At 60.3% G+C, this 57,671-nt stretch carries 44 protein-coding genes and 1 riboswitch (2 of these 45 running past the window's edge); of the genes, 21 read left to right on the top strand and 23 right to left on the bottom strand.

Features of this window, described 5'->3' with window-relative positions:
• Positions 1–71 carry the 3' portion of a DUF995 domain-containing protein gene (locus ATU_RS15305; protein WP_010972935.1) on the top strand. The gene continues 433 nt to the left of window position 1, outside the view, so only the last 71 of its 504 coding nucleotides appear in the window; its start codon lies beyond the left edge, outside the window; its stop codon occupies positions 69–71.
• 13 nt (positions 72–84) lie between these two features.
• Positions 85–1,047: a glycoside hydrolase family 26 protein gene (locus tag ATU_RS15300; protein ID WP_010972934.1), complete on the top strand. Its 963-nt coding sequence runs from the start codon at positions 85–87 to the stop codon at positions 1,045–1,047.
• A gap of 52 nt (positions 1,048–1,099) precedes the next feature.
• Here ATU_RS15300 and ATU_RS15295 read toward each other — a convergent pair whose 3' ends face one another.
• Entirely contained in the window at positions 1,100–2,284 is a 1,185-nt protein-coding gene (locus ATU_RS15295) for an AGE family epimerase/isomerase (RefSeq protein WP_010972933.1), read from the bottom strand.
• A gap of 433 nt (positions 2,285–2,717) precedes the next feature.
• Between ATU_RS15295 and bcsN the strand changes: the two genes are divergently transcribed.
• The 5 genes from bcsN (at position 2,718) to ATU_RS15270 (ending at position 11,772) form a co-directional block, all read left to right on the top strand.
• Entirely contained in the window at positions 2,718–3,617 is a 900-nt protein-coding gene (bcsN, locus tag ATU_RS15290; RefSeq protein ID WP_010972932.1) for a cellulose biosynthesis protein BcsN, read from the top strand.
• Positions 3,618–3,711: 94 nt separating this feature from the next.
• Entirely contained in the window at positions 3,712–5,901 is a 2,190-nt protein-coding gene (gene bcsA, locus ATU_RS15285) for a UDP-forming cellulose synthase catalytic subunit (RefSeq protein ID WP_010972931.1), read from the top strand.
• Positions 5,898–8,381: a cellulose biosynthesis cyclic di-GMP-binding regulatory protein BcsB gene (locus ATU_RS15280; protein ID WP_010972930.1), complete on the top strand. Its 2,484-nt coding sequence runs from the start codon at positions 5,898–5,900 to the stop codon at positions 8,379–8,381. The genes bcsA and ATU_RS15280 overlap by 4 nt, the downstream gene beginning before the upstream one ends.
• Positions 8,378–9,433, top strand: a complete 1,056-nt coding sequence (locus tag ATU_RS15275) for a family 8 glycosyl hydrolase (RefSeq protein WP_010972929.1) — start codon at positions 8,378–8,380, stop codon at positions 9,431–9,433. The genes ATU_RS15280 and ATU_RS15275 overlap by 4 nt, the downstream gene beginning before the upstream one ends.
• On the top strand, positions 9,424–11,772 hold the full coding sequence (locus ATU_RS15270; RefSeq protein WP_035257393.1) for a cellulose synthase: 2,349 nt from the start codon (positions 9,424–9,426) through the stop codon (positions 11,770–11,772). The genes ATU_RS15275 and ATU_RS15270 overlap by 10 nt, the downstream gene beginning before the upstream one ends.
• 24 nt (positions 11,773–11,796) lie before the next feature.
• Here ATU_RS15270 and ATU_RS15265 read toward each other — a convergent pair whose 3' ends face one another.
• A complete protein-coding gene (locus ATU_RS15265) occupies positions 11,797–12,951 on the bottom strand; it encodes an amidohydrolase (protein ID WP_010972927.1) in 1,155 nt (384 codons plus the stop codon).
• A 60-nt stretch (positions 12,952–13,011) separates the two neighbouring features.
• Positions 13,012–14,658, bottom strand: coding sequence for a GNAT family N-acetyltransferase (locus ATU_RS15260; protein WP_010972926.1), 1,647 nt, complete (start codon positions 14,656–14,658; stop codon positions 13,012–13,014).
• Positions 14,659–14,892: 234 nt separating this feature from the next.
• On the opposite strand from ATU_RS15260, the gene ATU_RS15255 reads away from it, so the two are divergent.
• Together ATU_RS15255 and ATU_RS15250 are read left to right on the top strand one after the other, a co-directional pair.
• Positions 14,893–15,627, top strand: coding sequence for an SDR family NAD(P)-dependent oxidoreductase (locus ATU_RS15255; protein WP_035257397.1), 735 nt, complete (start codon positions 14,893–14,895; stop codon positions 15,625–15,627).
• Between the two features lie 37 nt (positions 15,628–15,664).
• Positions 15,665–17,017, top strand: a complete 1,353-nt coding sequence (locus tag ATU_RS15250; RefSeq protein WP_010972924.1) for an aspartate aminotransferase family protein — start codon at positions 15,665–15,667, stop codon at positions 17,015–17,017.
• A 41-nt stretch (positions 17,018–17,058) separates the two neighbouring features.
• Here the strand turns inward: ATU_RS15250 and ATU_RS15245 are convergent, their stop codons facing one another.
• Positions 17,059–17,496 carry an EamA family transporter gene (locus tag ATU_RS15245; protein ID WP_010972923.1) on the bottom strand — a complete coding sequence of 146 codons (438 nt, stop codon included), beginning with the start codon at positions 17,494–17,496 and terminating at the stop codon, positions 17,059–17,061.
• A gap of 177 nt (positions 17,497–17,673) precedes the next feature.
• A complete protein-coding gene (locus ATU_RS15240) occupies positions 17,674–19,020 on the bottom strand; it encodes a dicarboxylate/amino acid:cation symporter (protein WP_006315269.1) in 1,347 nt (448 codons plus the stop codon).
• Positions 19,021–19,256: 236 nt separating this feature from the next.
• Here ATU_RS15240 and ATU_RS15235 point away from each other — a divergent pair, with 236 nt between their 5' ends.
• Together ATU_RS15235 and ATU_RS15230 are read left to right on the top strand one after the other, a co-directional pair.
• Complete coding sequence (locus ATU_RS15235; protein WP_046033633.1) at positions 19,257–21,098, top strand: sensor histidine kinase; 1,842 nt, start codon at positions 19,257–19,259, stop codon at positions 21,096–21,098.
• 1 nt (position 21,099) lies between these two features.
• Positions 21,100–22,464 carry a sigma-54-dependent transcriptional regulator gene (locus ATU_RS15230; RefSeq protein ID WP_010972921.1) on the top strand — a complete coding sequence of 455 codons (1,365 nt, stop codon included), beginning with the start codon at positions 21,100–21,102 and terminating at the stop codon, positions 22,462–22,464.
• An 88-nt stretch (positions 22,465–22,552) separates the two neighbouring features.
• Here ATU_RS15230 and ATU_RS15225 read toward each other — a convergent pair whose 3' ends face one another.
• The gene (locus tag ATU_RS15225; protein ID WP_010972920.1) at positions 22,553–23,065 is read right to left on the bottom strand and encodes a BA14K family protein; all 513 of its coding nucleotides are present in this window, start codon (positions 23,063–23,065) and stop codon (positions 22,553–22,555) included.
• 179 nt (positions 23,066–23,244) lie between these two features.
• On the opposite strand from ATU_RS15225, the gene ATU_RS15220 reads away from it, so the two are divergent.
• Entirely contained in the window at positions 23,245–23,955 is a 711-nt protein-coding gene (locus tag ATU_RS15220; RefSeq protein ID WP_010972919.1) for a GntR family transcriptional regulator, read from the top strand.
• Positions 23,956–24,004: 49 nt separating this feature from the next.
• Here ATU_RS15220 and ATU_RS15215 read toward each other — a convergent pair whose 3' ends face one another.
• Entirely contained in the window at positions 24,005–25,261 is a 1,257-nt protein-coding gene (locus ATU_RS15215; RefSeq protein ID WP_010972918.1) for a D-amino acid dehydrogenase, read from the bottom strand.
• 7 nt (positions 25,262–25,268) lie between these two features.
• Positions 25,269–26,435, bottom strand: coding sequence for an alanine racemase (gene alr, locus ATU_RS15210; RefSeq protein WP_010972917.1), 1,167 nt, complete (start codon positions 26,433–26,435; stop codon positions 25,269–25,271).
• 127 nt (positions 26,436–26,562) lie between these two features.
• On the opposite strand from alr, the gene ATU_RS15205 reads away from it, so the two are divergent.
• Entirely contained in the window at positions 26,563–27,021 is a 459-nt protein-coding gene (locus ATU_RS15205; RefSeq protein ID WP_004438693.1) for an Lrp/AsnC family transcriptional regulator, read from the top strand.
• A 216-nt stretch (positions 27,022–27,237) separates the two neighbouring features.
• Here ATU_RS15205 and thiD read toward each other — a convergent pair whose 3' ends face one another.
• The 11 genes from thiD to ATU_RS15150 form a co-directional block, all read right to left on the bottom strand.
• A complete protein-coding gene (gene thiD, locus ATU_RS15200) occupies positions 27,238–28,035 on the bottom strand; it encodes a bifunctional hydroxymethylpyrimidine kinase/phosphomethylpyrimidine kinase (RefSeq protein ID WP_010972916.1) in 798 nt (265 codons plus the stop codon).
• On the bottom strand, positions 28,032–28,694 hold the full coding sequence (gene thiE, locus ATU_RS15195; RefSeq protein ID WP_010972915.1) for a thiamine phosphate synthase: 663 nt from the start codon (positions 28,692–28,694) through the stop codon (positions 28,032–28,034). The genes thiD and thiE overlap by 4 nt, the downstream gene beginning before the upstream one ends.
• Positions 28,681–29,421, bottom strand: coding sequence for a hydroxyethylthiazole kinase (locus tag ATU_RS15190; RefSeq protein WP_010972914.1), 741 nt, complete (start codon positions 29,419–29,421; stop codon positions 28,681–28,683). The genes thiE and ATU_RS15190 overlap by 14 nt, the downstream gene beginning before the upstream one ends.
• Positions 29,418–30,368, bottom strand: a complete 951-nt coding sequence (locus tag ATU_RS15185; RefSeq protein ID WP_035257402.1) for an ABC transporter substrate-binding protein — start codon at positions 30,366–30,368, stop codon at positions 29,418–29,420. The genes ATU_RS15190 and ATU_RS15185 overlap by 4 nt, the downstream gene beginning before the upstream one ends.
• Positions 30,365–31,150, bottom strand: a complete 786-nt coding sequence (locus tag ATU_RS15180; protein WP_010972912.1) for an ABC transporter permease — start codon at positions 31,148–31,150, stop codon at positions 30,365–30,367. Before ATU_RS15180 ends, ATU_RS15185 begins: the two co-directional genes overlap by 4 nt.
• A 125-nt stretch (positions 31,151–31,275) precedes the next feature.
• Positions 31,276–31,378, bottom strand: a riboswitch (TPP riboswitch).
• A 221-nt stretch (positions 31,379–31,599) separates the two neighbouring features.
• Complete coding sequence (locus ATU_RS15175; protein WP_010972911.1) at positions 31,600–33,594, bottom strand: alpha-glucosidase; 1,995 nt, start codon at positions 33,592–33,594, stop codon at positions 31,600–31,602.
• Between the two features lie 11 nt (positions 33,595–33,605).
• Positions 33,606–34,463 carry a carbohydrate ABC transporter permease gene (locus tag ATU_RS15170; protein WP_006314872.1) on the bottom strand — a complete coding sequence of 286 codons (858 nt, stop codon included), beginning with the start codon at positions 34,461–34,463 and terminating at the stop codon, positions 33,606–33,608.
• A 4-nt stretch (positions 34,464–34,467) separates the two neighbouring features.
• The gene (locus ATU_RS15165) at positions 34,468–35,379 is read right to left on the bottom strand and encodes a carbohydrate ABC transporter permease (protein ID WP_035257404.1); all 912 of its coding nucleotides are present in this window, start codon (positions 35,377–35,379) and stop codon (positions 34,468–34,470) included.
• Positions 35,380–35,553: 174 nt separating this feature from the next.
• A complete protein-coding gene (locus ATU_RS15160) occupies positions 35,554–36,804 on the bottom strand; it encodes an ABC transporter substrate-binding protein (protein ID WP_010972909.1) in 1,251 nt (416 codons plus the stop codon).
• 51 nt (positions 36,805–36,855) lie between these two features.
• Positions 36,856–37,932, bottom strand: coding sequence for an ABC transporter ATP-binding protein (locus ATU_RS15155; RefSeq protein ID WP_010972908.1), 1,077 nt, complete (start codon positions 37,930–37,932; stop codon positions 36,856–36,858).
• Between the two features lie 334 nt (positions 37,933–38,266).
• Positions 38,267–38,971, bottom strand: coding sequence for a GntR family transcriptional regulator (locus ATU_RS15150; protein ID WP_010972907.1), 705 nt, complete (start codon positions 38,969–38,971; stop codon positions 38,267–38,269).
• Between the two features lie 101 nt (positions 38,972–39,072).
• On the opposite strand from ATU_RS15150, the gene ATU_RS15145 reads away from it, so the two are divergent.
• The 5 genes from ATU_RS15145 to ATU_RS15125 all read left to right on the top strand — a co-directional run bounded on the left by ATU_RS15145 (position 39,073) and on the right by ATU_RS15125 (position 46,424).
• Positions 39,073–40,230, top strand: coding sequence for an LLM class flavin-dependent oxidoreductase (locus tag ATU_RS15145; protein WP_006314866.1), 1,158 nt, complete (start codon positions 39,073–39,075; stop codon positions 40,228–40,230).
• Positions 40,230–41,123, top strand: coding sequence for an aldo/keto reductase (locus ATU_RS15140; RefSeq protein ID WP_010972906.1), 894 nt, complete (start codon positions 40,230–40,232; stop codon positions 41,121–41,123). Before ATU_RS15145 ends, ATU_RS15140 begins: the two co-directional genes overlap by 1 nt.
• Positions 41,123–41,647 carry an NADH-dependent FMN reductase SmoA gene (gene smoA, locus ATU_RS15135; RefSeq protein ID WP_010972905.1) on the top strand — a complete coding sequence of 175 codons (525 nt, stop codon included), beginning with the start codon at positions 41,123–41,125 and terminating at the stop codon, positions 41,645–41,647. The genes ATU_RS15140 and smoA overlap by 1 nt, the downstream gene beginning before the upstream one ends.
• Positions 41,648–41,871: 224 nt before the next feature.
• The gene (locus ATU_RS15130) at positions 41,872–45,846 is read left to right on the top strand and encodes an autotransporter domain-containing protein (RefSeq protein WP_035257407.1); all 3,975 of its coding nucleotides are present in this window, start codon (positions 41,872–41,874) and stop codon (positions 45,844–45,846) included.
• A complete protein-coding gene (locus ATU_RS15125; protein WP_010972903.1) occupies positions 45,846–46,424 on the top strand; it encodes an invasion associated locus B family protein in 579 nt (192 codons plus the stop codon). The genes ATU_RS15130 and ATU_RS15125 overlap by 1 nt, the downstream gene beginning before the upstream one ends.
• On the opposite strand, the gene ATU_RS15120 is transcribed toward ATU_RS15125, so the two are convergent.
• From ATU_RS15120 to ATU_RS15105, 4 genes are all read right to left on the bottom strand, one after another.
• Positions 46,421–49,561: an efflux RND transporter permease subunit gene (locus ATU_RS15120; protein ID WP_010972902.1), complete on the bottom strand. Its 3,141-nt coding sequence runs from the start codon at positions 49,559–49,561 to the stop codon at positions 46,421–46,423. The genes ATU_RS15125 and ATU_RS15120 overlap by 4 nt on opposite strands.
• Complete coding sequence (locus ATU_RS15115) at positions 49,558–50,835, bottom strand: efflux RND transporter periplasmic adaptor subunit (protein WP_010972901.1); 1,278 nt, start codon at positions 50,833–50,835, stop codon at positions 49,558–49,560. Before ATU_RS15115 ends, ATU_RS15120 begins: the two co-directional genes overlap by 4 nt.
• A gap of 266 nt (positions 50,836–51,101) precedes the next feature.
• The gene (locus tag ATU_RS15110) at positions 51,102–52,298 is read right to left on the bottom strand and encodes a polysaccharide biosynthesis/export family protein (protein WP_006314859.1); all 1,197 of its coding nucleotides are present in this window, start codon (positions 52,296–52,298) and stop codon (positions 51,102–51,104) included.
• 476 nt (positions 52,299–52,774) lie between these two features.
• A complete protein-coding gene (locus ATU_RS15105; protein ID WP_010972900.1) occupies positions 52,775–53,899 on the bottom strand; it encodes a glycosyltransferase family 4 protein in 1,125 nt (374 codons plus the stop codon).
• 438 nt (positions 53,900–54,337) lie between these two features.
• On the opposite strand from ATU_RS15105, the gene ATU_RS15100 reads away from it, so the two are divergent.
• The 3 genes from ATU_RS15100 to ATU_RS15090 form a co-directional block, all read left to right on the top strand.
• Entirely contained in the window at positions 54,338–55,864 is a 1,527-nt protein-coding gene (locus ATU_RS15100) for an ABC transporter substrate-binding protein (RefSeq protein WP_010972898.1), read from the top strand.
• Positions 55,865–56,193: 329 nt separating this feature from the next.
• A complete protein-coding gene (locus tag ATU_RS15095) occupies positions 56,194–57,135 on the top strand; it encodes an ABC transporter permease (RefSeq protein WP_006314856.1) in 942 nt (313 codons plus the stop codon).
• Positions 57,135–57,671 carry the 5' portion of an ABC transporter permease gene (locus ATU_RS15090; RefSeq protein ID WP_006314855.1) on the top strand. Its footprint extends 339 nt past the window's final position, so the window shows 537 of its 876 coding nt (coding positions 1–537); the start codon lies at positions 57,135–57,137; its stop codon lies off the right edge, out of view. Before ATU_RS15095 ends, ATU_RS15090 begins: the two co-directional genes overlap by 1 nt.

Genomic DNA, 57,671 nt, shown 5'->3' with positions numbered 1-57,671 from the left:
AGCTCGTCCGCAAGGACGATGTAACGCCGCAGATCGCCGCCTACGACAAGGCGATGACGGCAACAAGGTAAGGAGTAAGGTGTCATGCAGATAACAAGAAGAACACTTCTGTTCGCAAGTGGTGCCGCCGCAGCCTTTACCGCCGGCATGTACCCGGTGCTCAAGCTCGACGCACAGGGGGTCGCCCCCATGACCTCGACGGGCATGAAAACACTTGCCGACAAACGTCCGACATTGCATGCGGATGGCATTCGTTTCGGCGCTTACGATCCGCACGGCGATTTCACCGGACAGACCGGGGTGGCGACGGAACATCTGTTCCTGCCCTGGGAAGATGTGGATCTCGACAGCCTGGCGCTTGCGGACGCCTATGCCCTGGAGCGCAAGCGCAACGTGCTGATCACCGTCGAGCCTTGGTCCTGGGACGTCAACTGGCGGCTTTCGTCCGACGAGTTGCGCCGCAAGGTGCTGAGCGGCGATTACGACAAGAACATGCAGGCGATCGTCGCACGCATGTCGGCGATGAAGAGCCCGCTGATCCTGCGCTGGGGACAGGAAATGGAAGACACGTCCGGCCGCTTCTCGTGGTCGGGCTGGAACCCGCGTGATTACATCACGGCCTATAAACGCATGGTGGACATGACCCGCAAGGCGGTTCCCGGCGTCAAGGTGATGTGGTCACCCAAAGGTCTTGATGGCCTGCGGGCTTACTACCCCGGCGACAACTATGCGGATCTTGTCGGCCTCTCGGTTTTCGGTCTCGAGGATTATGACAAGATCGAATATGGCGGGCCGAAGACTTTCACGGATCTGCTGCGCAAGGGCTATGGACTTGTCGAAACCTTCAACAGGCCGGTCTGGGTTGCCGAACTGGGCTATGAAGGCGGCGATTCCTATGTTCGTCCGTGGATGAACGACGTGACGTTGAAACAGGCGGATTTTCCGAAGCTGGAAGAGGTCGTCTATTTCAACGACAAGGATGTGCATCCCTGGCCGCACAATCTCGGCAAACCGGACTGGCGCGTCGTGCGCCCGGCCAAGGCTTGACTGATCTCTGAAACCGGCGAGCGGCCGATGCCGCTCGCCCGGTGGGCGAGGTCTATTGCCCTTCTGCCAGCACCGCCTCCGCCTCATAGATGGCGCAGACGATGTGATAAAACGTGCTTGCCGGTGCCGGCTCGTCGAGCATCGGCCTGTCGGCTGGCCATTTGTCGAACCACAGGCCCTTGACCGGTGTGTCGAGGAAAGGTTGCAGCGCGCCGATGGCGCGCAGGCCCGAGGTGAGGTAGCGCTGCCGTTCCTCTCCGCTCGTGACGCTCGCAAGCCGCACAGCAGCCTTCAGCCACTCCGTCTGCGGCCACAGCCGCGCCAGCCCGTCATGCACCGAAAAATCATCGTAAAGGCTCATGATCGCCACCTTGCGGCGCGGGCAGATGCCGTGTTCTTCTCCGATTTCGAACAGGCGCCTGGCCTTCGTAATCGCTTCATCATTGCCGCGCAGGCTGCCCCAGCGTACCAGAAGCCAGGCCCATTCGAACTGGTGGCCCGGCTCCATGATGCGGCCCTTCTCGCCCTCATGGGGTGTCCAGTCATGGGCGAAGAACTCGCGCAACCCACCATTGTTGCCATCGATGAAGCGAGTGAGGGCAAGGCCGGCAATCTCATCGGCCAGTGCCGACCAGGGGCCTTGCGGGTCCTGCGCTTCCCAGGCCAGCATCGCCTCGAAAAGATGCATGTGGGGATTGGAACAGAGCGGGGTGCGCGGCGGGTTCTCTTCCTCGAAGCCGGCGACGGGATGTCTGTAGTCGCGCTCGAGAATGGCGAGGATGTCAAGCGCCCTGACGCGCATCTCGTCCTTGCGTTCGGGAAGGCTCGCGGCCGCCTGCGCTGCGGCGAAAAGCGCAAAAGCCTGATTATAGAGATCGAAGGAGGGATCGATCAGCCGACCGGTCTGGTCGGCGAGGTTGCCGTAAAGGCCGTTTTCAAGCCGATAGACCTTCTCGAACCAGGAGAGGCCATGCGAGAGCGCGTCTTTCCACGGTCCCTGCCAGCCATGCTGGCCGGCGGCGGCGAAACAATAGGCCTGGCGCGGCTGCACGCGGGCGCGGCGATCATCGGAAAAAATCGGCTTCGCATCCTGGCTGAGACGCTCGTAAAAGCCGCCATCCGGACGCGCCGAACCCGCCTCCCACCACAGGGGCAGGGCATCTTCGTCAAGCCATTTCCGTAATGTTCCGATCTCTTCGGCAAGCGTCTGCGAAATGCTCGGAAATTGGACTGTCATACGATAACTCTCTGTTTTTACAGTTGAATTAAAAAATTGACCAATAAAAATACGTAATAATAGACGCAAGTAGACCATGGGACATATTGCGCTGCAACCGTAAAATTATCGGCCTGACAGGATGCCAACCCCTTGGCAGCGCCGTTGGTTCCCTGTCTTTTGTGGCAGATACGGGCCGCCTCAGCGATTCGCGAGTCATGAAGTGTCAGAAATTACAATGCAAATTTGAGATTGCTTATTCGCAGTCCTCACGTATTTCGTAGCAATGGTCTGGTCATTAGTGATTCGGTTTCCTTTTAACTTGGGCGGTGTTGGGGAAATAGAGGGGCGCAAGGCAGAGAGATTTTCTGCCTATACTTCATTGCTGTTCTCCGTTGCGGTTCTTTCGGCCTGCAATACTCCCGCGGGCGTTCGGTCGTTCGGGGGCGCGCAGATGGCATCTCCTTCCGAAGCGCTGATTTTCCCGCCGCCCGGTGGTCCCGAAATCGTTGCCGTGGTCAATCGCACCTATTCCAACGCCGTGGCGCAGCAGGTCATCTTGCGCTCCGAGACCACCACTCCCGGGCAGAATTATCTCAAGGCGGAGTTCTTCGGCCCCCAGCAGGCGGGCGATACCGATCGTGACGCTCTGACTTTCAAGGGTTTCAGGGCGTCTTCCGTCGCCCGGGAAATCCGCGCCGAGTTTCCGGGTGAAGCCATCGCCATGTCGGCAAATTACCTGCAGAATGGTTATGGCGCCTTTTCATACGCAGCCGGCAAGGGTCACGGCGACGATATGTGCCTTTATGGCTGGCAGGACATACGCTCGCCCGAAAGCATGCGGCAGGATTATCGCAATCTCGGACGCATCAAGGTGCGGCTGCGGCTTTGCCAGTCCGGCGCAAGTGTCGAGCGGCTGCTGGCGGTCATGTATAATTACACGATCACCGGCACCTATGCGTCGCCAAGCTGGAACCCCTATGGCACGCCGCGGGCGGTGGATCAGAATCTCGGCCGGCCTGGCAGCCCGGTCTATCCCATGAAGACGGACGATGTGCCGATGCGGCCGGGCGGTGAGGTCACGGCCAGTGTGCCGCCCCGGCCAGCTCGTCGTGCGACGGTCGCCGCGCCCACGCAGCCGGAACCACAGCCGCTGCCGCCCGTTGCGGCTGTCAGTATTCCCTCGCCCACATCGGCGGGTGCGCCATCACTGCCAGCGCGACCTTCGGTGGGAGCCAGGCAGGTGGATAGCCGTTCGGTGGAAAGCGGCCCGCAGCCATCGCAGGTTCCGCAGGTGTCCATTCCCTCGCCAGCTTGTCTGGCCGGTTCGGGAGCGGCACCGGGATGCAGGTGATCGGCGGAACCAGCGGGAAAGGCGGCGCCGAGACGCATATCATGAAATTTCCGAGCCGAAATTCCGGACGAGGAAGAGAACGGAAAGTTTCTGGATGAACAAGGCCATCACAGTCATTGTCTGGTTGCTTGTGTCGCTTTGCGTTCTGGCCATCATCACGATGCCGGTCAGCCTGCAAACGCATCTTGTGGCGACCGCGATCTCCCTCATCCTGCTGGCGACGATCAAGAGCTTCAACGGGCAGGGCGCCTGGCGGCTGGTGGCGCTGGGTTTCGGCACGGCCATCGTTCTGCGTTATGTCTACTGGCGCACAACGAGCACGCTGCCGCCCGTCAACCAGCTTGAGAACTTCATTCCCGGCTTTCTGCTTTACCTGGCGGAAATGTACAGCGTTGTGATGCTGGGCCTCAGCCTTGTCATCGTGTCCATGCCGCTGCCGTCGCGCAAGACGCGGCCCGGTTCGCCCGACTATCGGCCGACGGTCGACGTCTTCGTGCCGAGCTATAATGAAGACGCGGAACTTCTTGCCAATACGCTGGCGGCGGCCAAGAACATGGATTATCCGGCCGACCGTTTCACCGTCTGGCTGCTGGACGATGGCGGCTCGGTGCAGAAGCGCAATGCCGCCAATATCGTCGAGGCGCAGGCGGCGCAGCGCCGCCACGAGGAGCTGAAGAAGCTCTGTGAAGATCTCGACGTGCGTTACCTGACACGCGAGCGCAACGTCCACGCCAAGGCCGGCAACCTCAATAACGGTCTCGCCCACTCGACCGGCGAACTCGTGACTGTGTTCGACGCCGATCACGCGCCTGCCCGTGACTTCCTTCTGGAAACGGTCGGCTATTTCGACGAAGACCCCCGGCTCTTCCTGGTGCAGACGCCGCATTTCTTCGTCAATCCAGACCCTATCGAGCGCAACCTGCGCACCTTCGAGACGATGCCGAGCGAAAACGAGATGTTTTACGGCATTATCCAGCGCGGTCTCGACAAATGGAACGGTGCCTTCTTCTGTGGTTCGGCTGCCGTGCTGCGGCGGGAGGCGCTTCAGGATAGCGATGGTTTCAGCGGTGTCAGCATCACCGAGGATTGTGAAACGGCACTGGCGCTGCATTCGCGCGGCTGGAACAGTGTCTATGTCGACAAGCCTCTGATCGCCGGTCTGCAGCCGGCTACCTTCGCAAGCTTCATCGGCCAGCGCAGCCGCTGGGCGCAGGGCATGATGCAGATCCTGATTTTCCGCCAGCCATTGTTCAAGCGTGGTCTCTCGTTTACGCAGCGTCTGTGCTACATGTCGTCGACGCTGTTCTGGCTGTTCCCATTCCCGCGGACGATCTTCCTGTTCGCGCCACTGTTCTATCTATTCTTCGATCTGCAGATTTTCGTGGCTTCGGGCGGTGAGTTCCTTGCCTACACGGCAGCCTATATGCTCGTGAATCTGATGATGCAGAACTATCTCTACGGCAGTTTCCGATGGCCGTGGATTTCGGAACTTTACGAATATGTGCAGACCGTTCACCTGCTGCCCGCTGTGGTTTCGGTGATCTTCAATCCCGGCAAGCCCACCTTCAAAGTGACGGCGAAGGATGAATCCATCGCCGAGGCGCGGCTTTCGGAAATCAGCCGGCCGTTCTTCGTCATTTTCGCGCTGCTGTTGGTGGCTATGGCCTTTGCCGTATGGCGCATCTACAGCGAGCCCTACAAGGCGGATGTCACGCTCGTGGTCGGAGGCTGGAACCTGCTGAACCTCATCTTTGCGGGCTGCGCGCTCGGTGTCGTCTCGGAGCGCGGCGACAAGTCCGCGTCGCGGCGCATCACGGTCAAGCGCCGCTGCGAGGTTCAGCTTGGGGGCAGCGATACCTGGGTTCCGGCTTCCATCGACAACGTGTCGGTGCACGGCCTGCTGATCAATATTTTCGACAGTGCCACAAACATCGAAAAAGGCGCGACGGCCATCGTGAAGGTCAAGCCGCATAGCGAGGGCGTGCCTGAAACGATGCCTTTGAATGTGGTGCGAACGGTAAGGGGCGAAGGTTTCGTCTCCATCGGCTGCACCTTCTCGCCGCAGCGCGCCGTCGATCACCGTCTGATCGCCGACCTGATCTTTGCCAATTCCGAACAATGGAGCGAATTTCAGCGCGTGCGCCGCAAGAACCCCGGGCTCATCCGCGGCACGGCGATATTCCTCGCGATCGCGCTCTTTCAGACGCAGCGGGGCCTTTATTATCTCGTCCGCGCGCGTCGGCCCGCTCCGAAAAGCGCCAAGCCTGTCGGAGCCGTGAAATGATCGGCTGCAAACCCATAAGGGGTTCTCTGACAGTATTGATATGCGCGGTTGCCGCGGGTGCGATGGCGCAGTCCTCGCCCTTCGATATGACGCCTGAAAGGCCGGCGCAGACGTCACCCGCACCGGCGCCGCCCGCCATTCCGCCTGTCGCGCCGCCGCCGCAACCGCCTGTACAGGTGCCCACTCCGACACCGGGCCAGCCCTCGGCTCCGCCGCCCTTTGCGGTCCAGCCCGCGCCGCAACGCCCGGCCGCTGCGCCATTGCCGCCCGCTTTGGTTCCTCCACGGCAGGAAGGTGCAAGACCGGTTCCAGCTCCGGCCTCGTCGCTTAATGCGGACAGCCGGCGCCGGTATATCCTGCCCTATGAAAAGCTCAGCCTTTCCGGTGAGATTGATCGCCGGCAATGGAGCATCTATCTGACGCCGGAGCAGGCGAATGCCGCCGTTTCACTCAATATCGGCTATCAGAATGCAATCGTGGTCGCGCCGGAAAGCTCGAATTTTCAGGTGAGCCTGAACAATGTCGCGCTGGATGCGGCGCGGATCGAAGCACCTGACAGCGAAGGCAATGTCGCCCTGAAGATACCGCCCGGCGTCTTGCAGGTCGGCTCAAATGTCGTGACGCTCGGTGTGCAGCAACGCCACAGAACCGATTGCACGATCCAGTCCACCTACGATCTGTGGACCGATGTGAACCCTGCGAACACCTATATCGGCTTTAATTCGGATGTCGCCGGCAGCTTTGCCAATATCGACGACATTCAGGCAACCGGGCCTGATGGCAAGGCGATGACGTCGATCGAGATCGTTGCACCTGCGCTCGGCAATCCGGCATTTGCGGATTCTCTCCTGCGTCTTTCACAGGCGCTGGCGCTCAGAACCCAGATGCCGAACCAGACGATCCGTTTCGTTACCGCCCCTTCCACCGAGCGCAAGGCGGGCACGCTGACGGTTTTCGTCGGTACGGCTCGCGAGATTGCCGGTGTGGCTGGAGCGCTGCCGCCCGAGGCATCGGCGGGAGCCTTTGCTGGTTTTGGCAACGCCGGCCCCGGCAATTCCTCGCCGCTTTTTGTCACCGGCCCCACCCCGCAGGCGGTGCAGGCGGCAATCGAGACGCTGTTTTCCTCGATATCGCGCACGCCCGGTGCCCAGAGAACGACGTTTTCGACCCGCAGCTGGCATGCGCCGGATGTGCCACTTGTCATGTCGGACCGCCGTATCGCGCTTTCCGAACTTGGTCTGCAAAGCACCGAATTTAGCGGTCGGCGTTTCCGCACTGAATTTTATGTCGGCATGCCCGCCGATTTTTACGCGTCTGCCTATGGCGAGGCATCTCTTCTGCTTGATGCAGCCTATTCTTCGCAGGTCTTGCCCGGCAGCCATGTCGATATCTACGTCAATGATCAGATCGCCTCGACCGTGCCGATATCCAACAATGGCGGCGGCATTTTCCGGCACCTGCCGATCAAAGTGACGATGCGTCATTTCAAGCCAGGGCCGAACAAGGTGACCCTCGAGGCGGTGCTGATGACGGCACAGGATCAGGCCTGTGCCCCCGGCGCACCCGCCAGCGCGACCCCGCGTTTTGCCCTGTTCGACACCTCGGAAATTCATATTCCTAACTACGCGCAGATCGGCCGCAAGCCGGATCTCGCCGCGATGGCGGGTGCCGGCCAGCCTTACCGGACCGGCGGGCCGGTTGCCTTGTCGCTCGACCGTTTCGACACCGATACCATGTCGGTGGCAGCCACTTTGATCAGCCGGCTTGCGAGCGTGGCGGGACATCCGATTGATATCGAGACCGTTGCCTCGCCGCTGGTGATCGGTGATCGCGATGCCCTCTTTGTCGGCACGATCTCGCAATTTCCGCAGGCGCTGATCAGCCAATTCAATCTCGTTCCGTCCAGCCAGATATCCTGGAAAATGGGAACCGGCGTGCAGGTCCCAGCCCAAAACAGCGACACCCTGTTCAACGACTGGCGGGAGCGGGTGGATGGCGGCATCTGGGAGGGCCAGGTCTCCTCCTTCGAGGAGTGGATGAAGCGGAATTTCGATCTGAGCTCGGATACGCTGCGCTTCCTGCCGGCGGCTGAACAGCCCTATGCGCCGCCCGGCAATGTCTCCTTCATGCTGGCACAGGGCCTCAGCCCCTCCGGCGAGGGGGTATGGACACTGGCGACCGCGCCGACTTCAGCGGAACTTCTAGATGGCATGCAGGCTATGACGCGGGAAAACCGCTGGCGCGACGTCACCGGGCGTGTCGCCGCTTACGATGCCGCAGCCGAAAAGATCGAAACGGTGGAAGTGGAACGGCCTAATCTTTATGCCACCCGGGCATTTTCACTCTCGAACTGGAGGCTGATCGCCGCCAACTGGCTGTCTTCCAACGTTCTTTCCTATTCGCTGGCATTCATTGGTTTTGTGTCGCTGCTCGGTTTTGCCACCTTCGTAATGCTGCGCATGATGGGGCGGCATCGATGAAGAGCGGGATTTCGAAAATTGCCGGTATTGTCTGCCTGTCGGCCATGATGCTGTTTGCCGGCCTCTCCCTCAGCCGCGCGGCTTCGATCCCGACGGACGCATGGGCTGCCTATAAGGGCGCGTTTCTCGATCCCGGTGGCCGGATCATCGATACCGGCAACAGCAATATCAGCCACAGCGAAGGGCAGGGCTATGGCATGTGGCTCGCCGTGCTTGCCGACAACCTGTCCGACTTCGAGCTGATCTGGAGCTTCACCCGCACCGAATTGCTGGTGCGCGATGACGGGCTTTCCGCCTGGAAATGGGATCCGCGCACCAGACCGCATGTCACCGACATCAATAATGCGACGGATGGCGACATCCTGATCGCCTATGCGCTGGCGCTGGCGGCCGGGCAGTGGAACCGGCAGGATTATGCCGAAGCATCGGCGGCCATCGCCTCCGTCATCCTCAAAAAGACCGTGGTGCAGCGTGGCGGGCGCACGCTGCTTCTGCCGGCCGCCAGCGGTTTTGGCGAGGGCGATCGGGCCGATGGGCCGGTGGTCAATCCGTCCTATCTGATTTTCGAAGCCTTTCCGGTGCTCAATCTCGTCGCGCCGTCGCCGCTCTGGAAAGCGGTGGCAGATGATGGGGTGGCGCAGATCGGCGCCTTCGCCTTCAGTGACAGAAAACTGCCCGCCGACTGGGTATCGGTGAAGACGAAGCCGCAGCCGGCATCGGGATTTCAGCCGGAATTCGGATATAATGCGGTGCGCATACCGCTTTATCTTGCAAGGGCGAATATGGGCGCGCCCGAGCTGCTTTCCCGGCTGAAAGACGGCATGACGCTGGAAAGCGGTGCTGCCGGCACCTTCGATCTGAAGAGCGGCGCGGTGAAGGACGTGCTGTCCGATGCCGGTTATCGCATCATACCGGCGCTTGCCGCCTGCATCGCCGGTGGTCCCGCCGTTTCCGCCGAACTTAAAAATTTCCAGCCAACACTTTATTATCCTTCCACATTGCATCTTCTGGCATTGTCGTTTCTGGCAAGGAATAACGGGGAATGCCGATGAATAAGCCACTGTCGACCTCGGCTCTCATCCTGCTTCTGATTGCGCTTGCTGCCTTCCACTGGCGCGATAACATTCTCGGACGGGTGTCGGACGTGCATACATCGGCGGTCGGCGATAACCGGGCGACACCGCGCATTTCACCGGCGGCCAATCCGGCGCAGATCAGTGCTTTCGTCAAAAATCGTGAGATGGCGCAGGCAACGACGCCCGTCACGACACCGCCGGTCACCGTTCCGGCAAGCGATCCGCTACCGGTGATGCAGGCTGGCGGGCAGGCGCCGCAAATGCAGACGGCACAGGCCCCGCGAACGCCGCAGCCCGCCTCGGCCGATATGCCGGAAGTCGATCTCAGCGCGCTGCGCTATTTTGCAGCCCGTGGGGATACCCAGCGGCTTCAGGCCGAAATCGCGCGTCTTCGCACGCTTTATCCCAACTGGACGCCGCCGGCCGATCCTCTCGCCATTCCCGAAAACGGCGATCCCAAGCTCGACGCCATGTGGCAGCTTTATACCGATGGCCGTTATGCCGAAGTGCGCAAGGCGATTGCCGATCGCCAGCAGGCCGAACCCGGCTGGCAACCACCCGACAATCTCATTGGCATGCTCTCGCTTGCCGAAGCCCGCCAGCGGCTCGTCAATGCGTCCGATCTCAAGCAATATTCGGCGGTCGTGGATACCGCCGCGAACAATCCCGCCCTGCTGACCTGCGGCGAGGTCGATGTCCTGTGGCGGGTCGCCGATGCCTTCGCCAATAGCGACCGGATGGGACGGGCGCGCGACGCTTATCTTTACATCCTCAACAATTGCACGGCCGCCAGCGACAGGCTCGCGACGGTGCAGAAGGCATCCGCGCTTTTGCCGGCGGAGATGATGGGCGAGTTGCTGGCCAAGGAAAAACCGGGTGCCGACGGTCAGCTGGAATTCGAGCCGGTCAAGAACGATCTCGCCCGACAGTTCGTGGCAAAGGCCGGAGAAAAACCGAAAGAGGGCGAAAAGGAAGGCGTCACCGTTCCTTCCGCCTATCTGATGCGGCTTGAAAGACTTGCCGAGACCGACAAGCTTGCAAGTGACGCCCTGCTGCTCGGCTGGTACAACATCCGCCAGAAGAACATGGCAGAAGCGGAAAAGTGGTTCCGCAAGACGCGTGAGGAAGAAGACAGCGCTTCGGCCTCGCAGGGTCTGGCGCTGGCGCTGATCGACCGTAATGAGCCGCGCGAGGCCGAAGACGTCATGTATAAATGGCGCACGTCATCAGATGATGCGCTTGCGACCTATCTTGCCGCCACGGCCAATCTTCTGGCCCTGCAGCCACCGGTCGTTCTGCCGCCTGACGTGCTGCAGCGCATTGCCGGGGAAACGGTGGCGCGCAAGGATGCGGCCACCGCGCAGCAATTCGGCTGGTATTCGCTTGCTTTCCGGCAGACACCGCTTGCTTTGCAATGGTTCAGCACGGCCCTTGGCTGGAAACCCGATGATGAGCCGTCGGCCTATGGCATGGCCGTCAGTTATCACGATCTGCGTAATCTGGCCGGTCTGCGTGGCATACAGCAGCAATGGGCGAGCCGCTCTCAACGTATTGCCGATGTTGGCACGGCGCGGATGGTGGATCAGTCCGGGCAGATTGTTGCCCCCGTGAGCACACCGCCCCTTACCCAACAGATGACGGCGCCCGCGCCGACCTATGCGCCGCAGGGCGGAACGGCGATGGTCTATGACCAGCCTGTCGTCCAGCAGCAGCCCGAACCTTCGCGCAAGCAGGCGCGCCGGCCGGTGCAGGCGCAAAGGGAAACCAGCGCCGCCTCCCGTCCACGCTCCTGCGCGGCCTATCCCGACCCACAGCGTCTGCCGCCGCAACAGGCGCTCGATCTCGGCTGGTGCCTGATGGAAACGAACCGTCCGGCAGAGGCTCTGAAAGCTTTCGAATCCGCGATTGAAGGCGGCCAGTCGACGGTGAAAAGCGACGCGGCCTATGGCCAGAGCCTTGCTTATCTGCGCATGGGGCTGACGGACCATGCAGCCGTCTCGGCAACGAAATCGCGCATGGATCGCCCGCGTGCGACCGAATTGCAGGTCTCGATCCTGGCCGACAGGGCGGTCTCCGCCTTCCAGTCGAAACGGTATTCGGAAACGCTTCTGCTGCTCGACCAGCGGGCGCGGTTGGCAGACGAGCGAACGGACCTGATGGTGCTGCGTGGCTATTCCTATCTTGCCATGCGCCGGTATGGCGAGGCGGCCCAGATTTTCGAAAGCCTGACAGCCATCGGGAATCAGGACGGCATCAAGGGGCTGGCGGCCGTGCGCTCGGCCCGACCGAGCAACGGCCCTCAGGGCGGTGGCTGACAGCGGGCGGAAGGCTCGTCGTCGCTATTCCACGTCTGTAAGATTGCGGATGATGCGCATGAAGATGCGTGCGCCGATGCCGATCAACGTGTCCGGAAAGTCATAATCGGGATTGTGCAGGTTGGGGTAATCTCTGCCGGCGCCGAGAAAGAACATGGCTGACGACGAGACGGCGCGGAAACGGCCGAAATCTTCGGAGGCCCGCATGGGCAGAGCCTCCGAATTGTAGGGAATTTTCTCCTCGTCGAGTGCCCGCCTTATGTGCGCGACCGCCTCTGGCGCATTTTCGCAATGCAGGAAAATATCGTCATAGGCGATGTCGAGCGTCAGTTGCTGCTCGCCTGCCACCTTCTTCGCCAGTGATTCCGCAGCTGTGCAGAGCTTTTCCATCCGGTCGTCGGTCAAGGTTCTGAGCGTTGCCCAGATTTCCGCATCGGCTGGGGAAATACCGAAGGCGGCCTCGCCCATCACGGCATGGGTGATCGTCACCATCGAAAAATCGGGCTCGGGCGGGAAGCCGGAACCGAGTTCGGCCAGAGCCGGCATCATCAGGGATATCGCCTGCATTGGCGAAACGCCGTGCTCCGGTGAAGAGGCATGCGCCGTCTTTCCCGAAAGGCGGATCTTGATGCCGCGCGATGCGCAATTGACCGGGCCTTCCAGCACACTGACATGGCCGAGCGGCAGACCGGGCAGATTATGCAGCGAAAAGGAATAATCAGGTTTTATCTCGTGAAAGCGCGGGTCGGCAAGAACGGCGGCGGCACCTGCGCCGGTTTCCTCGGCTGGCTGGTAGAGAAGGATGACGCGACCGGTTTGCGGCCTTTGCCTGGAGAGGCCGAGCGCCAGTGCCGTCAGGATGGTGGAGTGGCCATCATGACCGCAAAGATGGCCCTTGCCGTCGGTGCGGGAGCGATAATCGGCCTCGCTCTTCTCATGAATGGGCAGGGCATCGAGTTCCGAGCGGATCAGGATCGCCGGGCCGCTTTTACCGCTGTCATAGACCGCCGCCACGCCATGGCCGCCAAGATCGGCGAGAAGCCGGTCGGGTTTTGTCTGCGCAAGGAAAGTGCGGATGCGCCGAGCGGTCTCCTTTTCCTCCCCGGAAATTTCCGGATGGCGGTGCAGATCATGGCGAAGCTCGACGAGATCGAGCATGTCCTTGTTGGTCAGAAACATCTGATATCCTTGCAAGTCGGCAGGCTTGGTTTTTCTGCCGCAACTTACAGGGCGATGTCTTTAATGCAAAACCTTTGGCGGATGCCAGCGCTTGCCCGTCGTTTTCGGTTTGGCGGCAAGCTTGATGACATCGGGCGGTAGCGGAACCGTGGTCTTTGCCTTTTCCAGCCGTGCAAGGGCGGCGCGGGCTTTTTCGGCATATTCCAGATGCGCCGCATCGTCGGAATGATAGTGTTGCAGCCTTTCGAGGATTTCCGCCGCCTCCATCTGTCGTTCGGCGGCAATCAGCGCTACCGCGCATTTGTAAAGTGCTTCCCGGTGGAACGGCGCGCGGTTGGTTACCTGGCGGAAGGCCTCGGATGCCTCGTGATAATGCTGTTGCGCAAGCCGCGTTTCGCCGATGCGCAACCAAAGGACGACGGGTTCGTGGCCTGCTGCGATGAGGCTGAGAAAGGCGATCTCGGCTTCCCGGAACTCACCGCGGTCGAAGGCGAGGTTGGCAAGCCCGAACTGCGCGCCGAGATGATCCGGCGCTGCGGAAAGAACCTGCCCGAAGGCAATGCTCGCCTCGCTTTTCTTACCGCTCTTGTAGAGTTTCAGGGCCTGTTCGTAAACGAAACGGACGCTGCGCGGGTGGAGCGTGCCGCCGAGATTGTCGCCAGAGCGGGTGCGGAACAGGGTGCAACTCAGCTTGTGCTCTTCCGGGCCGAAGAAATATTTATAGGGCTCGTTGCCGCGCAGGAAATCATAGGTCTTAAAACCCTGCTCGATCGCCCTGCGGATGCAGTGCCCATGCAGCACGAGGCCGGGGGACGGCGTCTTCCAGTCCTCGTCGCGGCCGGTAATGTAGAACAGGACCGATTTTTTCTGCCGGTCGATGATGTTGGCAAGCGCCCCAAGCGGCTGGTCGCCGAACCACAGCACCGGCACTTCCAGATCGCCACGCAGCCAGACATCCATCAACATCTGCCGCGTCGCGCCGATCAGGAGTTCGGTGCGCTCCTTGCCCTTGTGCGGCGCCCAGCGAACGCGCCAGAAATCGAACAGGATGTCCATCTCCCGCTTGAGAGTGTCCCTGGTTGCGAAGGTGATGCGGTATTCGTCGCCACCCTCCACCTTTCGCAGGAAGCGCCGGAGCTTCTGCCGCGTCTGGCTGCTCATATGGCTTTCGAGATAAGCGTCGAACGTCTCGGGCAAACTCACGACCGGGCAGATGCAATTGTTGATGTTGTAGGGGTTGGTCGGCATGCTGTCGCGGAACATGACGAGTGGACCCTGAAGCGCCTGGATCATCGCGTCGCGCCTTTCCGGCCCGCCGCAGAGATAGTCGAGCTTCAGCTCGGTCCAGTTCTGCTGGCGTATATAGGAGCAGAAACCGGCAATGGCGTGGTTCTCATAGTCCGGCCGGGAGATGAAGCCGGTGTAATCCGCCGCCGCATTGCCGGCCATGACGATGCTGTCGTGAAAGCGGCCGGTCTTCTTGTCCGGCTCGGTGACGAGGCGCAAGGGGAAAAACGCCACGTAAGGCGAGCCTTCCGTGCGCTCGCGCAGCGCCAGGATGAACCAGCGTTTGCGGCGCGGCATGTAATCCCGAAGCCAGCCCCAGGAAAGGAAATGCCGGGCATGGGGATCGGCCATGAACACCGCGTCCCAGTTTTCCCGGATAGCCTCGAAGCCGGCATCCGTGTCGATGATATCGATGCGCATTCTTGCCCCTCCCAACACTGATCACACATTCGGGAGGCTTCATTTTATGGGTAAACGGCTGGCTTCAAATATTCCCTTCGGGTGAAAGCCCTGCATCAAATGGGATTAGCCCATTGCCCTTAGCCGATTGCCGCGCCGCGACAAAAAAGACCTTGTCAGCCGGTTGCAGCACTCTAACATGCAAGGCTGAATGCGTGTCCGGCTCAACGGATCGCATGGCACGGGAGTTCTCATATGGCTGTTCCTTTCATGCTTCTGACCGGCGCCAGCCGCGGAATAGGGCACGCCACCGTCAAGCTGTTTCAGGAGAAGGGCTGGAGGATTCTCACCGTTTCGCGGCAGCCCTTTTCCGAGGAATGCCGGTGGCCATCTGCGCGCGAGAGCCATATCCAGGCCGATCTTGAGGACTTGTCGCGGATTGATGATCTGGCAGACGAGGTGCGTTCGCGCCTGCCTGAAGGCAAGCTTGCCGCCCTCGTCAACAATGCCGGTATTTCGCCAAAGGGCGAAGGCGGCAGCCGTCTTGGCGTGGTGGACACCACGGCCGACATCTGGACGCGGGTGATGAATGTCAATCTCATCTCAACCGCGCTGCTTGCCCGTGCGCTGCTGCCGGAACTGGAAGTCGCCAAAGGCTCGATCGTCAACGTCACCTCCATCGTCGGGTCGCGGGTCCACCCATTTGCGGGCGTTGCCTATGCCGCTTCCAAGGCGGCGCTTGCAGCGCTGACGCGCGAACTGGCGCATGAATTCGGACCGCGTGGCGTACGCGCCAACGCCATCGCGCCGGGTGAAATCAACACCGCCATCCTGTCGCCCGGAACGGCTGAACTGGTGGATGCGCAGGTGCCGCTCGGCCGCCTCGGCACGACGACAGAGGTGGCGCAGACCATCTATTTCCTGTGCTCGGAACAGTCGAGCTACATCAACGGCGCTGAAATTCACATCAATGGCGGCCAGCACGTCTGACGCCTGAAGCCCTTCAACCGAAACGGAGCCCTTACCGATGACCATCCTGCCCAATTCCGTCGAGGCACGCGATATCGCCTATCAGATGCACCCGAACGTCAACCTGCGCAAATTCGAAAAGACCGGCGGTCTGGTGATCGAAAGCGGCGAGGGCATCTATGTGACCGACAGCAGCGGCAAGCGCTACATCGAGGCGATGGCGGGCCTATGGTCGGTGGCGCTCGGTTTTGGCGAACAGCGGCTGGTGGATGCGGCAACGAAGCAGATGCAGAAGCTGCCCTATTACCACACCTTCTCCTACAAGACCCATGGCCCGTCCGTTGATCTCGCCGAACTGCTGATCGAGCTTTCACCGGTGCCGATGTCCAAGGTGCACTTCACCTCCTCCGGCTCCGAGGCCAACGACCTCGTTGCCAAGATGGTCTGGTATCGCTCGAATGCGCTCGGCAAAAAGGACAAGAAGAAGATTATCGGCCGCATCAAGGGCTATCATGGCGTGACGATCGCATCCGCCTCCATCACCGGCCTGCCGCGCAATCATGAGAGCTTCGACCTGCCGCTGGACCGCATGCTGCACACCGCCTGCCCCTCCTATGTCCATTTCGGAAAGGATGGGGAAAGCGAGGCGGAATTTACCGCGCGTATCCTCGGTGAATTGGAAGAGCTGATCCTGCGCGAAGGTCCCGAGACCGTCGCTGCCTTCTGGGGCGAGCCGGTCATGGGTGCCGGTGGGGTTCTGTTGCCGCCGGAAGGGTATTGGGAAGGCGTGCAGGCGATCCTGAAGAAATACGACATCCTGCTTGTCGTGGATGAGGTAATCTGCGGTTTTGGCCGCACCGGCAAGATGTTTGCCTGCGAGACCTATGACATCAAGCCCGACGTGCTTGTCGTCTCCAAGCAGATTTCGTCGTCCTACATGCCGCTTTCGGCAATCATCATGAACGACAGTTTCTACCAGCCGATTGCCGATGAATCAGATCGTATCGGCTCCTTTGGCCATGGCTACACCGCCTCCGGCCACCCTGTCGCGACCGCGGTGGGCCTCGAAAACCTGAAGATCATTCAGGAGCGCGATCTGGTCGGCAATGTCGCCCGGCTGGAGGGTAAATTCCTCGATCATCTGAAGGCGCTTGCCGATCACCCGCTCATCCATTCCTCGCGTGGCATCGGCCTTCTCGGTGCGCTGGAGGTAAAACCTTGGGATGGCACGAAACCGGGCGATACGACGCTGGCGCTGGCCGCGGCTATCGAAAGTGAAGGTGTCATCACTCGACCGATCGGTGAATCGATCTGCTTCTGCCCGCCGCTGATCATCACGGCCGAGCAGCTGGATGAGCTGTTTGCCGGCGTCAAGCGCGGTCTTGATAACGCGCTGGCTGCAAGGGGCTGAGGAGTTGGGGATCGCATCGGCCGGTATCCGGCCGATGCCTTCTATCCGCGATACGCCACGAGCACCGCGCCGCAGGCAATCAGCACGATGCCGAGCCAGTTGGGCAGCGACAGTCTTTCTCCCAGAAACAGCACCGCAAAGACGGCGACGAAGACGACACTGAGCTTGTCGATGGGCGCGACACGGGCGGCATCGCCGATCTTTAGTGCCCGGAAATAACATATCCATGACGCGCCGGTCGCCAGACCCGAAAGCACGAGGAATAGCCAGGTCCGCCCCGAGATGGTGGAGGGCTGCTGCCAGTTGCCGGTGACATAAACCATCAGGCCCGCGGCGGCGAGAATGACGATGGTGCGGATGAAGGTGGCAAAATCGGAATTGACGTTTTCGATGCCGATCTTGGCGAAAATGGCGGTCAGCGCCGCAAAGGCCGCCGATAAAAGCGCCCAGAATTGCCAGGCGAGAAACAGGTTCTTCATGCGGTTGCTCCGTCCATCGTATTGCGCCCTGTCTGGCTCTACAGCATCGCCGGGCCGATAAAAACCGTTTTCGTTCAGGGCCGGAACGATGAAAGGCCGACGCATCCACAGGATACGCCGGCCTTCATGCGGGCCTGTCCGGACGAACCGGAACAGGCAGGACCTTGGGAGGTCGTATTATTCGGCGGGCTGCACCGATGCCGGCAGGGCGTCCACATCGGCAATGCTGGTGAATTCTTCCTTGCCGCTGAGGACGCGCGCGAGCTGCTCCTGGTCGAGTTCGCCTTCCCAGCGGGCGACGACGATGGTGGCGACAGCATTGCCGACGAAGTTGGTGAGCGCGCGGCATTCCGACATGAAGCGGTCGATGCCGAGGATCAGCGCCATGCCGGCGACCGGAACCGAAGGCACGACCGAGAGGGTTGCGGCCAGCGTGATGAAGCCAGCGCCAGTGATGCCGGCAGCGCCCTTGGAGGAGAGCATGGCCACAAGCAGCAGCAGGATCTGTTCGCCAAAGGACAGGTGGATACCGGTTGCCTGCGCGATGAAGAGGGCGGCCAGCGTCATGTAGATGTTGGTGCCATCAAGGTTGAAGGAGTAACCGGTGGGGATGACGAGGCCGACGACGGAGCGCTTGCAGCCAGCCTTTTCCATCTTGCTCATCAGGCCCGGCAGGGCTGCTTCCGATGAAGAGGTGCCGAGAACCAGCAGCAGCTCTTCTTTGATGTAGCGGATCAGCGCGACGATGGAGAAGCCGTTATAACGGCAGACCGCGCCGAGAACCACGAACACGAAGAGCGCGGACGTGATGTAGAAGGTGCCGATCAGCATGGCGAGATTGGTGACGGAGGAAATGCCGTATTTGCCGATGGTAAATGCCATGGCACCGAAAGCGCCGATGGGGGCGGCCTTCATCAGGATCGCGACCAGCTTGAAGATCGGGTACATCATGGCATGCATGAAATCGGTGACGGGCTTGCCCTTTTCGCCGACGATGCCGAGTGCGATGCCGAACAGCACGGAGAAGAACAGCACCTGCAGGATATCACCGCTGGCAAACGCACCGACGATGGTGGTCGGAATGATGTTCATCAGGAAGCCGGTGATGGTCTGCTCATGGGCCTTGTCGGCATAGGTCGCGACAGCCTTGGCATCCAGGGTCGCCGGATCGATGTTCATCCCGGCGCCCGGCTGCACGGTGTTGGCAACGATCAGGCCGACGATGAGCGCGAGCGTGGAGAAGACCAGGAAGTAGATCATGGCCTTACCGGCCACGCGGCCAACCTTCTTCATGTCGTTCATGCCGGCAATGCCGGTTGCGACGGTGAGGAAGATGACGGGAGCGATGATCATCTTGACGAGGCGGATGAAGCCGTCGCCGAGCGGCTTCAGCTGTTCGCCGAAGGTCGGGTAAAAATGGCCGAGTGCGATACCGGCGATGATGGCCACCAGAACCTGAAAATACAGGTGCTTGTAGAATGGCTGCTTGGCGTGGCCTGCGGCCACGGCTGTGCTGTCGATCATGTTTTTTCCTCCTCGGCCTCACCCTGCCTTTATTGGCCTCCCGGGATCGCCGTGTCGTTGACGGCGTCGCGCCGATTGCAGAGTCATGTGCAATACGCATGCCAGACTTGCTTATTTGGTGTAACTGACTGATTTCAAATGTAGTTTTTATTGAAGCTTCGCCGGCTCACGGCCATTTGTGCGGAATTCCGGACAAAATCTCTTGCGATCCGTGTGTAAATCCGCACAATTATTCCATGACTTATCAGGATCAGGCACCTCATTCCCAGGCGAAACGACGGGCGCAATGGCTGGCGCTGGCTGGCCTGTGGTTGCTGGTCAGCCTGGGAATGCTGCTGGTGGCCGATGAGTTCGCCCGCCGCCAGGCGATACGCACTGCCGCCTCCGAGGCCTCGACCGATGCCGAACTGAAGATCGCGCTATTGAATGTCGCGCTCGAGCGGCCGCGCGCCATTCCGCTGGTGCTATCAGGCGATCCCGATCTTGCCGCCGCGCTTGACGGTGGCGGTCCGCCCGCCCTCGACCGGCTGAACCGCAAACTGGAAGGCCTGATCGAAGGCACGCAGTCCTCGGTGATCTACGTTACCGGGCCGACCGGGCTGACAATTGCCTCCAGCAACTGGCGGCAGGACGACAGCTTCGTTGGCTCCAATTACGCCTTCCGCGAATATTTTCAGGCGGCGATGAAGACGGGCATGTCCGAACATTATGCGCTGGGCAATGTCAGCCGCCGGCCAGGTCTTTATATTTCCCGCCGCATCGATGCCAGCGACGGGCGGCCACTTGGCGTCGTCATTGCCAAGGTGGAATTCAACCGTCTGGAGTCGGACTGGAACATTGGCGGCAAACCGGTCTATGTGGTCGACAGGAACGGCGTCGTTCTGATGACGAGTGTGCCGGAGTGGCGTTTCAAGACCGTGGCACCCATCGACGAGGCGCGGCGGAAGATCATTGCCGAAAGCCTGCAATTCGGCAATGAGACGCTTGCGACCCTGCCATTTAGGGTGGCCCGGTCGTCGGGCGATGGCGTTCCACTCATCCATGTCGATGGGCCGGCGCGCGCGCGTGGCGATTATCTGCAGCTGGAAGTGCCCGTGCCGACGACGTCATGGACCCTGCATTATCTGCAGCCCGTCGCACCGGCACTGAATGTCAAGATCCGCGAGGGCAGGGTGGTGGCGCTGGCGACGCTGATGCCGCTGATGGCGCTTTCCGCATTCTGGCTGTGGCGCAGGCACAAGGCGCTCCGGGAAAAGGAAGAGGAACAGCGCGCCCGGGCTGAACTGGAAATGAAGGTGCAGGAACGAACCCGTGACCTGACGAAAACGCGCGATCATCTGCAGGCCGAAATCACCCTGCATGAAAAAACCACCGGCGAGTTGCGCAATGTCCAGCACGAGCTGGTGCAGGCCAACCGCCTTTCCATTCTGGGCCAGGTGGCGGCGGGCGTGGCGCATGAAATCAACCAGCCGGTAGCGACCATCCGCGCCTTTGCCGATAATGCCCGTACCTTGCTGAAACGCGATCGTCTGGCCGAAGCCAATGAAAATCTGGAAGACATCGCCGCTCTCACCGAGCGTATCGGCACCATTACCACCGACCTGAAGATACTTGCACGCAAGGGCCGCACCGCCGCCGAACCCGTGAGTGCCAGGCTGGTCATCGAAGGCGCGGTCGTGCTGTTGCGCAGCCGTTTTTCCGGGCAGATGGATGCGCTGGATATCGTCCTGCCGGATCAGGATCTGAAGGTGCTCGGCAGCCGTATCCGGCTCGAGCAAATCCTCATCAACCTCCTGCAAAACGCGCTGGAAGCCACGGAAACGATTGAGACGGCGCGTGTCGAGGTGCGGGTGCGGGAGGAGGGCGACATGGTCGTGATTTCGGTCAGCGACAATGGCGCCGGCATTCCGGAGGCCATCCGCGCCCAGCTTTTTTCACCCTTCAACACATCAAAGGAAAGTGGCCTCGGTCTTGGCCTCGTCATCTCCAACGATATCGCTTCCGATTATGGCGGTCGTATCGAGGTGACGAGCAGTGGGGCGGGCACGTCTTTTTCCGTATATCTGAAGCGAGCATGACATGATGGCGGATGGAACCATATTCCTGGTGGATGACGATTCCCAGTTGCGCAAGGCGATGGTGCAGACGCTGGAACTCGACGGATTGCCGGTCACCTCCTTTTCCAGGGCGGAGCAGGCGCTTGCGGCCCTGAACGAGGATTTCGACGGCATCATCATCACCGATGTGCGCATGCCGGGCATGACAGGCCTCGAATTCTTCGACCATGTCCGCAAGATCGATGCCGATCTGCCTGTCATCCTCATTACCGGCCATGGCGACGTGCCGATGGCCGTCGATGCGCTTCACAACGGCGCTTATGATTTCATCGCGAAACCCTTTCCCGCCGAACGCATGGTGGAAAGTGCGCGCCGGGCGCTGGAAAAGCGCCGTCTCGTGCTGGAAAACCGTGCGCTTCGCCGGGCTGCGGGACAGGCGGAGGACGATCTGCCATTGATCGGCCAGACACCCGCCATGGAGCGCCTGCGCACCACGCTACGCCACATTGCCGATACGGATGTGGATGTGCTGGTGGCGGGTGAAACGGGCAGTGGCAAGGAAGTTGTGGCAACGGCGTTGCATCGCTGGAGCAAGAAGCGTTCAAAGGGCAATTTCGTGGCGCTGAATTGCGGCGCGTTGCCGGAAACGGTGATCGAAAGTGAGCTTTTTGGCCATGAGCCGGGGGCCTTTACCGGTGCACAGAAAAAGCGCGTTGGCCGTATCGAACATTCCAGCGGTGGTACGCTATTTCTGGACGAAATCGAAAGTATGCCGCTCGCGGTTCAGGTGAAGATGCTGCGTGTGCTGGAAATGCGCGAAGTCTCGCCGCTCGGTTCAAACGAGGAGAGGCCGGTCGATATCCGCGTGGTGGCGGCGGCGAAGGTGGATCTCGGCGATCCGGCCGAGCGCGGCACGTTCCGCGAAGATCTCTATTACCGGCTGAACGTGGTGACCTTGTCCATTCCGCCGCTGCGCGAACGCAAGGCGGATATTCCGCTCCTGTTTTCCCATTTCGTCACCAAGGCTGCCAACCGTTTCAACATGCCGGTGCCGCAGATCAGCGCCGGCACGTCCCGGCGGCTCCAGGACCACGACTGGCCGGGCAATGTCCGAGAACTCGGGCATTTTGCCGAAAGGGTGGTGCTGGGGCTGGAGGCAGAACCAGCGGCTGCGCCCACCTCGCAATCCGCCATTCCGGCTTCAGGGACTCTGCCGGAGCGCATGGATGAGATTGAGGCGCATATCATCCGCGAAACACTGGAGCGCTCGAACGGAGACGTGGCGGAAACCATCGCAACGCTCGGCATTGCCCGCAAGACCTTTTACGACAAGCTGCAGCGTCATGGTATCAACCGGGCGGATTATGTGAAGAACGGCACGGCGTGAGATGGCGCTGATGCAGATGGAAAAGCCGTGGACGTTTCCGCCCGCGGCCTGACAATAACGGCTGTATCTATCTTGGCGGTCTTGCCGCTCAACCTGCTACGCAGAAATGACGCTGACCATCGTTGCCGACATAGGTGCCGGAGCGGCTGTTGAAGCTGCGATAGCGCTGCGAGCAATAGTCGTACCAGGCATTTGTCCAGGGCTCGATCGTGCGGTAGGTCCGGCGCGGCTGGTAATAACCGGGGTTGTTGTCATAGACCGGCTGGGCGCGGTAAACCGGTGCCGGACGATAGACCGGAGCGGGGCGATAAACCGGCTGTGGCTGCGGCTGATAATAGCGGTAGTCCGGCTCTTCATAAACGTAGCTCGGCTCGTAACGGCGGGGCGGGTCGATATAGACGCGCTCATCATCCACCGGGCCGGGCCGCGACATTGCCGAGCCAACGGCGACACCGGCGGCAAGACCGAGGACGCCACCCAGAATGGCGGCATCGCGACGGTCATGGCGATCCCAGTCGCCGGCGGATGCGCTGCTGAAGGGAACGAGCGTGGCGGCGGCCACAGCGATCGTCAGAACTGTTTTAGCTGCGAAGGACGACATGGTGTTTTCTTCCATCCAAGTGGCAGGGCGCTGCCAGTTGCAAATTCGATGGTTAAGGAAATACCGCCCGGCTGCTGAACGGGCGCTGAATGAATTGTGGCGGACCGGCGGCGGCCTGCAATTCCTGTTTGCGCGGACCGTACTTCGCGCTAGAACTCAAGAACAAACAGGACGCACCGATGAGCCTTTCCCACATAACCGTCAATCCCGATTCCTCGCATGAAGACCGTGCACAGGCCATTCGCGATACGCTGCGTGACGCCATTGTCGACCGGCGGCTCGCACCGGGAACGAAACTGTCGGAAGCGGAAGTGGGAACCCTGTTCGAGGTCAGCCGCACGGTGGTGCGGGCAGCCCTTCAGATGCTGGCCTATGAGGGGCTGGTCAAGGCCGAGCGTAATCGTGGCGCCTTCGTTTCCAACCCCACGCCGGATGAGGCGCGGCAGGTTTTTGCCTCGCGACGGCTGATCGAACCCGGTGTGGTGGATGCGGCGATCGAAAAAATCACCCCAGCGGCGGCGAAGAAGCTGAGGGAACATCTGGTCGAGGAAAGCCGCCATCAGCTGGAGCGCGGCCCAACCGCCAGACGCGCGGAGATCAGGGCGTCGGGCGATTTTCACCTGATGCTCGCCGCGCTTGCCGGCAATGCCATCCTCGAAAAATTCATGGATGAGCTGGTGGCGCGGTCATCGCTGGTCATCGCGCTCTATGGTCGCTCGGGTGTCTCGAGCTGCGGCCATAATGACCACGCCGACCTTCTGGATGCGCTGGAGGCGAAGGATGCGGCAAAAGCCCGTGCGCTGATGCTGCGGCACCTCGACCACATCGAAGCCGATCTCGACCTTCGCATGAAGGAGGGGCTGGCGCTCAAGGACGCGCTGGCGCTTTGATCGCCGCCCGTCCCGCCTTGTCGGCGGGAGGGGGCTTTTCTATTCCGCCTCAGGCGGCGTAGCGGCTGATGGCGAGGTCGTGTGTATCGATCTCCGGCTTGTTCCCGCTGATCAGGTCGGCAAGTACACGGGCCGAGCCGCAGGACATGGTCCAGCCGAGCGTGCCGTGACCGGTGTTGAGATAAAGATTGCTGTAGCGGGTGGCGCCGATGACAGGCGTGCCATCTGGCGTCATCGGGCGCAGACCGCACCAGAATTTCGCCTGGCTTTGATCACCCGCGCCGCCAAACAGGTCTTCCACCGAATGGGCGAGCGTTTCCTGGCGTGCGGCCGGCAAATCCTTGCTGAAACCGGCGATTTCCGCCATGCCGCCGGCGCGGATGCGCGAGCCGAGACGGGTGATCGCCACTTTGAATGTCTCGTCCATGACTGTGGAGACGGGCGCGCGCTCCTCTTTCACGATCGGAACCGTGATGGAATACCCCTTCACCGGATAGACCGGCAGGGTCAGCCCAAGTTGCCGCACGAATTGCGGCGAATAGCTGCCGAGTGCAGCCACGAAAATATCCGCCTCGATCAGGCCGCGCGTGGTTTCAACGGCCTTGATACGGCCTCCCTCAACGATGGGGCGCATGATGCCGGTGTCGTAAAGGAAGGTGACGCCTGCCTCTTCCGCCATGCGGGCGAGTTCCGTGGTGAACATGAAGCAGTCGCCGGTCTCGTCGCCGGGCAGCCGCAGACCACCGACGATCTTCTCCTTGGCGGGTGCAAGGCCGGGTTCGATGGCGGCGCAGCCGTCGCGGTCGAGAATCTCGAAAGGCACACCGCCCGCCGTCAGCACGTCCACATCCTTGCCGATGGCATCGAACTGCTTCTGGGTGCGGAACACTTCCAGCGTGCCCTGCATGCGCTGGTCATAGTCGATGCCGGTCTCTTCGCGCAGCGCCATCAGGCAATCGCGGCTATATTCGGCAACGCGCACCATGCGGCTCTTGTTGATGGCATAACGCGCCGAGGTGCAGTTGCGCAGCATCTGGCTCATCCAGCGCCAGGCGGCCGGGTCGGCTGTCGGGCGGATAATCAGCGGCGCATGTTTCATGAACAGCCATTTCATCGCCTTCATTGGAATGCCGGGGGCAGCCCAGGGCGATGAATAACCGGGGGAAACCTCGCCGGCATTGGCAAAGCTGGTTTCGAGCGCTGCGGCCGGCTGGCGGTCAATCACCGTCACCTTGTGTCCGGCTTTGGCCAGATACCAGGCGGATGTCACGCCGACGACGCCGGCTCCGAGGATAGTGACGTTCATGATCGTCTCACTTGTGATTGACTGATGTTGAAGCGGTTGCCGGGCTCATGCCCGGTTGAATGTAGCTGCGGCGGTAACGGCGGCCGAGGCCGGTCAGGATTTCATAGGCAATCGTGCCCGCATCCTCGGCGATGTCTTCCAGTGTCTGATCAGGCCCGATCATCTGCACGAGGCTGCCCTGCGTCAATGTTCCCTCGGGCAGGGCGGATATGTCGAGAATGATGCTGTCCATCGAAACGCGCCCGGCAATCGGCAGACGCACGCCATTGTACCACGCCGCGCCGCGATTGCTGAGCGAACGCGGCAGGCCATCGGCATAGCCGGCAGCGATTGTCGCAAGCCGCGTCGGAACGCTCGCCGTAAAAGAGCCGCCGTAACCAACCAGCGAGCCGGCGGGAACGGTGCGGGTCTGAATGACGGCGACATCGAGACGAACGACCGGCTTCATCGGGTTGGGGCCGGCAGCGGAAGGCGCACCGCCATAAAGCGCGATGCCGGGGCGCAGTAGAGCGTTATGATAGTCGTTGCCGAGAAAAATACCGCCCGAATTGGAAAAACAGACCGGCGTCTCGGGAAAGGCGGTGGCGGCCTTGCGCATCACGGCGAGCTGCGCGGCATTGGAAACATGATCCGGCTCGTCGGCACAGGCGAGATGGCTCATGACGAAGGCGATCTCAATTCCATCGAGCAACTGCTGCTTGGCGGAGAGGATTTCAAGCTCTTCGGGGGAGAGCCCAAGGCGGCACATGCCGGTATCGATCTGGACGGCGGCGGTGAGCGTCTTGCCGAGCTCTCTGGCATGAGCTGACCATTGCGCGATCTGTTCCAGCGAGTTCAGAACCGGGGTGATGGCCATGGCGGCGCAGGAGGTTTCGTTGCCGGGCTGCAGACCATTGAGGACGAAAATCCGCGCCTTTGCCGAAAGCCGGAGCCTGAGTGCCAGCGCCTCATCGATATGGGCGACGAAGAAATTGCGGCAACCCGCCTCGAACAGGGTCTGTGAGACGACATCCGCGCCGAGACCATAGGCATCGGCCTTCACGACGGCGGCCGTTTGCGATGCGGGGGCCATACCGGCAAGAGTCAGGTAATTATCCCGCAATGCGCCCAGATCGATGGTTAGATGGCCGCTTGCACCACCGGCGGCCTGCTGGCGGCTGATCTGCATGTCCATGGTCGTTCACCCTCATTTTTATCCTCTGAGAGTATTGCAACGATTGTCGAATTTCTTGGCGATTATTCGAAGAAAATGCGATAGAATTTGAAATCACGCAATTTTCATCGATTAATTGGAATTTTCTATGTCGTCCCTTGATGCGACCGACCGCCACATCATCCGCCTGCTTCGGCTGAATGCCCGCATCAGCAACGCAAAGCTTGCTGCAGAAGTCGGGCTTTCGCCGTCGGCGTGTTTGCGCCGTGTCGATATTCTCGAGCGGGAAGGCATTATTAGGGGCTATACGGCGCTGACCAGCGGCCTTGCCGGCGGCGAGGTGATTTCGGTCATCGTGCAGATCACGCTTGACCGGCAGACGGAGGATTTTCTCAACCGTTTCGAAAATGCGGTGCGGCGGTATCCGGAAATTCGCGAGTGTTATCTGATGACCGGCGGTTCGGATTATTTCCTGCGCTGTGAGGCGGAAAGCGCGGGGGATTTCGAGCGCATTCACAAGGAGATCCTGTCGAAACTGCCGGGGGTTTCGCGCATTCATTCGAGCTTTGCGATCCGGAATGTGCTGGCGACGCCGAAGGCGCGGTAGCGTCGAGTACGCGGCCACCCCCCTCTGTCCTGCCGGACATCTCCCCCACAAGGGGGGAGATCGGCAAGCTGCTTGCTCACCGCATCCAGTGAACCACTTTATCAATAGTGAGACGATTGCGAGAGAACGAGCGGCCGCCCCATTCGATCTCCCCCCTTGAGGGGGAGATGTCCGGCAGGACAGAGGGGGGTAAGCCCCACACTCCACCTATCGATATCACCCCCACCACCGATAAAAATGATGCACCGGCCCGCGCCCGGACCCAACGGCGAGCCCCCGGCCGGCCTCGAGCGCTCCGTTCAGATAATCCTTCGCAAGCCCGACCGCCTCCCGCAATTCATGTCCCATCGCAAGGTGAGCCGTAATGGCGGCCGCGAGCGTGCAGCCGGTGCCGTGGTCGTTTTTTGTCTCCACCCTGGGTGCAGAAAGCGCCTGCATGGCACCATCCGCAAACAGATAGTCGGTGCTCTCAGGTCCATCGCCATGGCCGCCCTTGATGAGCACGGCCTTCGCGCCGGCGTTCAGGATCAGCTCCGCCTGACGGGTGATCTCCTGCTCCGTCTCCGCTATCGGGGTTCCGGTCAGCAGCGCCGCTTCCGGCAGGTTCGGGGTGACGATGGCGGCGAGTGGCAACAATGCGTGCCGCAACGTCTCGATGGCATCTTCATGCAGCAGCCGGTCGCCCGAGGTCGCCACCATGACGGGGTCGAGCACCACCGGCTGCGACTGCTGCCGGAGCCGTTCTGCGATGGCGGCGATGGTTTCGATCCGCGAGACCATACCGATCTTCACGGCGTTGACGGCGAGATCGGAAAAAACCGCATCCATCTGCGCGACGATGGTGGCGACCGAAATATCCTCCACGGCAGTCACGCCCCGGGTGTTCTGGGCGGTGATGGCGGTTATGACGCTCGCGGCATAGGCGCCGAGTGCGGAGAAGGTCTTGATATCGGCCTGGATACCCGCGCCGCCGCCGCTGTCGGAGCCGGCAATGGTCAATGCAATTGAAGTCATGGCTGTCTCGCTTTCAGCGCCGCGTCAATTGCGGAGCGGAAGTCGCTGGTTGCGCTGGCAATATTGGCTGCGCGGAAGATGGCGGAAATGACGGCGACCCCATCCGCGCCGGCGGCGATGACGGCGGGCACACGGTCAAGATCGATGCCGGCGATTGCGCCCACCGGCATATCCGGCTGCCACTCCTTCAGCAGGGCGCGCAGCGTTGTAAAGCCTTCTATGCCGACCGGCTTGTCCGGGTTGACCTTGGAAACGGTCTCGAACACGCCGCCAATACAGGCATAGTCGGCGGGCATGGAGGCCGCCCTTTCGGCATCGGCGCGGTTCTTTACGGTGAGGCCGATGATTGCCTTTTCGCCGAGAATGCGCCTTGCTGTCTTTGCATCCATGTCGTCGGCACCGAGATGCACCCCATCGGCCCCTGAAGCGAGCGCCACGTCCACCCGGTCGTTGATGACCAGCGGCACGCCGGTGCCGCCGATCGCCTCGCGAATGGCGCGGGCGTTTTCGATCATCTCCCGCGTCGAGCCGTGCTTGTCGCGATATTGCAGGATGGTTGCCCCGTTGAGCGCAGCCGCCAGAGCAAGCTCCGGCAACGGCGCGACGTCGGCAAGACTGGCATCGACCAGCGCGTTGAGACGGTAATCAACCTTGTTCATGCTCGATCCTCGCATGATTGATGATGTCTTCACCGGAAATTTCTGAAAGCGCATCCAGAAATGCCGGTTCGAATGTGCCGGGGCCTTTAGCCCGTTGTGCGGCCAGTTCTGCGGAAACGCCTGTCACCGCAAGGGCGGAGGCTGCCGCTGTCAGCGCGTCTTTTTCCACTGCCATAAAGGCGGCGATGACACCGCCCGAAAGGCAGCCCGTACCGGTCACCTTCGCCATCCAGGGATGCCCGTTGACAATGCTGACGTTGCGGGTCCTGTCGCGGAGATGATCCACCGGTCCGGTCTCGATCCTCACCACATCTGGTACATCGCCGATCAGGCTCATTTCTGCGCGGTTGCCACGGACGATAGTGGGCGATTGGGCGATAAGTTCCCGGGCGAAATCCAGCCGCGAGGGTGAGTAGTCGACATGCACGGGGTCAACGATCCACGGCTTGCCAGATGCGTTGGCGATCTCGATCGCCAGCCGGATGACCCTGCGTCGTTCGGCGTCCAGTGTGCCGAGATTGACGGTCAGTGCATCCGCCTTGGTGACGAAGCTCTCGATTTCTTCGAGCGAGGTCGTCATCGAGGGAATGCCGCCAATGACGGTGATGCCGTCGGCGGTGAATTTCTGCACCACGGTGTTCATCAGGCAATGCACGCGCGGGCGCATCTGCCGCACGCGCTCCAGAATTTCGGCGGCCCTTGCCGCTGTTGGAAAATCGCCACTCATGGCTGTTGCAGCTCCACGGCGATATCGTCCGCTGCGGGGGCCTGCTTGATCAGCTGCATCTCCTGCATGAAGGCGCCGAAACGGGCGTAACGGGCGCGGTCGAGTGCGGCCGGGCGCTTGGCGAAACGTGGCAGCGTGTCGAAAAAGGCCTGTTTGTTCAGGGCGTCGTTCAGGTTCGGATAGGCCTTGATGAAAAGCTGCCACGATTCCTGCGGATGGTTGGTGATGAAGATCGCGGCCTGTTCCACGGCGGAGAGGAAACGCGGCAGGCGGCTGTCCTTTACGAGATCGGTATGGGTGACAAAGATCAGCTCGTCATAGGCCGGCACGCCATGTTCCTCGGGGAAAAAGGAGCGACCCTCGTGGCCTTCGAGCTTCATCTGCGTCAGTTCGAAATTGCGGAAACCGCCCAGCGTGGCATCCACCTTGCCGGCGATCAGCGATGGCGAAAGCGAAAAATTGACGTTGATAAGTTCGACATCATCCTTCGTCAGGCCGTCCTTCTCCAGCATGCGCTTCAGCATCGCATCCTCGAAGCCGGAAACGGAAAAACCGACCTTTTTGCCTTTCAGGTCCTTCAGGCTCTTGATCGGCCCATCGGCGAGAACTGTGACGGTGTTGAGCGGCGTTTCGACCAGCGTGCCGAAACGGACGAGCGGCAGGCCGGCTTCGTGATCGAGATAGAGGTTCGGTTGGTAATGCACGCCGATATCGGCCTGTTTGGCCGAGACAAGGCGCGGCACGGCGGAAGGGTCGGCGGGCGGAACCAGCTCCACCTCCAGCCCTGCATCGGTGAACAGGCCGCGTTCCGTGGCGATCACCATCGGTGCATGATCGGGGTTCACGAACCATTCGAGCAACACGGTCAGCTTGTCGGCGGCCTCAGATTGCATGGGCGCAAGCACGCTTGCCGCTGCGATGGCGAGGGAAAAAAGCGTTCGTTTCATGGTGCCGAAAGTCTCCGTAAATATCTGAAAGGAATGGTGTGTTCTGTTTCCTTGGCCCAGGGGGCCAGATTGGCGGTCGCCCGGTCGACGATGAGCCTGAGCAGCACGGCCATGACGGCGAGAATGGCCATGGCGGCGAACATGGTGTCGGTCTGCATACGGGCATTGGACTGGATCATCACGAAACCGAGCCCGGCGGATGCGCCCACCCATTCGCCGATGACGGCGCCGAGCGGGGCAAGCGGCGCCGCCACCCTCAAGCCCGAAATCAGGGAGGGCAGCGCCAGCGGCACGCGCAGCCGGGTGAGGATCTGCCAATGGCTCGCCTCCGTCAGCGAGGCGGCGTCGAGGATGGCGCGGTCCGTGCGGTTGAGGCCATCGGTAAAGGCCGAAGCGACGGGGAAGAAGATGATAACCGCCGTCATCACGACTTTAGAGGCCATGCCAAAGCCGAACCAGAGCACGAGAATGGGAGCGAGCACGAAGACCGGGAACGCCTGCAACACCAGAACCATGGGCCAGACAAGGCGGCCGAAGCGCGGAGTGGCGGCAATCGTGAAGGCGACGAGAATTCCAGCGGTAACGCCTGCCGCGAGACCCAGCGCCATTTCACCAAGCGTCACCATGGCCTGACCGAACAAAAAGCCGGACTGGCGCCAAAAGGCGGCCGCGACATCGGCGGGTGACGGCAGGATGTAGCGCGGCGGCGCAAACAGCCATGTCCCCGTCTGCCAGAGAAGCAGCAGAAGACCTAAACCGTTCAGTGCATGGGTGGCACGCATGAGCCGGGCCTCAGACGCAAACGCACCATGTGCGGAGGACGGAAGGTTTCAGCATCATCGGTCGTCTCCAGATGTGACAATCACGGAGATCAGGCATGGCGGAGAAGAGAAAGGGCAGCGCCTCGAGCGCACGACAGTTCCGTTCCTACGCCGGCATGACCCGGATCAGGTTCAAGGGTCCGGTTCACCACCATCTCAGCACCGTCTGGTGCTCCCCTCGGAAGAGCTTGTTTTGTAGGTCAAGTTTTGAAAATGTCAACGGTTCGCGCGAGGTAAGACCCGCACTGGATCAAGCAGTTTCAGTCAGAAACCGGCGCTCGCATGTAACAATTCGCTTCGCCGGGCCTATAATTCGCCGGGCCTGTACTTCAAAGTCAGCCTGTCGCAGGAGGAAGCCCATCACATCACCCCGCCTGGCGGGGTGATGGCAAGGACGAAACCTCTAGCCTTCAGCCGATGGTGCGAAGCTGTTCGAACAGCCGGTGATGGCTGCTATCGGCACGATAGAACACCGCCGGCTCTCCGAGCGGTGTTTCGACGGTGATGTCTCGCCCGCCGGCATGACGCTTGCCGCTCCAGAGATGCACCCATTCGCCATGACCCGGAAGGTAGAGCGAGCGTTGCGTTTCGCCTGCTTTCCAGACCGGTGCGACAAGCATGTCCGCCCCGTAGAGATAGCAGTCCTGAACGGCATAGGTCTGCGGCTCATTCTCGTAATGAAGGAATAGGGGTCGCTGCACCGGCAGGCCGGTTTTTGCGGCCTCGGCGGAGAGCGATTTCAGATAGGGGGCGAGCGCGACGTATATCGCCGTCATGCGGGCGAAATGGGCAAGAACAGTTTCATCCTGATCGATCTGGAGATTGTCCCGCGGCCGGTTGCCCTCATGGGTGCGCATGACCGGGGTGAAGGCGGCCATCTCCGTCCAGCGCATGATGAGTTCCGCTGTCCGGACATTGCCGAACAGGCTGGTGTAGCCGCCGATGTCTGAGTGATGATAGGCATTGCCCATGAGGCCGGAGGAGAGCGCGCCGCAGATGACGGTGACAAGGCCGTCATGACGGGAGAAGTCGACAGACTGGTCGCCACCCCAGATCAGCGGGCAATGGGCCTGCACGCCGGTGAAGCCTGCACGCATGAAGAACAGTGCTTCGCCGGTCTTGCCACGGCTTTCGACGCCCTTCGCATTGACTTCGGCCCAGAGCGTCGGCCAGGCATTATGCATCAGCTTGGCGTCGACGCCATTGGACAGCTTGATATCGATCGGCAGATATTCACCGAAATCGGCCATCCAGCCGGAAAGCCCGAAATCCAGCATGTTTTTGCCGATGATCTCTTCGGCGAACCAGTCGGCGGCGGCAGGGTTGGTGAAATCCACCACGCCGCAATCGAATTCGCCGAAGTCCACCAACGCCGTCTTTCCATCCACATCGGTGGCGAAATAACCCGCCGATTCAGCGACCGGAAAGAGTGGGCCATCTACGCAGAGATAGGGGTTCACGTAACCCAGAAAGCGGATACCCTGATCGGCTAACTCGGCGATCTTCTGGCGCAGATGCGGGTAGCGCGTGTCATTCGCCTGCCAGTCCCAGAAGAGGCGTGCGCCGAAGGACGTCTGACGAAGCCCCACCCAGTCCTCGCACCAGAGGCCGGACACCTTCGTTCCGGCCGCACGGATTTTCTCCAGCCGGGCAAAGGAGTTGACGCCATCCTTCAATCCGATGATCGCGCCGTTATAGACCCAATCAGGCAATTCGGGCTGGCGTCCGAAGTGAAGAGACAGGGCGGAGACGATATCGGCGAAACTGTCGCCGGCGAAGAATTCGATCTTTTCGGGGACGGCCCAGATTTCGATCTCGTGGAAATCGCCATTGCGGAAGTCGAAGACCGAATAGGCGCTCGTTTCCACATGCAGGGCGTATTTGCGCGAGGAGAGCCAGGTCGGCTGCGGATAGTTGGTGTTGTAATAATCACCACCCGCCTTGCCGCTGACATCAGACTTGAAGGTGATTTCGGTGGTCTTGTCTCGGCCGACCCCGGGCTCAGAGGTCCAGAGCGGGAAGCGCCGGCCGCGCATGTCGAAATAGGACATCTGCTCGCCGCCACCCCAGACATGCTCGTCCGTCTCCGCGACGACGCGCAGCCAGAGGCGGTTGATCGTCTCGTCCAGCGCCGTCAGCCTGATGGCGTTGCCGTCGAGCGTCAGGCGAAGGCGCGGCGCCTGTCCTGGCGCGGATGAGAGCGTGACGCTGTCGCCACTCACCTCGGCATGGCGCAGGGCCGTTCTCTCGATGACATAGTCCTCGATATCGAAATTGCCACGATACATGTCCATTCGTTCCTCGCCGAAACCGGCGAAGAAGGCCGGTTTATCGGGCGAATGGGAAAGGATGATGCGGTTGCCGATCGCGATCGTGAAGCCGTCTTTGGTCGTTTCGAAATGCATGACTTAACCTTTTAGCCCTTGAGACCACCGGCGGTGAGGCCCGAGACGACCCGTTCCTGGAAGATGACGATCAGGATCGCAACCGGCACGATGCCGACCACCAGCGCCGCCGAGATGACCGGCCAGGGGAAGGCGAACTCACCCTGATAAAGCTGAATGCCGACGGGCAGGGTGCGAAGGGCCGGGTTGGAGTTGAAAGAGAGCGCCAGCAGGAACTCATCCCAGGCATTGACGAAGGCGAGAATGCCGGCGGTAAAGACGCCCGGCGCGCAGAGCGGCACGACGACCTTGAACAGGGCGCCGATGCGGGTGCAGCCATCGATCATGGCGGCGTTTTCGAGGTCGCGCGGAATGCTTTCGAAGAAGGATACCAGCATCAGCGTGCAGACCGGTAGCGACAGCACCGTGTAGGGCAGGATCAGTGCCGTCCAGCTATTCAGCAGATTGAGCGCCCGCATGATTTCGAACAGCGGCACCAGCAGCGTGACAAGCGGGAAGGTGGAAACGGCGATGATGAGCGACAGGATCAGCGCGCGGTATTTGAGGTTCAGCCGCGCCAGCGCGTAAGCCGCCAGTACAGAAATCAGGATGGTGAGTGCGGTGGAGAGCAGCGCCACCATGAAGCTGTTAAACAGGAAGAGGTGCAACGGCTGATCGGAAAAGGCCTGCATGTAATTGGCAAGCGTCGGCGCGTGCGGAAACCATGTGATCGGTTTCACGGTCAGTTCTGCCTCGGTCTTCAGCGAGGTGAAGAGAATCCAGATCGCGGGGAAAAGGCCATTCACCAGAAGAATGGAGGCGGCGATGAAGCGCAGCGGCTTGCCGGAGAAGAAGGAGGACAGACCGGGGGAGGTGGCAACGGTGCTCATGGGTTTAGTCCTTCGTCCTGATAATGCGGAGGTAAACGGCGGTAACGCACATGGAAAGCGCAAACATCACGACCGCTAAGGCCGAACCGTAACCGAGATCGAGGAAGGAGACGGTGTTCTGGTGGATATACATGGCAAGCGTGGTGGTGGATGTGCCGGGTCCGCCGCCGGTCATCATGTAAGGAATATCAAAGGTTTGCAGCGCCGTGATCGTGCGGAAGATGAGTGCGACGACGATCGAGGGCTTGAGCAGCGGCAGGGTGATCTCGAAGAACCGCCTGATCTTGCCGGCGCCATCCACATCCGCTGCCTCGTAAAGCGAGCGCGGAATGGTCTGCAAGCCCGCAAGGATCATCAGCGCCATGAAGGAGGAGGTTTTCCAGATGATCGTCAGGCAGATGGCGGCAAAGGCCCAGTTCGGCGAGTTGAACCAGATGATGCCTTCAAAGCCGAGCCGGTTCAGCACATCATTGACCACGCCATATTCGTAATGGAAGAACCACGCGAAGATGAGGCCCGCAAAGGACAGCGGCAGCGCCCAGGGGATCAGAAGCGAAAGCCGCATCGGCCATTGCATGGAGAAAGGCAGGTTGGCGAGCAGTGCTAGGCCAAGGCCCATGAAGAGCGCGCCGGGCACCGTGATCAGCGTGATCAGCACCGTATTCCAGGTCGTTTCCCAGAAGATCGGATCATCGAACATCGCCGTATAATTTTCAAAGCCGATGAATTCCGCCGGCAGACCTGAGGTCAGCGACAGGCTGAAGAAGCTGGTATAGACGAGCCGCGCCACCGGATAAACGATGATGAGCGACAGCAGGATCGCTGCGGGCGCCAGCAGTAGCACGGCCAGCAACCGGTCGCCGAGATCGAGCCAGCGCGTCCAGCGCGGCAGCTGCTTTTCGTCCACCCGGACCATGGTTCTTTCCGGCATTGTCACCTTTGCCGCTCCCGCAACTGGATTCACGTCATCGTCTCCCGATCGGACCGGTTTATGTCCGGCCCGTTTATCGCGCCGTTCAGGCGGCTTTATTCCTGTCAGTCGAAACGACCGGAAAGGGCATGGCGCGCATGCCGCCTTCCGGCCTGAAGTTTAGCGCAGAACGCGCCGCAGACGGCTTTCCATCTGCTTTGCGCCATCTTCCGGTGTCATCACGCCGGCAAGAACGCCATTGACGGTGGTGCGGATCGTTTCGCTGACCTCGTTGTAACGCGGGGTAACCGGACGGGCCTTTGCCGTTTCAACGACGGGCAGGGCGTCCGCGAACCACGGGATTGTCTTGGTCACGTCCGCATCCTTGTAGAGTGCGGCATAGGTGGGCAGAAGTGCTGCGTTGATCGCCATGAACTTCGACACATCCTGACTGGAGAGATATTCCACCAGCTTCTTGGCTTCATCCTGCTGCTTGGAATAGGCGGAGACGCCGAATTCCCAGCCGCCGAGGCAGGTCGTCTGCTCACCGCCCTTGACGGCCGGCAGGCGGGCGACGCCGACCTTGTCGTTCACCTGCGATTCCTTGCCTTGGAAATGGGTCCAGGCGTAGGACCAGTTGACGGCGAAGAGCACCTTGCCGGCTTGGAATTCCTTGCGGGTGTCGTCGGTCGCCACTTCCGAAATGTTCTTCTTGGAAATGCCGTCGTCAACAAAGCTCTTCCACAGCTTCAGCGAATCCACCGCAGCCTTGTTGTCGAAATTCAGCTTGCCGTTTTCAACCAGAGACTTGCCTTCACTCCAGTAGGGCAGGAGGAAGGTGCAGACCGCGCCTTCGATCGCCTTGCCCTGGAAGGACAGGCCTTGAAGCTCGGGGTTCTTTTCGCCTTCCATGACCTTCTTGGAGGCTTCCTTCAGCTCATCCCAGGTGGTCGGCGGCTTGATGCCGTATTTGTCGAGCAGGTCTTTGCGGTAATAGAGAAACATCGAGTCGGCAAAGGCAGGCAGCGCCACGATCTTGCCGTTCACCGTATTGGCTTCGGCATAGGTCGGCAGATAGGCGGACAAGTCCTTGCCGGAGAAATCGCTGGTCCAGCCGGCGGTGGCGAATTGGGCGGGGCGGATGACGTCGAGCATCAGCACGTCAAGGCTCGAATCCTTGGCCGACATGACGGTGTTGAGATATTGCGCCTGCATTTCCGAAGTATTGCCGCCAGTCTCGATGACTACCTTCACACCCGGCGTCTTTGCCTCATATTGGTCCAGCGCCTTGCGCCAGATATCCGGCTGATGCTGGCTGGAAACGAAGATTTTCAGTTCGGCGTCGGCAAAGGCCTGTCCCGAAAAAGTAAGCATTGTTGCGCAGAGCGCTGCGCCCATAAGGGCTTTGCCCCTGATGGTTTTAAGTGTCATGTGTTCCTCCCGTTATTAAACTCTTGGCCGCGCAGCCTTTTTGCCCGGCAATCAGTGAATCGAGCGTTCCGTCGTCGCGTCGAAAAGATGGACCTTGGATGGATCGACGCCGATCCGCAGTTCCTCGTTCGGCGTTGGCCGAAGCTGCGGCGGCATCCGTGCGGTCAGCGCCGCGTCGCCAAGGCTGAAATGGACGAGCGTGTCCGAACCCAACGGTTCCACCACCTGCACGCTGACGGCAAGCTGGCTGTCGAAGCCTTCGGCGGGACCGAAATGTTCCGGACGAATGCCGACGATGACGTCTCGGCCTTCGAGCCCTGTTTCGCGCGATGGCCGGATGGCCGCCATCGGCAGGGAGTTGCCGTCGGAAAATGCCAGCCGGTCGCCATTGACCCTGGCGCGGGCGAAATTCATGGCGGGCGCACCGACGAAACCACCCACAAAGACGCTTTCCGGGCGGTTATAAACCTCATCCGGCGTACCAACCTGTTCGATATCGCCGCCGCGCAGGATGACGATGCGGTCGGCGAGCGTCATCGCCTCCACCTGATCATGGGTAACGTAAATGATCGTCGTGCCGAGCTGCTGATGCAGGCGTTTGATTTCGGTGCGCACCTGTCCGCGCAGCTTGGCGTCTAGGTTGGAAAGCGGCTCATCGAACAGGAAGACCTGCGGGCGGCGTACTATGGCGCGTCCCATGGCCACACGCTGACGCTGGCCGCCGGAAAGCTGGCCGGGCCGCCGGTCGAGAAGGTGCTCGATGCCCAGCATCTTCGCCGCTTCATCGATGCTGGCATTGGCCTGGGAAGCGCTGACGCCGCGCACCTTCAGGCTGAAACCCATGTTTTCGCGCACCGTCTTGTGCGGATAAAGCGCATAGTCCTGAAACACCATGGCGATGTCGCGTTCACGCGGCGGCAGCTGGTTGACGACGCGGTCGCCGATCTTCACCTCGCCGCCGGTAATGCTCTCCAGCCCCGCGACCATGCGTAGCGTCGTCGATTTGCCGCAGCCGGAAGGGCCGACGAACACGACGAATTCGCCATCGTTGATTTCAAGGTCGATGCCCTTGACGATGCGAAGCGCACCGTAACTCTTGTCCAGCTTGCGCAGGCTGACCGAAGCCATATTTTCCTCCTCACGACCGGCGCGCCCAGAATTTGAATGGACGCAATAGCCGGTATCAACCTTCAAGTTCCCCGTATCGCATCTTCGAAAATCGATCCCGATTGTCTGGCGATAGCGGGGATGGCGAAACGCCTGTCTCCCTGAGGACGTGATATTACCTTTCATAAAAAGGAAATCAATAGTGTATCAATTTTATTTCTGACAGAAATCAAAAACTAATAAGTCTTTGATTCTAACAAATATAACTGCAAAATAACCCGCAGCGCGGGCCGTGGCGTGCTTGCCTCCCGTCAAATTCCTCCGTCCACGTGGATCACGCGAAATTTGCGTAATCTCAACGTATGCGAGAAACGTAGCGGGCAACGGTATGGTCGAACCAGGTCCATGAAACTTCGGCGACTGCGCCATCCTGCGCCTGGCTGAGGCGCAGAACCCGCGGCACAGAGGAGCCGGCTTTCTGGCCGAAGACCTCGGGCGCCCATTCGGGCACGTCACCGAGATCGATGCGATCTTCCGCCTTCGATATCCAGAGATTGAGGCGGGTGCGGTAATAGAGGTAGAGGGATTCCGACATGTTTTCGATGGTAATTGTGTCGACGTAAGAACCATCAAGCCAGATTTCCTCGATAGCTGCCGGTTTGCCGGCGATGCGCCGCAGGCGGCGTATCCTGTGCCCTTCTGTCGAGGTGCCGAAGGCCGGCAGATCGGCTGGCTTGGCAAGGCGGGCCACATCCAGAACCTCTGCCGTCGGCAGGCCGCCGCCTTCGATCAGTTCAAGCCGGAAAAAGGCGTAGACGCTTTGCGGATCGCTGACGGCGCGGATGTAATTGCCGGAGCCCTGCACGCGCTCGAGAAGACCGCGCTCCTGCAATTCGGCAAGTGACTTGCGCAGCGTGCCGACGGCGATGCCCAGATCTGCCGCCATGTCGCGCTCCGGCGCCAGCTTTTCGCCATCGATCAGCCGGCCCGCCGCCACCTCGCGCACCAGCATTTCAGCGATCTGCATATACATGGGCAGGCTGCCGCCAGTGTGTTTCATGATGCAGTTTCCTCCGCCGAAACAAAAATTGATACATCATTGATTTACATATTTCTTGATGTTATGCAAGAAAAACGAGAGCGGCCCTGAGGAGGAATTGCATGACCGTCGTACCCGTTACATCTGCTGATCTCGATGCTGCCGAGGTCTCCTGGTTTTCCGCTTTGTGTTCCGATGATTACGCCTATCTCGGCGTGCCGGATGGAAGCCTGCGTTCCAGCTTCGAACATTGCTCCGATATCGTCAAAAAAGCCGAGGAACTCGGCTTCCGCAACATTCTCTGCCCTTCGTCCTATCAGGTCGGGCAGGATACGTTGAGCTTCGTTGCTGGCTGCGCGCCGATTAGCGACCGCATCAATTTCCTCGCGGCGATCCGTTGCGGCGAGATGCAGCCGATCATGCTGGCGCGGACCGTGGCAACACTCGACCACATGCTGAAGGGCCGCCTGACGCTCAACGTCATCAGCTCCGATTTCCCCGGCGAAGTGGCCGACAGCGCTTTCCGTTACAAGCGCAGCCACGAGGTCGTCGAGATCCTGCGTCAGGCCTGGACGCGCGACACCATCGACCATGACGGCGAGATTTACCAGTTCAAGGGTGTGTCGACCGAACCGGCAAGACCCTACCAGCTGAATGGCGGCCCGCTTCTCTATTTCGGCGGTTATTCTCCCGACGCGCTGGAACTCTGCGGCGCACAGTGTGACGTCTATCTGATGTGGCCGGAGACGAAGGACCAGCTGGCCGACCGCATGCGCGCCGCCCATGAGCGCGCCGCCGCCCATGGCCGCACGCTGGATTATGGCCTGCGCGTTCACATGGTGGTACGCGATACCGAACAGGAAGCCCGCGAATATGCCGACCATCTAGTCTCCAAGCTCGATGACGAATATGGCCAACTTATCCGCAACCGTGCCCATGACAGCGGCTCGCTCGGCGTGTCGCATCAGGCGCGCGCCCGCGAACTCGCCGACAAGTTCGGTTACGTCGAGCCCAATCTGTGGACCGGCATCGGCCGGGCGCGCTCGGGCTGCGGTGCAGCACTTGTCGGTTCGACGGATCAGGTTCTTTCGGCGCTGGAGGAATACCAGAAGATGGGTATCCGCGCCTTCATCCTCTCCGGTTATCCGCATCTCGACGAGGCGGAACATTTCGGCACCAAGGTTCTGCCGCAGATGAAAACCTGCTCCCTGCCGCATGCCTACGGCCGGGTGCCTTCTGAAACGCCTGCTACGCCGCTCGGCAACGGGGAACGCCACTGATGCAACGTATCGCTCTTTCTGACAAACTCGAACTCAGCCGCATCGTTTATGGCATGTGGCGCATCGGTGACGATGCCGACACCTCGCCGGCGCATGTGCAGGCGAAGATCGAGGCTTGCCTCGCGCAGGGCATCACCACCATGGATCAGGCCGATATTTACGGTGGGTACACGGCGGAAGCCATTCTCGGCGGCGGCCTGAAGGCGGCGCCCGGACTGCGCGACAAAATCGAAATCGTCACCAAATGCGGCATCGTCGCGCCGGCCGGCCGACACTCCTCCGCTCGCGTCAAGCATTACGATACGACGGCCGGCCACATCAACGTCTCGGTCGAAGCCTCGCTGCGCGACATGGGAACCGATCATGTCGACCTGCTGCTCATTCACCGTCCGGACCCGCTGATCGATGCGGAAGAAACCGGCAAGGCGCTGGATGCGCTGGTCGCTTCCGGCAAGGTCAAGGCGGTGGGCGTCTCCAACTTCCGTCCGTGGGATTTTTCGCTGCTGCAATCGGCCATGAGCAACCGGCTCGTGACCAACCAGATCGAAATGAGCCTTCTTGCCACCGATACCTTTACCAATGGCGATCTCGCCTACCTGCAGGAAAAGCGTGTCTCGCCCATGGCCTGGTCGCCGCTCGGCGGTGGCTCGCTGTTTTCAGGCGCGTATGGCGGCACCATGGCTGCCCTGCAGCGCATCGGCAAGGAACAGGGCGTCGACGCGACGGCGGTCGCCATCGCCTGGCTGCTGCGCCATCCGGCAAAGATCGTGCCGGTACTGGGTACCAATAATCTCGAACGTATCAGAACCGCGGCCGATGCGCTTCGCGTGACGATGGACCGTCAGACCTGGTTTGAACTCTACACCCTTGCGATTGGAAAAGAGGTGGCGTGATGACAGTTGTAGAGGCAATCAAGATGCCCAATGAGCATGTATTCGTTCCCGGCGGCGAGAACAGCCGCAGCTTTCGCAACGCGCTCGGCGCTTTCACGACAGGTGTCACAGTGGTGACGGCAACGACGCCGGAAGGCCCTATCGGCATGACGGTCAACAGCTTTGCGTCGGTTTCTCTCGATCCGCCGCTGGTATTGTGGTCCCCGGCGAAAAGCTCGTCACGCCATCCGGCTTTCAGTGAGGCGACCCATTTCGCCATCCATGTGCTGAGCGCCGATCAGGATGTGCTGAGCGCCCGCTTTACCCGCAACGGTCGCGCTTTCGACGATCTTGACTGGGAAATCAACGACGAGGGTGTTCCCGTTATTCCGGGCACGCTCGCCCGTTTCGAATGCCGTCGCGCCGCCGCCCATGATGCGGGTGACCACACCATCATCGTCGGCGAAGTGCTGCGCGCCGCCCATCGCGACGGTGATCCGCTGTGCTTTTCGGGCGGGGCCTTCGGTCGTTTTTCAAGGCAATAGACAGAACGGGATTTTCCCGTTCGATCTCGAGAGAGATTTACTCTTGGTTGTTTAACGGAGCACGCCTGTCGTGCTCCGTTTCTGTTTTCGTCTGTCAGTAAAAACCGCGCTTTTGCTATTCATACTGGAAATCATCTTCCAAACTGTCCTAGTTGATTTGACTTATTAAACAGATGATTCGCGGGATCGCGAGAAGACCGCGCTGCGCAGTTGAGGGAGACTGGATGTCCGCTGGTTTCTGCCATGTTTCGGAAGGGAAAGCCTGTCCGACTGCGGAAATGCGTGGAGTGGCGCTCGGCCGATTCCTCATTTGCGGGGCAACGGGTCTTTCCTTTCTGACATTGTCACTTGCCGCCGTATCGGATGCCGTCGCGGAAACATTGCTCTGGACAGGCCCCGACGGGGCTGAATGGTTCACCGACGCCGCCTGGGGGCCGTCGCACCGCGTGCCGAATGCGGGCGATGACGCGATGATCAACACCTATGGCCCGGTCATCACGATAGGCACCAACGCTGAAGTGCATCAATTGTCGATAGGCAATGCTCCGGGCGACGGCACACTGGTGGTGCAGGGCGGCTTGCAGACGAACTCGGTTATTCTCGGTGCTACCGGTGGCTCATCCGGCACCGCAAGTTTCATCGGCGCGAACTGGGCGAATGATGGTGACGTCTCCGTCGGCGGCAACGGAACGGGCAGCCTTCTTCTGCTGCACGGTACGACGGCATCGTCGGAAAATATCTATGTTGGCGAGAGCGGGACGGGAAGCGGCTCCCTCAAACTCGATAATTCGTCGACCCTGACCGTCGCCGACACTGTTTTTGCGGGTTACAACAGCTGGTCGTCATCCGCAGCGGGTGGTAGCGGCAATGTGGAGGTCCTTGGCGCCAGCTCGCTGTACAGTGCCAATGGCGTGCTGGCAAACGACCCCGATACCGTGGGAACAGCGTTGGTTTCCGGTGGAGGCAGCAGCTGGAACATGTCATCGGACCTGGTTGTTGGTGAGGCGGGCGTTGGCACGCTCACCATCACCGGTGGCGGTATGGTTATCAGCCAGACAACAACTGTAATCGCGGATCTGAATTCCGCAGACGGCAGTAGCGTGACAGTCAGCCGTTTGGGTTCCTCGCTGCAAAGCGATTCGCTCGTCGTCGGCAATGGTGGAGCTGCAAAGCTTGTGGTCGAAGCCGCGGCAACGGTCACCAGTGGCGAGGCCATTATCGGCCGCCATTCGGCAAGTGAGGCCACGGTGACGGGCGACGGCTCGAAATGGACGACCGGCGATTTGCAGGTCGGAGGCGACACCTCCGATCCGGGCGGCTTGGCCGGCAACGGCACGCTCAACGTCACGGCAGGCGGTTCCGTGGATAGCACTGTCGCGCACCTTGGCGTCGTCGCAGGCGCAACCGGCTCTGCCATCGTGGATGGAAAGGGGTCGGTCTGGACCGTGGACCGCAACAGTCTCGAGGTGGGGGTGAGTGGCGCAGGTTCGCTGGCGGTGACAGGCGGCGGCCTTGTCGACGCAGCGAATATCATCATCGGAACAAATACAGGCGGCAATGGCTCGGTCCGGGTATCGGGGGCAGACAGCACCGTGAAAAGCCGCTCCGATCTCAATGTCGGCCTTTACGGCAACGGTTCCATGACCGTCGAGGCCGGTGGCGCCGTTAAAAGCCGTGACGGTTATGTTGCCACCTATGGCGGGTCCACTTCCGCCGTGACGGTAACGGGCGACGGATCGAGCTGGGCGATGACCGGCACTTTTTTTGTCGGATACGCAAGCGGGGCCACGGGAAATGTGACGGTAAGCAACGGCGGCGCCATCAGGGCAACTGGGGTCACTCTCGGGGATCTTGCCGGCGCTTCCGGCACGATGACGATCACCGGAGCCGGTTCCAAGGTCACCGCTTACGTCGACAACGGCACCGTAAATTCCGGCTCTGTCGATGTCGGCTTTCAGGGCTCCGGAAGCTTGAGCGTTGTAAATGGCGGATCGCTTGATGCCTATAATCTTTATGTCGGCAATGCGTTGGGATCGAGTGGCGCGGTTCTGGTGAGCGGCGTGGGATCACATGTTTCCGTTGATGGTCTTATGGTCGTCGGAAATGCCGGAAACGGTTCCGTTGAGATAACGGGGGGCGCGTCGCTTGCTGCCCCCACCATCCTCATCGCCACGGAGGCGGGTTCGACGGGGGTGTTGAGTATCGGCGCAGGCTCCGGCCAAACGGCGCGGTCCGCCGGTGCGGTCGAGGCGCGTGCGATCGCCTTCGGCGCTGGGAACGGCAGTATCGTTTTTAATCATTCCGAGACGGGCTATACGCTATCCGCCGATATTTCAGGTGCGGGCAGGGTGGTTGCCGAGGCTGGCGTCACCACGCTTTCGGGCAATAACAGCTATTCCGGCGGAACCACCATTTCGGCCGGCATGCTGAAAGGAACAGCGAAAAGTTTCGGCTCTGGCGGCATCGTCAATAATGCTGAACTCGTCGTTGACGGTGGGGGCACGCTTTCCAATGCCATCAGCGGCACTGGCAGCTTCGAAAAGACCGGCGACGGCAATCTGCTCCTGACCGGAAACAGCACCTATTCCGGCGCAACCGCGGTTTCTGCTGGAAAGCTGAGCGTGAACGGTTCGCTTGCAAGCGCCGTCTCGGTCGGTAGCGGCGCGACGGTCGGCGGCACTGGCACCATTGGCGGTCTGACCGTCAATTCAGGCGGCACGCTAGCGCCCGGCAATTCCATCGGCACGCTGACGTCCACGGGTAATGCGACATTTGCAAGCGGCTCCACCTATGCGGTCGAAATCGATGCGGACGGCAGTTCCGACAGGCTTGCCGTGACCGGTACGATTACCATCGCAAACGATGTCAGCCTTATTGTCACGCCGCTTGGCGCCCATTCGGCCTACAGCCTTGGCACGCGATACACGATCCTGACGGCGACGGGCGGAGTGACGGGCACATTTTCAAGTGTTGACGAAAGTTTCGCCTATCTGACCGCAAAGGTCGCACAAAGTGGCGATGACGCTACCACCTATCTTTCTTTCCTCAGGACATCGCCCGATTCCGGCTTACTGGCCGCCGCGACATCGACTGCCAATGCGCGGGCAGCCGCCAATGCCGTCGAGGCGCTCGGGCAAACCTCGCCGCTCTATGAAGCGGCGCTCTTCTTGCAGCAGGGCGAAACGCAAGGGGCTTTCTCGCAGCTTGCCGGAGAAATCCATCCCTCGCTTGCCATGGCTTTGATCAATCGCAGCGGGCAAAGCCGGGATGTCATTCTCAACCGGCTGCGCAGTGCTTTCGAGGGCGTCGATGCGCGCCCAATCCTGCCGGTCGCTTATGCGGAAGGCGGTCAGAACCCTTTTGCAGTTGATGATGGCGCGCTTAGCTTCTGGTCCAGCGGTTTCCGGTCTCGCGGGCGTATCGATAGCGACGGCAATGGTTCATCCGTCGACATGAATGGCGGTGGCATCCTGTTCGGCCTGGATGGAGAACTCAGCGACAGCTGGCGCGCCGGGGTTGCTGCCGGTTATGGCCATGACGGTATCAAGCAGACCGCGCTTGCCGCCTCGGCCGATGTGGACAGCTATTATCTGGCCGCTTATGCGGGCACACAGATCGGCCCCGCTTCTTTGCGGCTCGGCGCAATCCATGCTTTTCAGGATGCCGAAACCCGCCGCTCGATTTCTTTCTCGACGCTGCAGGAGAGCCTTTCCGCAAGTTACGGTGGCTCCACCTCGCAGGTCTTTGCCGAAGCAGCCTGGCGTTTCGATTTCGATCTCACCCATATCGAGCCCTATGCCAATATCGCCTATGTGAATACACGCACGGACGGCTTCCAGGAGAAGGGTGCCATCGCCGCGGTTTCCTCCGGCTCTACACGATACGATCAACTTTACACGACGTTCGGTGCGCGGATCAGCCGCGATATCGCGCTTGAAGGCATGCTCGGCCGAGCGATGTTCGATCTGGCGTGGCGTCACAATTATGGCGATACGGCCATGGGCAGCAGCTTGTTCTACGAGGGTGGCGGTGTGTTTTCGGTTGCGAGCACTTCGAGCCCGCGCGATGCAGCGATATTGAACCTGGGGCTGAGCTATGATCTCACGCCATCGGCCACTTTGACATTCCGTTATGGTGCAGTTTTCGGGGCTGGCGTGCTGGATCAATCCGCTGCCGCCGAACTTGGAGTTCGTTTCTGATGGGACATAGCCAGATGCGAATCGTGAAAGCGGCGCTTGCGGTTTTTCTTTGCGCCGGTGGCACGGCAGGTGAGGCGGTTGCGCAGGAGGCGGAAACCGCAGCGCGCCTCCATGAGGTTCACGGAAGCTGGCAGCTTGCCTGTGCGGCTGCCGCAAAAAAAGACAGTGCCGATGCCGCGTCCTCAACAGGAGGAGAGACGAAACCACCTTGCGCCATCGCCCAGGTTCAGCTGGAGGAAAAAACCCGCAAGCTGGTCGTCTCCGTCGAGTTCCGGCTGGACGATGCCGCAACGCCGGACAGGCTTAACGGCACCATGGTTCTGCCTTTCGGTCTGGCCGTCACCAAGCTGTTTTCGGTGAAATCGGGAAATATGCGCTTGCAGGAAGTGCAGGTCAGCACATGCCTGCCGGTTGGCTGCATCGTGTCCTTCACGCCCTTCATCGAGCTCGTCTCGGCGCTGAAAGCGGAACAGACGCTCACCATCGAGGCGCCTGATCTGCAGGGCCGCATTGTGTCGTTCCAGCTGCAGGGCAAAGGTTTTCCCGAGGCGCTGAAACGCCTCGGGGAAGTGCGTTAGGCCGCCACGGAATCCGGTTCGGCCTTCCTACGCGGTTTTTGCTGTTCTGCATGGGGCTCAACGTTTTTCTTGCGGGAAAATAGCCCGGTGAGGAAGTGGCCGAACCGGTCCATTTCCACGAAGATCACGGGTGTGATGAACAGCGTCAGCAGTTGCGAGACGATGAGACCACCGACAACGGCGATGCCGAGCGGCTGGCGCAGTTCCGAACTTGCGCCGGAGCCGAGCGCGATGGGCAGTGCGCCCAGCAATGCGCAGAAGGTGGTCATCATGATCGGCCGGAACCGGCGCACGCAGGCTTCGTGAATGGCGATTGCGGGCGGTTCCGCCTTTTCGCGCATCAACTCCACCGCCACGTCGATCATCATGATCGCGTTTTTCTTCACGATACCGATCAGCATCAAAAGGCCGATGAGCGCGATGATCGAGAAATCCATGCCCATCACTTTCAGCGCCACAAGAGCGCCAAAGGCTGCGGCCGGCAGGCCGGAGAGGATGGTCAGCGGGTGGATGAAGCTTTCATAGAGCACGCCCAGCACCACATAGATGGTCAGCACTGCCGCCAGAATGAGGACGCCGGTATTGCCCTGGCTCTGCTGGAAGATCGCCGCCGTACCGCCATAGCTGGTGAACACATCCTGCGGCAGGCCGATCGTGGTCTTGATCTGGTCGATCCGGCTTGTGGCATCGGAAAGCGCCACGCCATCCGGCAGGTTGAAGGAGATGGTGGTGGAGACGAGCTGGCCCGTCTGGTTGATGGTAACCGGCGCCTGCGTACGGGTCAGCGAGGCGAAGTTGGAAAGTGGAACCAGAACTCCTGATTTCGCCGAAAGAATATTGATATCGCTGAGGAAATCGTCATTCCAGGATTTGGAGCTGTCGAATTCCACGATGACGTCGTAGCTATCGCCCGTCGACTGGATTTGTGCCGCGGTATAGCCGCCGAAGGACATTTCCAGTGTCTTGCGTAACTGGTCATTGGTGATGCCGAAGGCGGCCGCTTTTTCCGGATCGACGGAGATCGTCGCGGCAATCGCCCCGTTCTGGGCGTCGGTGGTGACGGCGGTGAATGTGTGGTCGCGGCGCATCGCCTCCATCAGCTTGTTCGACCATTCATTGGTCGTATCGGCATTCAAGCCCTGAACGACGAGCTGATATTGGCTGGCGGAACTGCGTCCGCCGAAACGCAGGCTCTGCTGCGGGTTGATATAGGTGCGAATGCCCGCCACTTTCGACGTGGCCTGACCCAGTTCGGTCAGCACCTGGCTTATCGGCGCGCGTTCTTCCTTTGGCTTCAATTCCACAAACATCGAACCGTTGTTCAGCGGATTGCGTGAATTGCCACCGACGATGGAAGTGACATGCACGACCGCCGGGTTCTTGCGGATCTGATCGGCGACCTGTGCCTGGAGATCCCGCATCGCCGTGTAGGAAATATCCTCACGCGCCTGTGTCGAGACAGAAAGGCGGCCGATATCTTCCTGCGGGAAGAAGCTGGAGGGCAGGGTTTCGAACAGGTAGACCGAGGCGGCGACCGAGGCGAGAAATGAGGCAAGCACGATGCGGCGATGGGAAAGGCACCAGCCGACGGCCTTGCCGTAGAGGCGAAGCGTGCGCTCGAAGCCGGCATCGAACCAGCGGATGATGGCCGGCGGCCGCGAGGAGTGGCCGGACAGGCGCGAAGCGAGCATCGGCGTTACTGTCAGTGAGACCAGCGCCGAGGCCATGATCGCCAGCGTGACGACCATACCGAACTCGTTGAAGAGCCTGCCGATCACGCCGCCCATCAACAGAATGGGAATGAAGACGGCCACCAGCGAGACGGACATGGACAGGATGGTGCCGCTGACTTCCGCCGCCCCCTGCAAGGCCGCCTCACGCATGGGCAGGCCTTTTTCATGCAGCCGCAGGATGTTCTCCAGCATGACGATGGCGTCATCCACCACCAGGCCCACCGATAGCGTCAGCCCGAGCAGCGAGATATTGTCGATGCTGTAGCCCAGAACATACATCATGCCGAAAGCGGTGATGAGTGACAGCGGCACGGCAAGGCCCGGAATGATGGTTGCCGTCAGGTGCCCGGTGAAAAGATAGATGACCGCAACCACCAGCCCGATGGTGAGGAACAGGGTGAACTGAACGTCAGAGATCGCATCCTTGATGGCGGTCGAAGCATCGTTCATGACGTGGATATTGACGGATGGCGGCAATTGCTGTTGCAGCGCCGGCAGCTTGGCCTTGATGGCATCAACCACTTCGACGGTATTGGCATCCGGCTGCCGCTGCACGGCAAGAATAATAGCCTGTTCGCCATCGAACCAGCTGCCGGCATTGGTATTGTCGATGCTGTCAGTGACATTGGCGATATCGCCGAGATGAATCGGCGCGCCATTATTCGTGGAGACGACCAGCGAGCGGAAGGCGGCCGCATTGGTCCGCTGGGTATCGGCCTCGATGGTCAAGCGCTGATTGTCGGTCTGCAAGGCACCCACGGGTACCTGATTGTTCGCCTGGGTGATGGCCGTTGTGACCGTATCAACACCGAGCCCTCTTGCCTGAAGCTGCGTTGGATCGAGACCAATGCGCACGGCATAGGTTTGCGCACCATAGATGCTCACCTGTGCGACGCCCGAAATGGTGGAGAGAAGCGGCGAGATGATGTTTTCGGCGATCTCATCCACCTTGCTGGTCGGCATTTCCTTGCTGTTGACGGCAAGCAGCAGCACCGGCGCATCGGCCGGATTGGTCTTGCGATAGCTTGGGGTTGTCGTCATGTTGCTCGGCAATTGCCGTTGGGCGCGCGAAATGGCGGCCTGAACATCGGCTGCTGCGGCGTCGATATCGCGGTTGAGATCGAACTGCAGCACGATCGAGCTGTTGCCGAGCGTGTTGGTGGCGCTGATTTCGCTGACGCCGGGAATGGTTTCGAACTGCTTGACCAGCGGTGTGGTGACCGATGTGGCCATGGTTTGCGGCGAGGCGCCCGAGAGCGACGAGGAGACGTTGATCGTCGGAAAATCCACCTTCGGCAGGGCAGCGACGGGCAGCAGGCGGAAGCCGGCAAGCCCGGCGAGCACAAGGCCGATGGCGAGAAGTGTGGTGGCGACGGGGCGGTTGATACAGAAATTTGGGATCATTGGCCGCCAACCTGTTCCTGCGGAATATTGGCGGCCACATTGGCAGCCGCACCGCCCTTGTCGGAAAATTGCTCGACCACCGTCTGGCCATCGGCAAGTTCGGACTGACCTTCAACGATGATATGTTCGCCGCCATTGAGGCCGCTTGTTATGGCGGTGAGGTCGCCATTCGAGCGGGCAACTTCCACCGATGTCATATGGGCATGGTGTTCGCTATCGACCGTATAGACGAAATTGCCCTTCGGCCCGGGCCGCACGGCGACAGTCGGCACCACGATCATTTCATCGTCCGAGACGAAGTGGGCGGTGACGTTCACTGACTGGCCGGGCCACAAAAGACCGCGGTCATTCTTGAACTCCGCTTTTGCCAGCACGGTGCCCGAGGTCTGGTCCACCGCATTGTCGTAAAAACGCAGGACGCCGCGCATGGGCTCGCCCCCCGTCGCCGCCGGATCGACATCAACGGCGGTTTCTTTTGTCACGCCTTCACGCAATTGCGGCAGGTAGCGCTGGGAAAGCCGGAAACTGACCGAGATCGGATCATATTTGGTAATCGTCACGATATTGACGCCGGCACTGAGGTAGGCGCCGGGGCTGACGGTGATATCGCCGAGCCGCCCGTCGAATGGGGCACGGATTTCCATATGTTCGAGCGTCACCTGATCTGAGGCGAGCGTTGCCTTGTCGGCATCGATCTTGGCGCTGGCGCCGTCGCGCGCTGCCCTGGCCTGATCCAGTACCTGTTGCGATTCCGCGCTCTGCTTGACCAGATTGGTGGCACGCTGGAAGGCGGCCTCGGTCTGCTCCAGCGTCGCCTGGTCGGCGGCGATATTGGCCTTGTCCTTGTCGACGGCGGCACGGGCGATGCGGTCATCCAACTTGAGGATCAGATCGCCCGCCTTGATATGCTGGCCGTCCTTCGCGCTAATTTCCGTGACGAGACCGGCCTGAAGCGGGGCGATATTGGTGATATCGGCCGCAACTGCCCATCCCGTCGCCGTTGCATCCATCGGCAGCGTCGCCTTGGCGACGGCGATGGTGCTGACCGTGGGCGGCGCGCCATTGCGACGTCCGCCGCCCTGTCTTTGTCCCGACTGCCGGGCCGGCTGGCCGTTTTGGGAGGATTGCGCTGCAGTTTCGGCGCCGGGCTGCGGAGACGCGCTGGAAAATTGTTTGAGATAGGGAATTTGATCGAGCGGCAGGCGATCCCTAAAATACCAGGTACCGGCGGCTGCAATGGCAAGAACGCTAAGGGCGGTCCAGAAACGTTTCATCTGACGATTCCGCGTAATGAGAGTACATGTTTCCCGAACATGTGCGGCAAGCCTTGGGAGCAGCTTTCCCCCACAAGACACCCAATGCGCTGCGAAATCACCTTAAACTTTTGTAATGGCGGCGACAATGCCACGGCTGCATCGCCTTGCCACGCAGGGGCTCGAGCACTTTCGGGCAAGGTTGCCCGGTCATCGTCAGGTTCGGCCAATGAAAAAAGCCGCCTCGTTTCCGGGGCGGCTTTGATGGGGCGTCGGGATGCCGAGTATCAGAAAGCCCGGATGGCGTTGCGTGTCGTCAGCACGTCCTCTGCAACATTGCCCGTCGTTGCCGGAACGGAGCCGACGAGATCCAGGAACTTGTAAAGTTCGGTGGCCTGCGAATTGGTGACGTAGATGATGTCGCGATCCTGCATCGGGAACTTCGTTGTGGCGAAGAAGGTCGACGGATCGCGCAGATTGGCGCGGAAGATGACCGGAATTTCTTGCCCCGGGAATTTCGACGTATCGATGCCGAGTTTCACGAGAAGATCACGTTTCACGGTACGATAGATATAGACCTGCGCGGGGTCTGCGCGGGAATCGAGCAGGCCGCCGGCTTTGCCGAGCGCATCCGAAAGCTTGAGGCTGGCGTCCTCGAACTCGAAACGTCCGTTCAGGCCGGAAGCGCCGAAGGCGAGATAGGTGCGGCGCTCACGCTCCACCATGATTGTGTCGCCGGGAACCACATAGATGTTTTCCGACGGGGTGCTGACGAGGTGGTTGTAGTTGATGCGCGCAGTCTTGCCGCGGCGGATCAGTGTGACGTAGGATTCGATATTCGGCGCGCTCAAGCCTTTGGCATAGGAGATGACGTCGAGAACGCGGTCTCCCGCTTCCGAAAGCTGAACCTTTGTCGGCTCCTTGACGTCGCCCAGCACCGATGCCTGTGCGGAGCGGCTGGAAATCTTGGTGATGAGAACCTGCGGTTCGATGGCGCGGTTGGCGAGCCGCTCCTCGATTTCGGTCTGCACATTCTCGACATTGCGGCCGGTGGCGCGAATCTTGCCGGCATAGGGAACGCTGATATTCCCCTCACGGTCCACCGTCTGGTTCGGCAGGCTGATGAAGTTGCCGGGACGGCTGCCGGCCTCGCTTGGAATGAACAGGCCACCTGCCTGGCTTTCAAAGATCGCCACCTGCACCACGTCGCCGACACCCATCGGCAGTGCCGGCACGCCACCCTTGCCGCCGCCGAAGCTGCCGAGCAAGGTCGTATTGGTGGTATCTCCCACGTAATTGAGAACGGCGCTGTTGACGTCGATCAGGGCGTAATCGACGCCTGCGGTCTTGTGTTTGTCCTTGGACGCAAATTTTACGGAAGCGTTGGATTCGATCGTCGCCGCGTCAGGGCCGGAGGCCGCAGTGACCGTGCAACCCGAAAGTGCTGCAGAGGCAAGCAGGATCGAAACATTCAATAAACGCATTTGGTCCTCAAAATAAATTCCGTCCGAAAAAGTGAAAATAGTCCGGACACCGTATAAGTTATTAAAAATAAGCACTTCTTACATGACACCGGTAAAGGAAATCCCAACCGGCATTACATCCCTTCAGCGGAATCGCATTCGAAGATGTTTAATTCCCCCAATCAGGCATATGCCTAATTTAAGGCGATGCTTCAAGTTCTTCATTGCTCAACCGCCCCGGAAAAATCCGGATCAGGCGCGATATTCAAATTCCCCGACGGTATCAGTATTGTTGCTCTTCAATATTCAGTTATCGTCATAATCTCTTTGATTGCTGCATCGCGCTAGTGCAGTTTTGTCACGCTTGCGCGGTTTCTTTTTCGGTTGACGTGAGTGACGTCTAATCAATTGTTTTGTAAAAGACTTTTACATTCAAGGCGGACCAAGCTGAGTACTTGGCGGTGATGATGAGCTTTGGCGTGGACGGGAAATCCGGTTCAGGCCCGCTCAGCCAGGGCGAAATTCACCGTATCTGCGAATTCCCTCAGGAATCGCTCGCGCGAGAAGCGGGCGGCATTGTCGACGCAGGCACTCTTGTCGAAACGGTCGGAATTGTCGACGAATTCCTGGACCGCGGCACAGATCGCCTCCGGTGTCTGCTCGCCGAAATAGAGGCCGGTCGGCTGGTTTGAGGCGCCGAGTGGAATGACGGTTTCCAGTACGCCGCCCTTGCCATAGGCGATGACTGGGGTGCCCAGCGCCTGCGACTCGACGGGAACGATGCCGAAATCATCTTCAGCGGCAAAAACGAATGCCTTGGCTTCCGCCATGTATTTGTGAAGCTCCTCATTGCCGACAAAACCGAGAATTTCGACATTAGGCGTGGCGATGTCGCGGATGCGTTTCATGTCCGGCCCGTCGCCGATCACGACAAGCCGTTTATCGGGCATCTTCGCAAAGGCCTCCACGATCAGGTGCACTTTCTTGTAGGGCACCAGCCGTGAGGCGGTGACGAAATAATCGCCTTTCCTGTCGGAAGGGGAAAGATGCGCGGTATCGACCGGCGGGTAGATCACCGTGGAATCGCGCCCATAACATTTGCGCACGCGGCTGCGGATGAATTTGGAATTCACCGTCATCAGATCGACGCCATGGGTGGTGCGGATATCCCACATGCGAATGTAGTGAAGAATGGCGCGCGCAATCCACGAGGCGAAGCCGCGATTGAGCCGGGTTTCCTTGAGATATTGATGCTGGAGATCCCAGGCGTAGCGAATGGGGCTGTGGATGTAGGAGACGTGAAACTGGCCGGGACCGGTGATGACGCCCTTGGCGACCGCATAGCTGGAGGAGATGACGAGGTCATAACCGCTAAGATCGAACTGCTCGATGGCGAGCGGCATAAACGGCAGATAGGAGCGATATTTCTTCCGGGCGAAGGGCAGCTTCTGGATGAAGGAGGTGTTGACGGGACGCCCGCCGAGAAAGCCCCGGTCGCGCTCGCTCATGAAATCGACGAGGCAATAAAGGTCCGCGTGAGGATAAATTTCGAGAAGGTTGTGAAGCACTTTCTCGGCCCCACCGCGGTCGGTGAGCCAGTCATGCACGATTGCCGTCTTCATAATTTCCTCAATAATTTCAACGTAATAAAAATTTATTGTCCGCTTTGAACAAGCTCGGCGGTATCGAATATTAGGTCTGTCTGCAGCCCTTGAAAACACGGCTGCGGGAAGGCGAATAAGGTAAAGATAAATAAGAATGGGCGGTTATGTCTGTCCTAGTCCGATCTTCAATAACACTTCCTTCGCAAATGCGAAACAACCAAGCTGCGTAATTCTCCGCCGGCGTTTCCCTCGCGAATGCGTGCAGCAATATCCTCCCTGCCGGCTAGCTCCTTTTTGTTCCCCCGAAAAATCCTGTTTCCAGTTTGCCGATACCGGAAATCCGTCATCGCGCCGCAAGGTCATTGACAAGGCATCTTATCGAGATATTCTGTTATAAAGATGTATATAACATAATAATGGAACATCGAGTTGGAACAAAGAGCTGGGAGCTTGACCATGAGACGTAAAATTGCATTTCTCGCCACCGCCGCGCTGTTGCTGGCGCCGGGTGTGATGACGGCTGCGGAGAAGGGCGGCGTCATCAACGTCGCGACGATCGGCGAGCCGCCGACACTCGACCCGATGGCCTCGACCGCCGATCTGGTCGGCATCGTCACGCAGCATATTTTCGAGACGCTCTACACCTTCGACAAGGGCTGGAAGGTGACGCCTCTTCTGGCCGAAAGCCTGCCTGAGATCAGTGCGGATGGCAAAACCTACACCATCAAGCTGCGCCAGGGCATCAAGTTCCATGACGGCAGCGACATGACCTCGGAAGACGTCGTCGCCTCGCTCGGCCGGTGGATGAAGATCGCATCGCGCGGCAAGCAGGCCGCCGGTTTTATCGACAATATTTCTGCACCCGATGCCGGAACGGTGACGATTACCCTTAAGCAGCCCTATGCGCCGCTGACCTCGCTGCTGGCTTTCAACAATTCGGCAGCCATCATCCTGCCGGCTGAAAAGCAGGCGGAGCCGATGGCCGAATTTGTCGGCACCGGCCCCTATATGCTGAAGGAACGCAAGGCGGACCAATATATCCAGCTCGTGCGTTTTGATGGCTACAAGTCCCGTGATGGCGAAAGCGACGGTTATGGTGGTGCGCGCCATCAATATCTCGACGAAATCCGCTTCGTTCCGGTGCCCGATCCCAATACCCGCGTCGAGGCGGCCGTCTCAGGTCAATATGATTACGTCGATTCCATTCCGGTGGAGTCCTTCGAAAAGGTGAAGTCCTCGTCAGCCTCGCAGCCCATGATGCTGAAGCCATTCGGTTTCCCGGTCTTCGTGTTCAACACCAAGGAGGGGCTTGCTTCCAAGCTTGAGGTTCGCAAGGCCGTAACCGAAGCGCTGAACATGGAGGACATGCTGGCCGCCGCTTTCGGCAGCACCGATTTCTACGCCCTTGACGGCGCCTATTATCCCGACAATTTCTCCTGGCACACGGAAGAGGGCGTCGACGGCAATTATAATGTCGGCAACCCGGAGGCAGCAGCCGAAAAGCTGAAGGCTGCCGGTTATAATGGCGAGCCGTTGCGCATCCTCACCAGCCGCCAATACGAGTTCCATTACAAAATGGCGCAGGTGGCGGCGGAATATCTGAAGCTTGCCGGCTTCAAGGTGGATATGCAGGTGGTGGACTGGGCAACGCTGACGCAGCGCCGCGCCGATCCGAAGCTCTGGGACATTTATATCAGCCACAGCCCCTTCCTGCCGGAACCGGCGCTGATGGGAGCGCTGTCCACCAGCTCGCCGGGCTGGTGGGATACGCCGGCACGCAAGGCGGCAGTTGACGCCTTCACGTCGGAAGCCGATCCGGAAAAGCGCCTTGCGCTGTGGGCCAATGTGCAAAAAACGATCTATGCCGAGCTGCCGCTCATCAAGATCGGCGACTTCAACGCCGCGGCGGCTAAATCCAACAAGCTGGAAGGCGTCGATCCGGCTCCCTGGCCTTATTTCTGGAATGCTTCGGTCACGAAATAAGACTGGTTGGCAATCGGGCGCCGGGCTTTGCATCCGGCGCTCTTTCATGCCGGACCTGTGAGCCCGCTTCGCCTCCGCCCTCATTCCTGTGCTTGTCACGGGAATCCAGCCGACGCGCGTCTGCACGGCGAGAGGAGTCCTTTCAGCCCAAGGACTTGGGGCTGGCTAGATTCCTGTGACAAGCACAGGAATGAGGGTGGGGTATAAGGAGGACGTGCGAAGAGAACGTTCGATTTTACTACTGCGAGTGCCGGAATTGCCGGCACCCTCGAGAACTCGGTTCAACCGTCGCCTGGTCGCGGCAATCACGCGCTTCGGAGCTTTCATACGTGATACGCTATATTTTCCAAAGACTTGCGGGAATGATCGTGGTGATGTTCCTCGTCGTCACCATCGTTTTCGTTATCCTGCGCGTCACCCCCGGTGATCCGGCCGCCGTGATGCTGGGGCCGGATGCCACGGCGCAGGATATTGCCGAGCTTCGCACCCGGCTTGGTCTCGACCAGTCGCTCGGGGTGCAATATGTCTATTATATCGGCCAATTGCTGAAGGGTGATCTCGGCCAGTCGATCTTTCTTAACATGCCGGTCGGCTCGGCGCTTCTCGACCGGGCGGAACCGACCTTCTTCCTGACGATTTTTTCGCTGCTGATTGCCGGTGTCATCGCGCTCCCCATCGGTATCTATGCTGCTTACCGTCGCGGTTCCTTCGTGGACCAGGCCGCGACCACCATCGCGATGCTGGCAGCGAGCATTCCGAGCTTCTGGCTCGGCCTCATTCTCATGCAGTTCTTCGCCGTGCGGCTCGATCTGTTCCCGGTGTCGGGTTATGGCGGGCCCGGTGCGAGCTTCCTTGAGCGCATGTATCACCTGACCCTTCCGGCGATTGCGCTCGGCCTCGTTTCTTCCGCCCTCATTCTACGCTTCACCCGCGCCTCGATGCTGGATGTTCTGGGTGACGACTATGTTCGCACCGCCAGAGCCAAGGGCGTCAAAGAGCGCCGCGTGGTGATGAAACATGCGCTCAAAAATGCGCTCATCCCCATCCTCACCGTGCTTGGCCTCACCGCCGCCGTGCTGATTTCCGGCGCGGTCGTCACGGAGACCGTCTTCGGCCTGCCGGGTGTCGGCAATCTCGTCGTGTCCGCCGTGCTCCGGCGTGATTATCCGGTCATTCAGGGCGCGCTTCTCGTCATCGCCGGGCTTTACGTCCTCATCAATTTTGCAATCGACATGCTTTATTTGCTGGTCGATCCGAGGGTTCGTTACTGATGGCCGATATCACCTCCACCGCCCCTCCGACGCGCAACCCGACCATCCTGTTCATTCGGCGTCTCCTGAAACGCAGGACTGTCGCCGCTGGTCTTATCGTGCTGCTCGTCTTCGTGCTGCTTGCCGTTTTCGCGCCGATGATTGCGCCTTACTCGCCGTCGAAACTGTCGATCGTCAACCGCCTGAAGCCGCCGAGCGAACTCTACTGGTTCGGCACCGACGAATTCGGTCGCGACGTGTTTTCCCGCACCATCTATGCCGGCAGACTGTCGCTTCTCGTGGGGGCCGCCGTTGTGGCGCTATCGTCCATTATCGGCATCACGCTCGGCCTGCTCGCCGGTTTCTTCCAGAAGCTGGATACGCCGATTGCCCGCCTGATCGACGCAATGATGGCCTTTCCGGATATTCTGCTGGCCATCGCGCTGGTGGCGGCACTCGGTCCGTCGCTGACGACTGTCATCATCGCGCTCGCCGTGGTTTATTCGCCTCGCCTTGCCCGCATCGTGCGCGCCTCGACACTGGTGATTCGTGAGTTG

The organism is Agrobacterium fabrum str. C58 (assembly GCF_000092025.1).
In the GTDB taxonomy this organism is placed as follows: Bacteria; Pseudomonadota; Alphaproteobacteria; order Rhizobiales; family Rhizobiaceae; genus Agrobacterium; species Agrobacterium fabrum.
This window is presented reverse-complemented; position numbering and strand designations above follow the sequence as displayed.

Bases quoted from the DNA above. Each gene is read 5' to 3' on its own strand.
- ATU_RS15280 (WP_010972930.1), top strand. From the start codon at position 5,898: ATGATCGGCTGCAAACCCATAAGGGGTTCTCTGACAGTATTGATATGC.
- ATU_RS15215 (WP_010972918.1), bottom strand. From the start codon at position 25,261: ATGAACGTCACTATCCTCGGAGCCGGCGTCGTCGGCGTGACATCCGCC.
- ATU_RS15110 (WP_006314859.1), bottom strand. From the start codon at position 52,298: ATGCGTTTATTGAATGTTTCGATCCTGCTTGCCTCTGCAGCACTTTCG.
- ATU_RS15165 (WP_035257404.1), bottom strand. From the start codon at position 35,379: ATGGTCCGGGTGGACGAAAAGCAGCTGCCGCGCTGGACGCGCTGGCTC.
- ATU_RS15175 (WP_010972911.1), bottom strand. From the start codon at position 33,594: ATGCATTTCGAAACGACCAAAGACGGCTTCACGATCGCGATCGGCAAC.
- ATU_RS15295 (WP_010972933.1), bottom strand. From the start codon at position 2,284: ATGACAGTCCAATTTCCGAGCATTTCGCAGACGCTTGCCGAAGAGATC.
- ATU_RS15130 (WP_035257407.1), top strand. From the start codon at position 41,872: ATGTCCGCTGGTTTCTGCCATGTTTCGGAAGGGAAAGCCTGTCCGACT.
- smoA (WP_010972905.1), top strand. From the start codon at position 41,123: ATGACAGTTGTAGAGGCAATCAAGATGCCCAATGAGCATGTATTCGTT.
- ATU_RS15170 (WP_006314872.1), bottom strand. From the start codon at position 34,463: ATGAGCACCGTTGCCACCTCCCCCGGTCTGTCCTCCTTCTTCTCCGGC.
- ATU_RS15300 (WP_010972934.1), top strand. From the start codon at position 85: ATGCAGATAACAAGAAGAACACTTCTGTTCGCAAGTGGTGCCGCCGCA.
- ATU_RS15225 (WP_010972920.1), bottom strand. From the start codon at position 23,065: ATGTCGTCCTTCGCAGCTAAAACAGTTCTGACGATCGCTGTGGCCGCC.
- ATU_RS15125 (WP_010972903.1), top strand. From the start codon at position 45,846: ATGGGACATAGCCAGATGCGAATCGTGAAAGCGGCGCTTGCGGTTTTT.
- thiD (WP_010972916.1), bottom strand. From the start codon at position 28,035: ATGACTTCAATTGCATTGACCATTGCCGGCTCCGACAGCGGCGGCGGC.
- ATU_RS15100 (WP_010972898.1), top strand. From the start codon at position 54,338: ATGAGACGTAAAATTGCATTTCTCGCCACCGCCGCGCTGTTGCTGGCG.
- ATU_RS15245 (WP_010972923.1), bottom strand. From the start codon at position 17,496: ATGAAGAACCTGTTTCTCGCCTGGCAATTCTGGGCGCTTTTATCGGCG.
- ATU_RS15145 (WP_006314866.1), top strand. From the start codon at position 39,073: ATGACCGTCGTACCCGTTACATCTGCTGATCTCGATGCTGCCGAGGTC.
- ATU_RS15120 (WP_010972902.1), bottom strand. From the start codon at position 49,561: ATGATCCCAAATTTCTGTATCAACCGCCCCGTCGCCACCACACTTCTC.
- ATU_RS15105 (WP_010972900.1), bottom strand. From the start codon at position 53,899: ATGAAGACGGCAATCGTGCATGACTGGCTCACCGACCGCGGTGGGGCC.
- ATU_RS15190 (WP_010972914.1), bottom strand. From the start codon at position 29,421: ATGAGTGGCGATTTTCCAACAGCGGCAAGGGCCGCCGAAATTCTGGAG.
- ATU_RS15250 (WP_010972924.1), top strand. From the start codon at position 15,665: ATGACCATCCTGCCCAATTCCGTCGAGGCACGCGATATCGCCTATCAG.
- ATU_RS15260 (WP_010972926.1), bottom strand. From the start codon at position 14,658: ATGCGCATCGATATCATCGACACGGATGCCGGCTTCGAGGCTATCCGG.
- ATU_RS15220 (WP_010972919.1), top strand. From the start codon at position 23,245: ATGAGCCTTTCCCACATAACCGTCAATCCCGATTCCTCGCATGAAGAC.
- alr (WP_010972917.1), bottom strand. From the start codon at position 26,435: ATGGACATGCAGATCAGCCGCCAGCAGGCCGCCGGTGGTGCAAGCGGC.
- bcsN (WP_010972932.1), top strand. From the start codon at position 2,718: ATGGCATCTCCTTCCGAAGCGCTGATTTTCCCGCCGCCCGGTGGTCCC.
- ATU_RS15205 (WP_004438693.1), top strand. From the start codon at position 26,563: ATGTCGTCCCTTGATGCGACCGACCGCCACATCATCCGCCTGCTTCGG.
- ATU_RS15185 (WP_035257402.1), bottom strand. From the start codon at position 30,368: ATGAAACGAACGCTTTTTTCCCTCGCCATCGCAGCGGCAAGCGTGCTT.
- thiE (WP_010972915.1), bottom strand. From the start codon at position 28,694: ATGAACAAGGTTGATTACCGTCTCAACGCGCTGGTCGATGCCAGTCTT.
- ATU_RS15180 (WP_010972912.1), bottom strand. From the start codon at position 31,150: ATGCGTGCCACCCATGCACTGAACGGTTTAGGTCTTCTGCTGCTTCTC.
- ATU_RS15240 (WP_006315269.1), bottom strand. From the start codon at position 19,020: ATGATCGACAGCACAGCCGTGGCCGCAGGCCACGCCAAGCAGCCATTC.
- ATU_RS15235 (WP_046033633.1), top strand. From the start codon at position 19,257: ATGACTTATCAGGATCAGGCACCTCATTCCCAGGCGAAACGACGGGCG.
- ATU_RS15140 (WP_010972906.1), top strand. From the start codon at position 40,230: ATGCAACGTATCGCTCTTTCTGACAAACTCGAACTCAGCCGCATCGTT.
- ATU_RS15160 (WP_010972909.1), bottom strand. From the start codon at position 36,804: ATGACACTTAAAACCATCAGGGGCAAAGCCCTTATGGGCGCAGCGCTC.
- bcsA (WP_010972931.1), top strand. From the start codon at position 3,712: ATGAACAAGGCCATCACAGTCATTGTCTGGTTGCTTGTGTCGCTTTGC.
- ATU_RS15275 (WP_010972929.1), top strand. From the start codon at position 8,378: ATGAAGAGCGGGATTTCGAAAATTGCCGGTATTGTCTGCCTGTCGGCC.
- ATU_RS15255 (WP_035257397.1), top strand. From the start codon at position 14,893: ATGGCTGTTCCTTTCATGCTTCTGACCGGCGCCAGCCGCGGAATAGGG.
- ATU_RS15230 (WP_010972921.1), top strand. From the start codon at position 21,100: ATGATGGCGGATGGAACCATATTCCTGGTGGATGACGATTCCCAGTTG.
- ATU_RS15265 (WP_010972927.1), bottom strand. From the start codon at position 12,951: ATGTTTCTGACCAACAAGGACATGCTCGATCTCGTCGAGCTTCGCCAT.
- ATU_RS15150 (WP_010972907.1), bottom strand. From the start codon at position 38,971: ATGAAACACACTGGCGGCAGCCTGCCCATGTATATGCAGATCGCTGAA.
- ATU_RS15270 (WP_035257393.1), top strand. From the start codon at position 9,424: ATGCCGATGAATAAGCCACTGTCGACCTCGGCTCTCATCCTGCTTCTG.
- ATU_RS15115 (WP_010972901.1), bottom strand. From the start codon at position 50,835: ATGAAACGTTTCTGGACCGCCCTTAGCGTTCTTGCCATTGCAGCCGCC.
- ATU_RS15155 (WP_010972908.1), bottom strand. From the start codon at position 37,932: ATGGCTTCGGTCAGCCTGCGCAAGCTGGACAAGAGTTACGGTGCGCTT.